General features: G+C 67.2%; 52 protein-coding genes (1 of these 52 only partly in view). 29 read left to right on the top strand and 23 right to left on the bottom strand.

Translation table 11 applies throughout. From position 1 onward, the window contains the following. Positions 1-186: 186 nt before the first annotated feature. Both Q9K23_RS00520 and Q9K23_RS00515 read left to right on the top strand, forming a co-directional pair. Positions 187-978, top strand: coding sequence for a hydroxymethylpyrimidine/phosphomethylpyrimidine kinase (locus Q9K23_RS00520; protein WP_305950339.1), 792 nt, complete (start codon positions 187-189; stop codon positions 976-978). Between the two features lie 266 nt (positions 979-1244). Further along, entirely contained in the window at positions 1245-6734 is a 5490-nt protein-coding gene (locus Q9K23_RS00515) for a carboxyl transferase domain-containing protein (RefSeq protein ID WP_305950338.1), read from the top strand. Between the two features lie 75 nt (positions 6735-6809). Here the strand turns inward: Q9K23_RS00515 and Q9K23_RS00510 are convergent, their stop codons facing one another. Further along, positions 6810-7376, bottom strand: a complete 567-nt coding sequence (locus Q9K23_RS00510) for an ester cyclase (protein WP_020790427.1) — start codon at positions 7374-7376, stop codon at positions 6810-6812. A gap of 121 nt (positions 7377-7497) precedes the next feature. Here Q9K23_RS00510 and Q9K23_RS00505 point away from each other — a divergent pair, with 121 nt between their 5' ends. Both Q9K23_RS00505 and Q9K23_RS00500 read left to right on the top strand, forming a co-directional pair. Then, the gene (locus Q9K23_RS00505) at positions 7498-8214 is read left to right on the top strand and encodes a TetR/AcrR family transcriptional regulator (protein WP_020790431.1); all 717 of its coding nucleotides are present in this window, start codon (positions 7498-7500) and stop codon (positions 8212-8214) included. Positions 8215-8298: 84 nt separating this feature from the next. Further along, entirely contained in the window at positions 8299-9315 is a 1017-nt protein-coding gene (locus Q9K23_RS00500; protein ID WP_160319583.1) for a MaoC family dehydratase N-terminal domain-containing protein, read from the top strand. A 48-nt stretch (positions 9316-9363) separates the two neighbouring features. Here Q9K23_RS00500 and Q9K23_RS00495 read toward each other — a convergent pair whose 3' ends face one another. The 4 genes from Q9K23_RS00495 to Q9K23_RS00480 form a co-directional block, all read right to left on the bottom strand. Then, the gene (locus Q9K23_RS00495) at positions 9364-10761 is read right to left on the bottom strand and encodes an aspartate aminotransferase family protein (protein ID WP_053776796.1); all 1398 of its coding nucleotides are present in this window, start codon (positions 10759-10761) and stop codon (positions 9364-9366) included. Positions 10762-10877: 116 nt separating this feature from the next. Next, positions 10878-11132 carry a hypothetical protein gene (locus Q9K23_RS00490; protein ID WP_020790429.1) on the bottom strand — a complete coding sequence of 85 codons (255 nt, stop codon included), beginning with the start codon at positions 11130-11132 and terminating at the stop codon, positions 10878-10880. After that, a complete protein-coding gene (locus Q9K23_RS00485) occupies positions 11125-11955 on the bottom strand; it encodes a hypothetical protein (protein WP_020790426.1) in 831 nt (276 codons plus the stop codon). Before Q9K23_RS00485 ends, Q9K23_RS00490 begins: the two co-directional genes overlap by 8 nt. Positions 11956-11970: 15 nt before the next feature. Then, entirely contained in the window at positions 11971-12690 is a 720-nt protein-coding gene (locus tag Q9K23_RS00480) for a phosphatase PAP2 family protein (protein WP_053776797.1), read from the bottom strand. Positions 12691-12786: 96 nt separating this feature from the next. On the opposite strand from Q9K23_RS00480, the gene Q9K23_RS00475 reads away from it, so the two are divergent. Then, entirely contained in the window at positions 12787-13467 is a 681-nt protein-coding gene (locus tag Q9K23_RS00475; RefSeq protein ID WP_053776798.1) for a response regulator transcription factor, read from the top strand. Here the strand turns inward: Q9K23_RS00475 and Q9K23_RS00470 are convergent. Beyond that, positions 13437-14963: an ATP-binding protein gene (locus Q9K23_RS00470; RefSeq protein WP_053776799.1), complete on the bottom strand. Its 1527-nt coding sequence runs from the start codon at positions 14961-14963 to the stop codon at positions 13437-13439. The genes Q9K23_RS00475 and Q9K23_RS00470 overlap by 31 nt on opposite strands. A gap of 101 nt (positions 14964-15064) precedes the next feature. Between Q9K23_RS00470 and Q9K23_RS00465 the strand changes: the two genes are divergently transcribed. Further along, the gene (locus Q9K23_RS00465; RefSeq protein ID WP_053776838.1) at positions 15065-15826 is read left to right on the top strand and encodes an ABC transporter permease; all 762 of its coding nucleotides are present in this window, start codon (positions 15065-15067) and stop codon (positions 15824-15826) included. 99 nt (positions 15827-15925) lie between these two features. Here Q9K23_RS00465 and Q9K23_RS00460 read toward each other — a convergent pair whose 3' ends face one another. Together Q9K23_RS00460 and Q9K23_RS00455 are read right to left on the bottom strand one after the other, a co-directional pair. Next, positions 15926-16630: a metal-dependent transcriptional regulator gene (locus Q9K23_RS00460; RefSeq protein WP_305950570.1), complete on the bottom strand. Its 705-nt coding sequence runs from the start codon at positions 16628-16630 to the stop codon at positions 15926-15928. 167 nt (positions 16631-16797) lie between these two features. Beyond that, entirely contained in the window at positions 16798-17250 is a 453-nt protein-coding gene (locus Q9K23_RS00455) for an Lrp/AsnC family transcriptional regulator (protein ID WP_020789986.1), read from the bottom strand. Between the two features lie 119 nt (positions 17251-17369). On the opposite strand from Q9K23_RS00455, the gene Q9K23_RS00450 reads away from it, so the two are divergent. Further along, on the top strand, positions 17370-17984 hold the full coding sequence (locus tag Q9K23_RS00450) for a LysE family translocator (RefSeq protein WP_053776800.1): 615 nt from the start codon (positions 17370-17372) through the stop codon (positions 17982-17984). Positions 17985-18279: 295 nt separating this feature from the next. Here Q9K23_RS00450 and Q9K23_RS00445 read toward each other — a convergent pair whose 3' ends face one another. Together Q9K23_RS00445 and Q9K23_RS00440 are read right to left on the bottom strand one after the other, a co-directional pair. Further along, positions 18280-18861, bottom strand: coding sequence for a hypothetical protein (locus tag Q9K23_RS00445; protein WP_053776801.1), 582 nt, complete (start codon positions 18859-18861; stop codon positions 18280-18282). A gap of 43 nt (positions 18862-18904) precedes the next feature. After that, the gene (locus Q9K23_RS00440) at positions 18905-20434 is read right to left on the bottom strand and encodes a helix-turn-helix domain-containing protein (protein WP_059035457.1); all 1530 of its coding nucleotides are present in this window, start codon (positions 20432-20434) and stop codon (positions 18905-18907) included. Positions 20435-20523: 89 nt separating this feature from the next. Here Q9K23_RS00440 and Q9K23_RS00435 point away from each other — a divergent pair, with 89 nt between their 5' ends. The 9 genes from Q9K23_RS00435 to Q9K23_RS00395 all read left to right on the top strand — a co-directional run bounded on the left by Q9K23_RS00435 (position 20524) and on the right by Q9K23_RS00395 (position 29958). Then, a complete protein-coding gene (locus tag Q9K23_RS00435) occupies positions 20524-21510 on the top strand; it encodes a 2-oxoglutarate and iron-dependent oxygenase domain-containing protein (protein WP_053776803.1) in 987 nt (328 codons plus the stop codon). Between the two features lie 314 nt (positions 21511-21824). Further along, a complete protein-coding gene (locus Q9K23_RS00430) occupies positions 21825-22817 on the top strand; it encodes a 2-oxoglutarate and iron-dependent oxygenase domain-containing protein (RefSeq protein ID WP_053776804.1) in 993 nt (330 codons plus the stop codon). After that, positions 22817-23101: a 2Fe-2S iron-sulfur cluster binding domain-containing protein gene (locus Q9K23_RS00425; protein WP_020791362.1), complete on the top strand. Its 285-nt coding sequence runs from the start codon at positions 22817-22819 to the stop codon at positions 23099-23101. Before Q9K23_RS00430 ends, Q9K23_RS00425 begins: the two co-directional genes overlap by 1 nt. Before the next feature lie 122 nt (positions 23102-23223). Continuing rightward, entirely contained in the window at positions 23224-23628 is a 405-nt protein-coding gene (locus tag Q9K23_RS00420; RefSeq protein ID WP_020791366.1) for a VOC family protein, read from the top strand. Between the two features lie 141 nt (positions 23629-23769). Next, positions 23770-25149, top strand: a complete 1380-nt coding sequence (locus Q9K23_RS00415) for a solute carrier family 23 protein (RefSeq protein WP_020791361.1) — start codon at positions 23770-23772, stop codon at positions 25147-25149. Positions 25150-25257: 108 nt separating this feature from the next. Further along, entirely contained in the window at positions 25258-26679 is a 1422-nt protein-coding gene (gene hydA / locus Q9K23_RS00410) for a dihydropyrimidinase (RefSeq protein ID WP_053776805.1), read from the top strand. A 13-nt stretch (positions 26680-26692) separates the two neighbouring features. Continuing rightward, positions 26693-27715, top strand: coding sequence for a TIGR03842 family LLM class F420-dependent oxidoreductase (locus tag Q9K23_RS00405; protein WP_020790150.1), 1023 nt, complete (start codon positions 26693-26695; stop codon positions 27713-27715). A gap of 30 nt (positions 27716-27745) precedes the next feature. Continuing rightward, entirely contained in the window at positions 27746-29128 is a 1383-nt protein-coding gene (locus Q9K23_RS00400; RefSeq protein WP_053776806.1) for a M20 family metallo-hydrolase, read from the top strand. Positions 29129-29208: 80 nt separating this feature from the next. After that, positions 29209-29958 (top strand): 1-acyl-sn-glycerol-3-phosphate acyltransferase, encoded by a 750-nt coding sequence (locus tag Q9K23_RS00395; RefSeq protein ID WP_053776807.1) that lies wholly within the window; start codon positions 29209-29211, stop codon positions 29956-29958. A 245-nt stretch (positions 29959-30203) separates the two neighbouring features. Here the strand turns inward: Q9K23_RS00395 and Q9K23_RS00390 are convergent, their stop codons facing one another. Together Q9K23_RS00390 and Q9K23_RS00385 are read right to left on the bottom strand one after the other, a co-directional pair. Further along, positions 30204-30857, bottom strand: a complete 654-nt coding sequence (locus tag Q9K23_RS00390; RefSeq protein ID WP_261977798.1) for an HNH endonuclease signature motif containing protein — start codon at positions 30855-30857, stop codon at positions 30204-30206. Next, entirely contained in the window at positions 30769-31446 is a 678-nt protein-coding gene (locus tag Q9K23_RS00385; RefSeq protein WP_160319586.1) for a hypothetical protein, read from the bottom strand. The genes Q9K23_RS00390 and Q9K23_RS00385 overlap by 89 nt, the downstream gene beginning before the upstream one ends. A 325-nt stretch (positions 31447-31771) precedes the next feature. On the opposite strand from Q9K23_RS00385, the gene Q9K23_RS00380 reads away from it, so the two are divergent. Together Q9K23_RS00380 and Q9K23_RS00375 are read left to right on the top strand one after the other, a co-directional pair. Continuing rightward, the gene (locus Q9K23_RS00380) at positions 31772-32644 is read left to right on the top strand and encodes a hypothetical protein (protein WP_020790514.1); all 873 of its coding nucleotides are present in this window, start codon (positions 31772-31774) and stop codon (positions 32642-32644) included. A 31-nt stretch (positions 32645-32675) separates the two neighbouring features. Further along, positions 32676-33239 (top strand): nitroreductase family protein, encoded by a 564-nt coding sequence (locus Q9K23_RS00375; protein ID WP_053776809.1) that lies wholly within the window; start codon positions 32676-32678, stop codon positions 33237-33239. A 117-nt stretch (positions 33240-33356) separates the two neighbouring features. On the opposite strand, the gene Q9K23_RS00370 is transcribed toward Q9K23_RS00375, so the two are convergent. Next, a complete protein-coding gene (locus tag Q9K23_RS00370; protein WP_160319587.1) occupies positions 33357-34784 on the bottom strand; it encodes an FAD-binding oxidoreductase in 1428 nt (475 codons plus the stop codon). A 112-nt stretch (positions 34785-34896) separates the two neighbouring features. Here Q9K23_RS00370 and Q9K23_RS00365 point away from each other — a divergent pair, with 112 nt between their 5' ends. The 5 genes from Q9K23_RS00365 (at position 34897) to Q9K23_RS00345 (ending at position 39732) form a co-directional block, all read left to right on the top strand. Then, positions 34897-36036 carry a helix-turn-helix transcriptional regulator gene (locus Q9K23_RS00365; RefSeq protein WP_020790527.1) on the top strand — a complete coding sequence of 380 codons (1140 nt, stop codon included), beginning with the start codon at positions 34897-34899 and terminating at the stop codon, positions 36034-36036. Positions 36037-36153: 117 nt separating this feature from the next. Further along, entirely contained in the window at positions 36154-36495 is a 342-nt protein-coding gene (locus Q9K23_RS00360; RefSeq protein WP_152972671.1) for a metalloregulator ArsR/SmtB family transcription factor, read from the top strand. Positions 36496-36497: 2 nt separating this feature from the next. Continuing rightward, the gene (locus tag Q9K23_RS00355; protein WP_053776839.1) at positions 36498-36983 is read left to right on the top strand and encodes an SRPBCC domain-containing protein; all 486 of its coding nucleotides are present in this window, start codon (positions 36498-36500) and stop codon (positions 36981-36983) included. A gap of 120 nt (positions 36984-37103) precedes the next feature. Beyond that, on the top strand, positions 37104-38711 hold the full coding sequence (fadD5, locus tag Q9K23_RS00350; protein WP_053776840.1) for a fatty-acid--CoA ligase FadD5: 1608 nt from the start codon (positions 37104-37106) through the stop codon (positions 38709-38711). Positions 38712-38865: 154 nt separating this feature from the next. Then, entirely contained in the window at positions 38866-39732 is an 867-nt protein-coding gene (locus Q9K23_RS00345) for a mycofactocin-coupled SDR family oxidoreductase (RefSeq protein WP_053776811.1), read from the top strand. Between the two features lie 127 nt (positions 39733-39859). Here the strand turns inward: Q9K23_RS00345 and Q9K23_RS00340 are convergent, their stop codons facing one another. The 6 genes from Q9K23_RS00340 to Q9K23_RS00315 form a co-directional block, all read right to left on the bottom strand. Then, positions 39860-40249, bottom strand: coding sequence for a VOC family protein (locus Q9K23_RS00340; RefSeq protein WP_053776841.1), 390 nt, complete (start codon positions 40247-40249; stop codon positions 39860-39862). Positions 40250-40302: 53 nt separating this feature from the next. Beyond that, the gene (locus Q9K23_RS00335; protein WP_053776812.1) at positions 40303-41274 is read right to left on the bottom strand and encodes a 2-oxoglutarate and iron-dependent oxygenase domain-containing protein; all 972 of its coding nucleotides are present in this window, start codon (positions 41272-41274) and stop codon (positions 40303-40305) included. A 442-nt stretch (positions 41275-41716) separates the two neighbouring features. Further along, positions 41717-42070, bottom strand: coding sequence for a DUF1801 domain-containing protein (locus Q9K23_RS00330; RefSeq protein WP_020790522.1), 354 nt, complete (start codon positions 42068-42070; stop codon positions 41717-41719). Between the two features lie 68 nt (positions 42071-42138). Next, a complete protein-coding gene (locus Q9K23_RS00325) occupies positions 42139-43431 on the bottom strand; it encodes an ammonium transporter (RefSeq protein WP_053776842.1) in 1293 nt (430 codons plus the stop codon). Positions 43432-43559: 128 nt separating this feature from the next. After that, complete coding sequence (locus tag Q9K23_RS00320) at positions 43560-44936, bottom strand: aspartate aminotransferase family protein (RefSeq protein WP_053776843.1); 1377 nt, start codon at positions 44934-44936, stop codon at positions 43560-43562. 74 nt (positions 44937-45010) lie between these two features. Further along, positions 45011-46540, bottom strand: coding sequence for a CoA-acylating methylmalonate-semialdehyde dehydrogenase (locus Q9K23_RS00315; RefSeq protein WP_082365804.1), 1530 nt, complete (start codon positions 46538-46540; stop codon positions 45011-45013). 128 nt (positions 46541-46668) lie between these two features. Here Q9K23_RS00315 and Q9K23_RS00310 point away from each other — a divergent pair, with 128 nt between their 5' ends. Further along, the gene (locus tag Q9K23_RS00310; RefSeq protein WP_053776814.1) at positions 46669-48324 is read left to right on the top strand and encodes a PucR family transcriptional regulator; all 1656 of its coding nucleotides are present in this window, start codon (positions 46669-46671) and stop codon (positions 48322-48324) included. Here the strand turns inward: Q9K23_RS00310 and Q9K23_RS00305 are convergent. Genes Q9K23_RS00305 through Q9K23_RS00295 form a run of 3 tightly spaced genes read right to left on the bottom strand, consistent with a single transcriptional unit; the run spans position 48281 to position 51439 of the window. Continuing rightward, complete coding sequence (locus Q9K23_RS00305; RefSeq protein ID WP_020790361.1) at positions 48281-49033, bottom strand: alpha/beta hydrolase; 753 nt, start codon at positions 49031-49033, stop codon at positions 48281-48283. The genes Q9K23_RS00310 and Q9K23_RS00305 overlap by 44 nt on opposite strands. Beyond that, entirely contained in the window at positions 49030-50100 is a 1071-nt protein-coding gene (locus Q9K23_RS00300) for a 2-oxoglutarate and iron-dependent oxygenase domain-containing protein (RefSeq protein WP_020790357.1), read from the bottom strand. Before Q9K23_RS00300 ends, Q9K23_RS00305 begins: the two co-directional genes overlap by 4 nt. Further along, positions 50087-51439, bottom strand: a complete 1353-nt coding sequence (locus Q9K23_RS00295) for a nucleobase:cation symporter-2 family protein (protein ID WP_152972681.1) — start codon at positions 51437-51439, stop codon at positions 50087-50089. Before Q9K23_RS00295 ends, Q9K23_RS00300 begins: the two co-directional genes overlap by 14 nt. 208 nt (positions 51440-51647) lie before the next feature. Here Q9K23_RS00295 and Q9K23_RS00290 point away from each other — a divergent pair, with 208 nt between their 5' ends. The 4 genes from Q9K23_RS00290 (at position 51648) to Q9K23_RS00275 (ending at position 55662) form a co-directional block, all read left to right on the top strand. Then, positions 51648-52208 carry an XRE family transcriptional regulator gene (locus Q9K23_RS00290; protein WP_053776815.1) on the top strand — a complete coding sequence of 187 codons (561 nt, stop codon included), beginning with the start codon at positions 51648-51650 and terminating at the stop codon, positions 52206-52208. Positions 52209-52796: 588 nt separating this feature from the next. Further along, complete coding sequence (locus Q9K23_RS00285) at positions 52797-53576, top strand: acyl-ACP thioesterase domain-containing protein (RefSeq protein WP_020792508.1); 780 nt, start codon at positions 52797-52799, stop codon at positions 53574-53576. Positions 53577-53771: 195 nt separating this feature from the next. Further along, positions 53772-54431, top strand: a complete 660-nt coding sequence (locus Q9K23_RS00280) for a TetR/AcrR family transcriptional regulator (RefSeq protein WP_020792504.1) — start codon at positions 53772-53774, stop codon at positions 54429-54431. An 88-nt stretch (positions 54432-54519) separates the two neighbouring features. Further along, complete coding sequence (locus Q9K23_RS00275) at positions 54520-55662, top strand: acetyl-CoA C-acyltransferase (RefSeq protein ID WP_053776816.1); 1143 nt, start codon at positions 54520-54522, stop codon at positions 55660-55662. Positions 55663-55763: 101 nt separating this feature from the next. Here Q9K23_RS00275 and Q9K23_RS00270 read toward each other — a convergent pair whose 3' ends face one another. Next, positions 55764-56414 carry a TetR/AcrR family transcriptional regulator gene (locus tag Q9K23_RS00270; RefSeq protein WP_053776817.1) on the bottom strand — a complete coding sequence of 217 codons (651 nt, stop codon included), beginning with the start codon at positions 56412-56414 and terminating at the stop codon, positions 55764-55766. A 113-nt stretch (positions 56415-56527) separates the two neighbouring features. On the opposite strand from Q9K23_RS00270, the gene Q9K23_RS00265 reads away from it, so the two are divergent. Further along, positions 56528-57671, top strand: partial view of an MFS transporter gene (locus Q9K23_RS00265; RefSeq protein ID WP_020789461.1) — the 5' portion only. The gene runs 371 nt beyond the window's last position; only the first 1144 of its 1515 coding nucleotides appear in the window; it begins with the start codon at positions 56528-56530; its stop codon lies beyond the right edge, outside the window.

Genomic DNA, 57671 nt, shown 5'->3' with positions numbered 1-57671 from the left:
GTTGGATCGTGGGCAACGTTAGTCCGTCAGAGCGTCCCCCGTGCGCGGCGTCCCCCATGCGCACGGATGGCCGCCGGCACCACCTCCCGGCGGCAGGTGCGACGCAGGTCACGACACCCGCCTCGACGGCCCACGAGGCACTGTCGGAAAATCTGGGGCGGCATTCGATCGAGGAGAAGTGAGGCCATGGCAGACGTGTCGTATGTGATCGCCGGTTCGGAGTCGACCGGCGGCGCCGGGATCCAGGCGGATCTGCGCACCTTCGCGCAGTTGGGCACCTACGGGGTGGGCACGCTCACCTGCGTGGTGTCCTTCGACCCGAAGGACGGGTGGGGTCACCGTTTCGTCCCGATCGACGGGTCGGTGATCGCCGACCAGATCGAGGCCGCCACCACCGCCCACGAGCCCGAGGTGGTCAAGGTCGGCATGCTCGGTACCCCGGCGACGATCGACGTGGTCGCCGATGCACTGGCCGCGCGCACGTGGCGTCATGTGGTGGTCGATCCGGTGCTGATCTGCAAGGGGCAGGAACCCGGTGCCGCCCTCGACACCGACAACGCCCTGCGCTCCCGCATCCTGCCGCTCGCGACCGTGGTGACCCCGAACCTGTTCGAGGCCGCGACCCTGGCCGGGATGGACTCGCTGACCACGATCGACGATCTGGCCGAGGCCGCCAAGCGGATCGCCGACCTGGGGCCGCGCCACGTCATCGTCAAGGGCGGCGTCGGACTGGCCGGACCGGACGCCGTCGACGTGGTCTTCGACGGCACCGAGATCACCGTGCTCAGCGCACCGAAGGTGGGCGAGGAGCGTGTATCCGGCGCCGGCTGCACCTTCGCCGCGGCGACCACCGCCGAACTGACCAAGGGCGCCGACGTCCTGGACGCCGCACGGACCGCCAAGCAGTTCACCCACGAGGGCATCGTCGGCCGGCTGGCGTCGCATGTGCCGTTCGACGCGGTGTGGCGGCGCGGCTGAGCCCGGACCGTTCCGCCGCCCGGCCCCGCCGGTCTACTCGCCGGTAGGGGCCGGAATGCCGGATTCTGTGCTGTGTACCACACACGGCGCGTCGGATCCGTACTCGCGCGTAGCGAAACAATTCGCAAGAATCGATCGGGCCCGCCCACTGTTGTCCCGGTCCGCCGACCGGGACCTGCCGAAATGCGGTCCGACGCCCCCGTCGGATCGCAGCGCGACCGTCGCGCGGCCGAACCCGGGCGGGAGACGAAGGAGGGATATCGGTGGTGTTTGCACGTATTGCCGTCGTGAACCGCGGTGAGGCCGCCATGCGACTCATCCACGCCGTTCGGGCGTTGTCCGCGGAGACCGGACAGCCCATCGAGGTCATCGCGCTGCACACCGATGTGGACCGCAATGCGACGTTCGTCCGTGAGGCCGACGTAGCCTACGACTTGGGGCCGGCCGCCGCGCGGCCCTACCTGAACCTGGAGATCCTCGAGCACGCCCTGCTCGAGACCGGCGCCGACGCGGCGTGGGTCGGTTGGGGCTTCGTCGCCGAGGATCCCGCATTCGCCGAGTTGTGCGACCGCATCGGTGTCACCTTCGTCGGACCGTCGGCCGAGGCGATGCGCAAGCTCGGCGACAAGATCGGCGCCAAGCTGATCGCCGAGGAGGTCGGCGTCCCGGTTGCCCCGTGGAGCCGCGGACCCGTCGACACCATCGACGACGCGCTCACCTCCGCTGCGCAGGTCGGCTACCCGCTGATGCTCAAGGCGACCGCCGGAGGCGGTGGCCGCGGTATCCGCGTGATCACCAGCGACGACGACCTGCGCGACGCCTTCGACCGCACCCGCGACGAGGCCGCCCGCGCCTTCGGCAGCGGCGTGGTGTTCCTGGAGCGTCTGGTCACCGGTGCCCGCCACGTCGAGGTACAGGTGATCGCCGACGGGCAGGGCACCGCCTGGGCCCTCGGCGTCCGCGACTGCTCGGTACAGCGCCGCAACCAGAAGATCATCGAGGAGTCGGCCTCGCCGGTGCTCGCCCCCGAGCAGGTCGCCGAGCTCAAGACCTCGGCCGAGCGTCTCGCGGTCGCCGTCGGCTACTGCGGCGCGGCCACCGTCGAGTTCCTGTACCACCCCGGTGAGCGCCTGTTCGCCTTCCTCGAGGTCAACACCCGCCTGCAGGTGGAGCACCCGATCACCGAGATCACCACCGGCTTCGACCTGGTCCGCGCCCAGCTGCGCGTCGCCGGGGGCGAGAAGCTGACCGGTGAGGCACCCCTCGAGCGTGGGCATGCCATCGAGGCCCGGCTCAACGCCGAGGACCCCGACCGCGACTTCGCGCCCGCCCCGGGCCGGATCGAGCGGCTCGAGCTACCCGCAGGACCCGGTATCCGCGTCGACACCGGAGTCAGCGAGGGCGACACCATCCCCGCCGACTTCGACTCGATGATCGCCAAGGTCATCGCCTACGGCCGCAACCGTGACGAGGCGCTGGGCCGGCTGCGCCGCGCGATGGCCGAGACCCGCGTCATCATCGAGGGCGGCTCGACCAACAAGAGCTTCGTGCTCGAACTGCTCAACCAGCCCGAGGTGATCGACGGCAGCGCCGACACCGGCTGGATCGACCGCGTCCGCGAAGAGGGCCGCCTGGTCGCCAACCGGCACTCCGCGGTGGCCCTGGCCGCCGCCGCGATCGAGACCTACGAGGAAGAAGAGGGCGTCGAGCGTCACCGCCTGCTGTCCACCGCCGCCGGTGGCCGCCCGCAGGTCCAGCACGACAGCGGACGTCCGCTCGACCTGAAGCTGCGTGGGGTGGGGTACCGCGTGCGCGTGGCCCGCATCGGTGCGCACCGCTTCCGTGTCGGCATCGAGGCCGGCGAGCTCACCCGCACCGCCGACGTCGACATCGAGCGATTCGACACCCACACCTCCCAGATGGTCCTCAACGGCGTCCGCTACCGCCTGGTGACCGGCACCCACGGGCCGATCCACCTGGTCGACGTCGACGGTGTGACCCACCGTGTCAGCCGGGACGAGGGCGGTGTGGTGCGCGCCCCGGCGCCTGCGCTGGTCGTGGCCACCCCGCTGTCGGTCGGCGACGAGGTCGAGGCCGGCGCCCCGGTCCTGGTCCTGGAGTCGATGAAGATGGAGACCCTGGTCCGTGCGCCGTTCCGCGCGCGGCTCAAGGAGTGCGTGGTCTCGGTGGGCACCCAGGTCGAGACCGGCGCGCCGCTGCTGCGTCTGGAACCGATCGTCGACGACGCCGAGGACGAGACCCCCGAGGTCTCCGAGGCCGTCGAGATCGAGCTGCCCGACGCCCCGGTGGACGTCTCCGCCGAGGACCGCACCAGCCGTGGTCTGGAAGACCTGCGCAGCCTGCTGCTCGGCTACGACGTCGATCCGCACGACCGCACCCGGCTGCTCAACGACTACCTGACCGCCCGTGCGACGGTGATCGAGGACGGACGTCGTCCGCTGGCCGACGAGCTCGAACTCATCACGGTGTTCGCCGATCTGGCCGACCTGAGCAAGAACCGCCCGTCGGAGGAGAACCTCGGCGACGAGCACGTGCACTCGTCGCGTGAGGGATTCCACACCTACCTGCAGAGCCTCGACGTGGAGCGTGACGGCCTGCCGGCCACGTTCCACGCCCAGCTGGGCCGGGCGCTGGCGCACTACGGTGTGCACGACCTCGAGCGCAGCCCGGAACTGGAGGCGGCGGTCTTCCGCATCTTCCTGGCGCTGCAGAACCCGGCACAGTCGGTCACCGTGATCAGCACACTGCTGCGCGAGTGGCTGCGGGAGCCCACTCCCCGCGACGAGTTGCAGGACGGTGTCGGCAACGCACTCGACCGCCTGGTGGCGGCCACCCAGGTGCGCTTCCCGGTGATCGCCGACCTGACGCGCGGCGTCATCTACGCCTGGTACGGCCAGCCGCTGCTGCGGCGCAACCGCGCCCGCGTCTACCGCGACGTGCGTGAGCACCTGCGCTACCTCGACGCCAACCCGGCCGCCCCGGATCGCGACGAGCGGATCTCGGAGATGGTCAGCAGCACCGAGCCGCTGGTGCGGGTGCTGGTGCAGCGGATGCAGCGTGAGAACGCCGATCCGACGGTGATGCTCGAGGTGCTCACCCGCCGCTACTACGGCAACAAGGGCCTCACCGCGGTCCGCATCGAGAAGCCGGCCGGCGCCACCTTCGTGATCGCCGAGCGTGACGGGAACCACCTCGTCTCGTCGGCGGTCCGGTTCGACGAGCTGGGGTCAGCACTCGGTGAACTCGGCCAGCTCGCCCGCGACACCGCCTCCATCGACGCCGACATCTACCTGAGCTGGGAGGACCAGCCCGACGATTTCGACGCGATGGCCGCAGCCCTCGGCGAGGTCATCGCGGCCGCGGTGCTGCCGTACTCGGTGCACCGGGTGACGATCACCGTCGCCGGCGCCGACGGTGCGTTCATGCATCACCACTTCACCTTCCGTCCCACGGCCACCGGTATGGCCGAGGAGCGGCTGATCCGCGGACTGCACCCGTACATCGCGCAACGGATGCAGATGGAGCGGTTGCGCAAGTTCGACCTCACCCGTCTGCCGTCGTCGGACGACGAGGAGGTGTACCTGTTCCGCTGCGTGGCCAAGGACAACCCGTCCGACGACCGTCTGATCGCATTCGCCCAGGTACGTGACCTCAGCGCCATGCGCGACGAGGACGGCCGGGTGCTCACCCTGCCGACCGCCGAGACCATCCTGGCCTCGTGCGTCGACTCGATCCGCCGCGCCCAGCCGCTCTCCGACCGCAACGCCGACACCAACCGGATCGTGCTCTACATCTGGCCGCCGATGGACCTGTCGGTGGAGAACCTCGACGTGGTGGCCGCACACATCCGCGGTACCGCGGCCGGTGTCGGTCTCGAGGAGGTCCAGGTGATCGCGCGTCGTCGCGATGCCGAGACCAGCGAGCTGAGCAAGGTCTCGATCCGCTTCGCCGCCAACCCGACCGGCAGCTTCGATGCCGTCGTCGAGGAGCCGACCGACGAGCCGATCGAACCGGTCGACGCCTACCGGCAGAAGGTGCTGCGGGCCGCCAAGCGCAACACCGTCTACCCCTACGAGCTGGCCGGGTTGCTCGGCGAGTTCGCCGAGTACGATCTCGACGCCGAGCAGCGGCTGGTGCCGGTCGACCGTCCGAAGGGCCGCAACAGCGCGGCGATCGTGGCCGGCGTGGTCACCACGGTCACCGACAAGTACACGCAGGGCATCACCCGCGTGGTGCTGCTCGGCGACCCGACCAAGTCGCTGGGCGCACTGTCGGAGCCGGAATGTGCACGCGTCATCGCCGCACTCGATCTGGCCGAGTCGATGCAGGTCCCGCTGGAGTGGTACGCCCTGTCCTCGGGTGCCCGCATCTCGATGGACTCGGGTACCGAGAACATGGACTGGGTGGCCCGCGCCCTCAAGCGTGTCGTGGAGTTCACCCAGGCCGGTGGTGAGATCAACATCGTCGTGGCCGGCATCAACGTCGGCGCGCAGCCGTACTGGAACGCCGAGGCGACGATGCTCATGCACACCAAGGGCATCCTGGTGATGACCCCGGATTCGGCGATGGTGCTGACCGGTAAGCAGTCGCTGGACTTCTCCGGTGGCGTGTCGGCCGAGGACAACTTCGGTATCGGCGGATACGACCGTGTGATGGGCCCGAACGGTCAGGCGCAGTACTGGGCGCCGAACCTGGCGGCCGCCCGCGACGTGCTGATGTCGCACTACGACCACACCTACGTGGTTCCGGGCGAGCGCACCCCGCGCCGTGCCCACACCACCGACCCGGTCGAGCGTGACATCTCCGATTTCCCGCACGTGATGGCCGACAGCGACTTCGCCACCGTCGGACAGATCTTCTCGGTCGAGCACAATCCCGACCGCAAGAAGCCGTTCGACATCCGCACCGTGATGCGTGCGGTGGCCGACCAGGACCATGCCGTCCTGGAGCGCTGGGCGGGCATGGCCGACGCCGAGACCGCCGTCGTCTGCGACGTCCACCTCGGCGGGGTGCCGGTGTGCCTGCTGGGCATCGAGTCCCGCGAGGTCGCCCGCCGCGGCTACAAGCCGACCGACGGACCGGACGCCTACACCGCGGGCACGCTGTTCCCGCAGTCGTCGAAGAAGGCGGCCCGGGCGATCAACGTCGCCAGCGGCAACCGTCCGCTGGTGGTGCTGGCCAACCTGTCGGGCTTCGACGGCTCGCCGGAGTCGATGCGCAAGCTGCAGCTGGAGTACGGCGCCGAGATCGGTCGTGCGATCGTCAACTTCCGTGGGCCGATCGTGTTCTGCGTGATCTCGCGCTACCACGGTGGTGCGTTCGTGGTGTTCTCCAAGGCGCTCAACCCGAACATGACCGTGCTGGCGATCGACGGCTCGTTCGCGTCGGTGCTCGGTGGCGCCCCCGCCGCCGCAGTCGTGTTCGCCGGTGAGGTCGCCAAGCGGGTGGCCGCGGATCAGCGGGTACGCGAACTGGAGACCACCCTGGCCGCCTCGTCCGGCGGCGACCGCTCGGCGATCGCCGCCGAGCTCGCCGAGACCAGGCAGTCGGTGCGCGCGGAGAAGATCAGCGAGATCGCCGCGGAGTTCGACGGGGTGCACAGCATCCGCCGCGCCGTGGAGGTCGGATCGGTGGACGCCGTGATCGCCGCCTCGGAGCTGCGTCCGCAGATCATCAGGGCGATCGAGGGCAATCCCGCGTGGTCGGACAGCAACGCCCACGTCGGGGTGTCCTGATCACCTGACCCGACGACTCGGGCCCCGACCTCCTGCGAGGTCGGGGCCCGCTCGCGTTCACCGGGTCCGGCGCGGTCAGTTGCCGTCGAGATCCGGGGGAGTGGTGGTCATCAGACGCGGATCGGGTTGACCGCCCGCAGTTCTGAGCACTCCCAGCACCGCCCTGCCCAACGCGAGGAGTCCGCGCGGTCCGCGCTTGTCGATCCCACCGAGGAGCTGCTTGACGATGGTCAGCTGGTCGAAGTAGATCCGTTCGGTGACGAGGTTCTCGTTCTCGTCGAAGATGAAGTACGCGGTCATCCGCGTCCGATGCCGCGACCCGGTGGGCGGGATCTTGCCGAGGTACCCCTTCTGGGTGCCGAGCAGCCAGAACTCGACGATCACCGCATCCACGCTGTGCCGGAACGCGATCAGTTCGTGGTCCTGATCGGGGAAGGCCACGCGGGTGTCGTGGTAGTAGCCGCGGACGTCCGAGTCGCCGTCGTGCACCAGCATCTGGGCGATCAGCTCGTAGTGCGGATGCGGGAACGTCGACAGCGTCGCGTCCCAGTCCTGGGCCACCTCGTCGTGGAAGTGATCGAGGACCAGCTTCTCCCGCGCGCGCAGCACGTCTTCGGGCGGCAGGGTGAATCGTGATCGCATGGGTCTCCTGTGATCGTCGTGAGCGGGCCGTGACCTAAATACCCACACCGTGGGTAATATGCGTCACAGACTAGCGCCGACCTGATGACCGAGGCAACACCATCGGGCAGAATTGTCCGGCGTGACCACCACCTCGGGACCACGCCGTGGCCGACCCCCCAAGGGCGAGTCGGGGCTCACCCGTACGGCGATCGTCACCGCGACCCTCGCCGCGATCGACCGCGACGGCGTATCGACGGTGGGCATGCGGTCGATCGCGCGTGCACTCGGGGTGGACCCGAAGAGCCTCTACAACCACGTGCACGGGCTCGACGGACTGCTCGACGCCGTCGCCGAACATGTCCTCGGCTCCGTCGAGCTGCCGCAGGTCACCGGCGACCTCACCACCGACCTCACCGCGGTTGCGTACGCCTTCCGTGCAGCGGCGCTCGCGCATCCACACGCGGCGGCGCTGGTGCTCACGCGTCAACTCGACTCAGTCGAGGGTCTGGCGCCGGTGCAGCTGGTGCTCGCCACCCTGCGCGACGCGGGTTGTCCCGCCGAGGAGTCCGTCCACATCCTGCGCGCCCTGCTGGCGGCGGTGATCGGTGCGCTGTTGCGTGAGGTCGAGGCCGGCCCGACCTTCGGCTCCACCCTCGCCGCAGATGTCGCGAGAAGAACTGCAGCCCTGGCTGATTCGGGATTCCCTGCGGTCGCCGAGGCCGCGCCGTTCATCGCTCGGTTCGACGGTCCCGCCGAGTTCGAGTACGCGGTGGGATTCGCGATCGATGCAGTCCGTGCACGGCTGCGACGCGACTCCGATGCCTCGGGTTCCCGAATCCGGCATCCAGACCACTGACCTGCACCTATCCTGAGCCGAGGCCCGGCAACCGGCCACAGGGGCCCGGATCGTCATCGCAGTCGGATGACCAGGAGGCCGCCGATGCGTTCGCAACCGTCGACGTCATCCGACGATCCCCGGTGCGTCCGCCGGATGTCGAAGGACCATCACACCGTGGGACGAGAAGAGGTCCGCACCTTCGCCCGCGTGGTCCACGACTGGAATCCGCTCCACCACCGGGAGGCGGCCGCCCACGCGGCCGGACATCGCGCCCTGCAGGCGCCGCTGACGTACGCGGCGGCCATCGCGGGACCCATGGAACAAGCCGACCTCCTCGCCGATCTGCCGGGCGGATACGACCTTTCGCAGCTGCTACACGTCAAGGAGCGGCACATCTACCACCAACCGGTCTACGTCGGTGACCGACTCTGGCGCGTGTCGTGGGTGAAGTCCTATCGCCCGTCCGAGCGTGCCGACGTCATCGTGATCGAGAACCAGTTCGTCCGCGCCGACGGCGAGGTCGTGCAATCGATGTGGACCTCACTGCTCGGGCGCAGCGGCGGTGGCGTCGACCCCGACATCGTGCGGGCGGCCCATCAGGTGATGGCGGTCGTGCCGGACATGCCCGAGACCGTCCGCATCGGCCCCGATCCGGACGCCCTCCGTGAACCCGGCGACTTCCGGCCACCCGGCCCGGCGACCACCTGCGCCAACAAGTGGGAACGCGGAATGTTGTTGCCCGAGCACACCTTCGAGATCTCGCGCACCGATCTCGTGCTCTACTCGGGCGTCTCGGCAGACCCGAACCCGGTGCACTTCAGCGAGCACCTCGCCCGGCTCGCCGGGCTCGAGACCGTCGTTGCCCAGGCGATGCTGACGATGGCGCTCGGCGGCGCCTATCTCGGGACACTCGTCGGCGACCCGGCGTCGGTGCGAGAGTACCGCGCTCGTTTCACCAGTCCGGTCTACCTCCGCGCGACCGAGCGGGCGACGCTGAGATTCGGCGCGAAGGTCAGACATCGCGACCCCGAGAGCGGGAGGGCCGAGCTGAGCATCACCGCCACGCACGATGGGCGGAGGATCTTCGGACGATGTTCTGCGACGGTGGATCTGCGCTAGGGCCCCACGGGAGGGTGGCCCCGGTCCCGCTCGTTCTCGGGGTGACGGTCACCGCTCCCCGGTGACGTGCCGGTCGGCGACGTCGAGTGCCCGGTCGAGGATCTCCAGCCCGGCCCGCGCCTCGTCGGCGGTGACGGTGCACGGCGGGACGACGTGGATACGGTTGTAGTTGGCGAACGGCAACAACCCGGCCGACTTGCAGGCTGCGATGGTCTCGGTCATCGCCGGGCTGCTCGAACCGTAGGGCGCCAGTGGTTCACGGGTCGCGCGATCGGCGACCAGCTCGACCGCCCAGAACACACCGACACCACGCACCTCGCCGACACTGGGATGCCGATCGGCGAGTTCGCGCAGGCCGGGGCCGATCACCTCGGCACCGATCGTGGCCGCGTTCTCGACGATCTGCTCGTCTTCCATCGCGCGGATGGTGGCGACTGCTGCCGCGGTCGCGAGCGGATGACCGGAGTAGGTCAGTCCGCCGGGATAGGCGCGGTGGGCGAAGGTCTCGGCGATCGCGGTGTTGATCACCACACCGCCGAGGGGGACGTATCCGGAGTTGACGCCCTTGGCGAAGGTGATCAGATCCGGGGTGACGTCGCCGTGTTCGAACGCGAACCACCGTCCGGTGCGGCCGAATCCGGCCATCACCTCGTCGGCGATGAACACGATGCCGTGGCGGTCACAGATCTCTCGCACGCCGGTGAGATAACCGGGCGGCGGGACCATGATCCCGGCGGTACCGGGCACCGACTCCAGGATGATCGCCGCGATCGTGCCCGAACCCTCCATGGCGACGACCTGCTCGAGGTGCGCGAGTGCGCGCTCGCACTCCTGCTGCTGCGTCTCGGCATGGAACTGCGAACGGTACAGGAACGGCCCGAAGAAGTGGACGACGCCGCGGGTACCGGAGTCGGTCGCCCAGCGCCGCGGGTCGCCGGTGAGGGCCACGGCGGTGTCGGTGCCACCGTGGTACGAGCGGTAGCGCGACAGCACCTTCGGCCGGCCGGTGTGCAGTTTGGCCATCCGCACCGCGTGTTCGACGGCGTCGGCGCCGCCGTTGGTGAAGAACACCTTGTCCAGGCCGGCGGGGGTGTGGGTGGTGATCAGCCTCGCCGCCTCCGACCGCGCGTCGTTGGCGTGATGCGGGGCGACGGTGCACAGTTTGGCCGCCTGCGCCGCGATCGCCTCGACCACCTTCGGGTGCTGATGGCCGATGTTGGTGTTCACCATCTGCGAGGAGAAGTCCAGCAACCGCTTTCCGTCACCGTCCCACACATACGATCCCGCCGAGGCGGTGATCGTCATCGGCGAGATCTCGGCCTGTGCCGACCACGAGTGGAAGACGTGGGCACGGTCGAGCTCGTAGGCCCGAGCCGCCTCGGCCCTGGCGTCGGCCGCCGAGAGCCCGTTGGGCAGCGTCGGGGCTTCGTCGTCGATGAGGGTCATGGCCACGCTCCGTACACGGTGATTCGGGTAGTCGCCGTCATCCTAAGGGGACAGCCCGTCGTCCGCGGGATCGAGGGCGCCCCCGCGCGTTGGCGGCTTCGGCCCCGCTCGCGATCTCAGGGCCGATCGTGATGATGGCGAGCCGAGGCCCAGCCCGCGTAGTCGTGCATCCAGTCATCGACGTGGACACCGGAGGTATGCCTCCACTGCACGGTGTCGGCGGAGGCGTCCCGGTCCAGGGCGGCGAGTGCCGAGAGGGCGAGGCACAGCACCGCCACACCCACTGCGACCATGACCGCCACCCGGAGCCGACCGGGCCTCACCAGGACAGCCCCCGAGTGGATCGGGCCGGCGAACATGTCCTCACGCACCGACGCCCACCTCCGTTCCGGTTCGTCCCCCGGTACGGTCGACCCCGGTGACCGAGAGGTAGGCAACGAGTACCACCATCACGGCCAGGAACACCACATTGGTCACCGTCGTACCGAACCCCAGCCCCCCGGCCGTGGGCGACTGGGTCAGAAGGTCACCGAGCGAGGCCCCCAGCGGTCTGGTCACGACGTATGCGGCCCAGAACGCGACGACCGCCGGCAGCCCGAATGAACGGTGTGCCACCGCGATCGCGACGATCACCAGTGCGAAGACCGCCGCCGACAGCCGGTAGCCCAGGTCGAGCCGTTCGGCGATCAGGTCACCCGCAGCGGTGCCCAGCGCGAAGGTCACCAGGATCGCGAGCCAGTAGAAGGCCTCACGCCGCACGGTGCGGATCGAGTGGATCGACAACGTGCGCTCCACCCGATACCACGCGGCGAACACGAGCATCAGCGCCACGGCGAACACCGTCGTCGAGGTGATGAGCGGAACACCCCACGAATCGGTGAGGGTGTCGGTGACGAGCGTGCCGGTCACACTGATGACCAGGACGGTCCACCAGTACACGACAGGGATGTAGCGCCGCACCGAGAACTGGACGATCAGCGCGATCACGGCCAGCACGAGGGTCACGATGGTGGTGGTGCGCAGCCCCGCACCCAGGGTCATGTTCAGATAGTCGGCCGCGGTCTCACCGACCGTGGTGGCGAGGATCTTGATGATCCAGAAGAAGATGGTGATCTCGGGGACCTTGTTGGCCCGCAACACCGTCCACACCGGGGTGCCGACGGCGGCGGTACGGTCGTCTCCACACGGGCTCATCTACTGCCTCCCCGCTCAGCGCAACACCGCGCGATGGCGGGCGGCGTCCGGTCCGGGTGCGGCACCCGGCAACAACTTCCGCGCCGCCGACGGCGCATGCGGACCGAACCTGGCCAGCACCGCGACGCTCAGTTCCGTGACGGTCACGCCGACCGCCACCCCCAGTGCCGCTCCGGCCACCACATCGCTCACCCAGTGCACACCGAGATACAGACGCGTACCCGCGGCGACCACGACGACCACGGTCGCCAGGAACCACGCGACCATCCGCGTCGACCGCCGGGCCCGATCGGTGACGAGCACCACCAGCGCACAGACCAGGGCGGTGGTCCCGGTGACGTGTCCGGACGGATACGAGTAGGTCATCTCGAGCACTCCGAGCTGATCGAGCGCCGGGGGCCGGTGACGGGACACGATCAGCTTGGCCACCTCACCGAGTGCCCCCGCGACGGCGACCGTGGCGATCAGCGCGACGGCACGGGTCAGAGCCCGGTCCCGGATGAAGAACCCCAGTGCCGCGATCGCGGTCCACGCGGTCACGCTGACCGGACCGAACGCGAGGGTGACCTGGGTGATGATCGTGGTGGCGGTACCGCCGCGGTGCGCGACGAACCAGCTCATCACCGCGTCGTCGATCCCGGTGGGTGAGCCGTCGAGCATGAAGGTGATCGCACCGATACAGACGACGAGGATTCCGGTGATTCCGGCGGCAATTCGCAGGGGATGACTTCGCACGTCCTACACCGTGCTCCGGGGCCGCTGTGAGGACGCTGAGGTCACCTGAACGGGTCGTGCGCGGGAATCCCGGGTGGATCGTCCATAGTGGTCTGCATGCGCATCCTCGTGGTCGACGACGATCGGCACGTGGCCGAGACACTGCGCCGGATGATGGTGGCCGAGGGCTGGGTGGTCGAGGTCGTCCACGACGGAGTGCGGGGCCTCGAGAAGGCCACGATCGAACGCTTCGACGTCATCGTGCTCGACATCATGATGCCCGGGCTCAACGGCTACGAGGTGGTGCGCAGGCTCCGCAGTGCCCGCGTGTGGACGCCCATCATGATGCTCACGGCCAAGGACGGGGAGTACGACCAGGCCGACGCCTTCGACTTCGGCGCCGACGACTACCTCACCAAGCCCTTCTCGTTCGTCGTGCTGATCGCGCGTCTGCGTGCCCTCGCGCGACGCGGTGCACCCGAACGTCCGGCGGTGCTCACCGCGGGTGATCTCACCCTCGATCCCTCCGCACACACCGCCCACCGCGGTGGCACCCTGCTCAAACTCACCCCGAAGGAGTTCAGCCTCCTCGAGTACCTCATGCAGCACAAGGGTGAGGTGGTGTCCAAGTCGGAGATCCTCGACTCGGTGTGGGACCCGCACTATCGCGGTGACGACAACGTCGTCGAGGTCTACGTCAGCTATCTGCGGCGCCGGATCGACGCCCCGTTCGGCTGCAAGACCATCGAGACCATCCGGGGGGTCGGCTACAAGTTCGCCGCCGACGGAGGTGGCTGATCGGGCCAGCCGTGCACCGGGAGCGTGAACCCGATCGCCGCACCCCCCGATTCCGAATCACCGATCGTCAGCTCACCGCCGTGTGCCCGGATGATCTCGCCGACGATGGCCAGCCCGAGGCCGGATCCGGTCGAGTCGCCCGCGCTGCGCTGCCGGGCGGTGTCCAGGCGTACGAACCGCTCGGTGATCCGATCCTTGTCCTCGTCGGGGATCCCGGGTCCGTCATCGGCGACGACGACAGTCACCGTTCCGGCCGGATCGGTGTCCACATCCGTGGCGTCCATCGGAGAGCCGTCCACATCCGAGCCGTCCACAGCGGTGCCGACCCCCCGGGGCGGCGCGTCGCCGATCCGCTCCATGGTGATCGACAGACGTCCGCGCGCATAGCGGGCCGCGTTGTCGGCGATGTTGCGCAGGGCGCGCGTGAGCTTCTCGGCATCACCGGTGATCCGGGTGGCGACGATCCGCGTGTCGATCTCGAGGTCGGTGACGGCCTCGAGCCGGGCCACCTCGGCGCTCACGATGTCGTCGAGGTCGACGTCGTCGAGCCGCAGCGGCACGCCGCTCTCGTCGGCGCGGGCGAGCAACAACATGTCGGCCACCATCTGCTGCAGACGCAGTGCGTCCGGCAGCATCACCTCGGACGCCGTTGCCGTGTCGATCGGCTGATCGGTGGCCCGCGACAGGTCGAGGAGCCCGACGAGCGTGGTCAGCGGACTGTTCAGTTCATGTGAGGCGTTGTTGACGAACTGCAGCTGGCGGCGCCGGGCGGACTCGATCCGCCCGAGCATCCCGTTCATCGTGTCCGCCAGGGCGGCGATCTCGTCTCCGGTGGCCGGCACCGGCACGCGTTCGGTCAGGTCGCCGCCGGAGATCTCGTCGACCCGATGACGGATCCGATCAACCGGTCGCAGCGCTCGACCCACCAGCACATACGTCAGCCAGGCCATTCCCACCACGACGATCGGGAAGACGATGCAGCAGAGCACGGCGACCAGTCCGACGGTCCGGTTGATCGGATCCTTGCGTGCCCCGACCTCGACCGTGAGGACACCATCGGAGGTCGACACACCCAATGCGCTGACGCGGAGGTCGTCACCCATGTCGCCCTGCTCGGCCTCGTGTTCGCTGCGGTGCTGTCCCGGTTGCAGCGTCGGCAGCAGCGGCTCGACATACCGCGGGTCGTTCGTGACGACGACGCGCCCGTCGGCGTCCACGACCTGGATCACCGCGATGTTCTGGCCGGTCGTCAGGAGCGACCGGTCGATGGTCGACAGGCCTCGGTCCCGCACATTGTCGGCGATCTGTTGCGCCCGGGCCGCGGTGGTGGCGTCGGCGCTGCGCACCAGCACATGGTGGAGGGCGAAGACCATCACCACCGCGGCGATCGCGAGCGCGATCGTGACGAGAGCGGTGGCGATCAGGGTCAGGCGCATGCGCACCGGTCGCGTCCTGCGCACCGCACGGCTGACGGCCGTTGTCAGGTGAGCACGCATCCGTCGACAGTAACCGCAGTGCGGGACGTCGCCACGATCGTCCTCAGCGATGTCCAAGCCTGCCGATTGCCCGACGACCGGCCGGACGACAGGATGTGCGGGTGACCAATCTGAACGGCGCGCTGATCCCGATCGGCCCCGGACTCCTGGTGGTCGTCGCCGTCCTCGCGGTGGCGGCGGTGCTGGTGAACCGATGGAGCGGGCCGGGATTGGCGACGACGACAGCTGTGGCGTGCCTGCGCGCGGTGGTCCAGCTGGCTGCTCTCGCCGCGATCCTGGCACTCGTGATCGGCCGGTTGTGGGCGTCGGCACTGTTCGTCGTGGTGATGGCGTCGGTGGCGGCGTGGACGTCGGCCGGTCGGGTCACCGGTCGGCGTGCCCGGCCGGTGGCGTTTCTCCGTTGTCTGTTGCCGGTCGCGGCTCCGACGCTGGTGCTCGTCGTCGTGCTCGTGCTGATCGGGATCCTGCCGGCGAACGGTCTGGTGATCATCCCGACCGCCGGGATCATGTTCGGTGGCGCGATGAACACCACGTCGCTGGCCGGCAAGCGGGCCCATGACGAACTGCGTACCCGGAAGGGTGAAGTGGAGGCAGCACTGTCATTGGGATTCCTCCCGCGGGACGCGCGCCTGGAGATCTGTCGTCCGGCCGCGATCACCGCGCTCATCCCGGGCCTGGATCAGACCCGGTCGGTGGGACTGGTGACGATCCCTGGCGCGTTCGTGGGCATGGTGCTCGGTGGCGCGTCGACGACCGCCGCGGCGGCGATGCAGTTGTTCGTGTTGATCGCGTTGCTCGCGGTGAGCGCGGTCGCGGCGGTCATCACCGTGGAGATGGTGGCGCGCAGCCGGTTCGGACTCTGACCGTACTGTGGGTTCTACCGACACTTGGTCTGTCGACACTTGGTCTGTCACCACGCAGTCGGTCACCACGCAGTCGGTCACCACACGGCCGGGCGGATCTCACACCACCCGCAGCGACCCTCGGCTCGGGCCGGCCGCCCCGGTGTCGACCCGGAGTACGTGGCCACGATTGCGGGGCAGATCGACGACGTCGAGTCCCCGTACCTCGAAGTGGTTGCGGCGCACCCGGACCGTGACCCGTGCTCCCGGGATGATCCCGGCGGAGATCAACCGATCCATCAGCGGGGCATCGTCCTGACCGCTCTCCGCGATCAGCGCGACGGTCCCGGTGACGGTGGTTCCCGGCGGTCCCAGGTCGACCAGCGGGACCGCGGAGACCGGCTCGGCGGGTGCCAAACCGAGGAGGTCGAGTCCGGGGACGGGGTTGCCCCACGGGGAGCGGCGCGGATCGTCGAGGGTCGCGGCGATCGACCGTTCGACGTCCTCGGTCATCACGTGCTGCCAACGCAGAGCCTCGGCGTGCGCCGCCTGCGCAGGCATCCCGAGGATCTCGGTGAGCATGCGTTCGGCCAGGCGGTGGCGCCTGGCGACCACGACGGCGTGGCGGAGCCCGAGGTCGGTCAACCGGACGTGGTGGTCGGTTCCGACGGACACCAGCCCGGCCGAGGTCAATCGGGCCACGGTCTGGGTGACCGTGGGTCCGGCCTGCCCGAGCCGTTCGCTGATCCGGACCCGGCGCGGCACCACGCCGTCCTCGACGAGCGTGTAGATGGTCCAGAGATAGGCCTCGAGTGCGGGGGTCATCGGCACGGTCGGAGTGTCCACGGCCGAGGAACCGTCGGTGACGTCACGAGTTGAGGAGACCGGCATGGCAAGGACTCTAGGGTCGGAATGCGAGCCGTCCCAGCGCTCCTAAGCGTGCCCTAAGCTTCGCGGGTCGGCCCGCCGCAGAGAATCACCGCCGCAGAGATTCACAGCGGGAGGGGCCGATTCTCGACGACGGTCTTCATCACCAGCGTCGAGACCAGCCGCCGCACCCCGGGCAGGGTGGCGAGACGCTCGTCGTAGATCGTCTGGAAAGTCTGCTGATCGCGTGCGATGACGCGCAGCAGGTAGTCGGGGTCACCGAAGAGCCGTTGCGCCTGCAGGACGTAGGGGACGGCGGCGACCGCCTCTTCGAACGCGTCGATCGCGACACGGTTGGCCGACTCCATCGAGACGAAGATCAGCGCCTCGAAGGTGAGTCCGAGGCCGCCGGCGTCCAGAAGGGCGTGATATCCACGGATCGCCCCGGATGCCTCGAGCGCTCGCAGTCGCCGATGGCAGGGGGACAGGCTCAGGTTGACCCGGTCGGCCAGCTCCGTGACGGTCAACCTGCCGTCGGATTGCAGCGCCGCAAGAATCTTCTTGTCAGTCCGATCCATGAGAAAGAATCTACTCAGGTTCAGCGCTCATGACGAGATGTGCGCAAACATTTCCGCCCGTCTCCGGCATAGCGTTTCGGTAGTAGATATCGAGAAGACACAAGGGTTGAGGTGTAGGCATGGCATGGCAGTCGGTCGCCGCATTCTGGGCGGTCTCGCTGGTGTTCGTCCTCACTCCGGGCGCCGATTGGGCGTATGCGATCGCTGCCGGGGTCCGGGATCGGACGGTGGTTCCCGCCATCGGCGGCATGCTCGGTGGCCACGTGCTCGCCACCGTGGTGGTCGCGACCGGAATCGCCGCGGTGATCGCGGGCACGCCGGAGGTGATGACCGCGGTCACCGTCACCGGCGCGCTCTACCTCGCATGGTTGGGGATCGCGACCCTGCGCCATCCACCCACGCCGCAGATCGCCGAGACATCGGGTGACATCTCGTGGATTCGTCGGGCAGGCAAGGGTTTCGGTGTGAGCGCACTCAACCCCAAGGTGTTCCTGCTGATCGTCGCCCTGCTACCGCAGTTCACCACGGCCGGTTCCGGATGGCCGATCGGCTGGCAGATCACCGCCCTCGGCGCCGTCCACCTCATCGGGTGCGCGGCGGTCTATGCCGCTGTCGGCCTGAGTGCGCGGCGGGTGTTGCGGGCCCGGCCGTCGGCGGCGCGGATGGTGGCGCGGGTGTCGGGTGTGGCGATGATCGGGATCGGGGCGGTGTTGGTCCTCGAGAACGTGCTGTGACCGTGACCCCGCTGCTCGTTGGGCCCGTGTGAACCCGAAGCAAGTGTGATGGACGAGACTCGTCATCGATTCGAGACCACACGCTGCCGCACCTGGAATCGGGGGTCCGAGATCCGCCAGACCCGCAGAGGGGGCCGCCCCACGAACCAGCCGGTCTCAGCCGGTCCAGGCCGGCGACCGGGTGTGGCGCGTGGGGTCCATCGATTCGTTCGGTCCCTCACCTCGCGCCGACCTGATCGTGATCAAGTACGAGTTCGTGCGCGCCGACGGGCACGCGGTCCAGTCGGGGTGGACATCACTGTTCGCGCGAAGCGGCGGTGGTGTCGACCCCCGCGATCGCCGACGAGACCAGGCGGGTGATGATCGTGCCCCCCGATGAGCCGGTCACCGAACCGATCGGACCCGATCTCACGATGGTCGCCGACGATCCGCAACGCCGATGGACCCCGCGGCCCGCCACCACACCGGTCGGTGCGTGGCAGGGCGACAACGCACTGCGGGAGTACACCGCACACATGACCCGCGCCGACCTGGTGCAGTACTCGGGTATCGCGGGGATCCCGATCCGATCGGCTTCGGCGGCCGGCTCACCCGGATGGCCGGTCTGGACACAGTGGTGTCCCAGGCCATGCCGACGATGGCGCCGGCCGGCGCCCACGTCACCGCGCTCGTGGGCGACCCGGCGGCGGTGCGTGGGTTCCGCGCCACGTTCACCAGCCCGGTGTTCGTACATCCGGACCGCCCCGACGAGGTCACCTGCGGTGCCAGGGTGACGGACCTCGACCTCGCTGCCCGGCGCGGCGAACTCGCCATCACCGCAACACATCTGGGCACGCTGGTGTTCGATCGGTGCTCGGCGTTCGTCGATCTGCGTCAACGGCCGGTCCGAGAACCTCGACGGTCGGCCGATCAGATCGAGCTCAGCCGACCAGGTCGTCGGTCTTGTTGTCCAGGGCGAACATCCGCAACGCGGTGAACACGGTCAGCCGGTGTTCGGGATCCGACATGATCGGTCCGACGATGGTCTCGATCCGGGTGATCTTCCCGCGCAGCGTGTTCGGATGGATGTACAGGCGGCGCGCCGATTCGCTGATGTTGCAGTCGGTGGCCAGCAGCAGCCGCAGCACCCGCCGTTGTTCGAGTGCGTCGTCGGTGTTGTCGGCGATCGACCCGAGCGTCTCGGCGACGAACACGCGACGCACGTGTTCGGGCAGTTGGTAGAGGATCGCCAGGACACCGAGATCGGCGTGCCGGGTGAGCCGGTTGATCGCGCCCGTGCGGCTCCCGACCGCTGCCGCCCGACGGGCCTGGCGGAACGACCCCGTGTAGCCGCGGACGTCGCTGGCCGGATCTCCGGAACCGATGGCGATGGGAACCGGAACGGCCCGGCAGATGTCGCGGGCGACTGCCGTCAGATCGACATCGGCACGCAGGAGCACGACACACAGACCCTCTTTGACGATCGTCACCGACGCCCCGTCGAAGCGCAGACACACCGAGTGGATCTGCGCCCGGAGCCGTTGCAGCCCTGCCATGTTCACCGACACGCTGAACACCTCGACAGCAATCGCGACCGCCGGGAGTCCCGAGAACAGCGTCAGCCGCCGACTCCGGCGAACCGCCTGTTCCCGGAGGGCGAGATCGTCGCCGAGGATGTCCTTGAGCGCCCGTGCCGCTTCCATCGCGCGCTCGTCACCCATGGTCGGCAACCGCGTGTGCAGCGCGAGGAGAGGCCGTGCCAGCTCGATCATCTCGTGCTCGGACTCCCCGAGTGGACGAGCCCGCCGGATCACCAGGGAGGAGCGTGGGCCGAGCCGGACGGTGATGTCGGTGCCGCGCGAACCCACGCCCGTGCCGGCCCGGCCCGCCGTTCGGGCACCGGTGTCATCGGCGATGAAATCCACTGGCGCCTTGACCATCTCGGAGAGAACCAGCACCAGTTCGGCAGGCGACGCCGCCGCCCGCAGCAAGCGCTGCGGGATGTCGGCGGCTGCCGGTTCACTGCCGGGCTCCGGATCGCGGGGGCGCTCGACGAGCCGACGGACCCGTTCGGTCAGACCCGGCCGTGACTCCCGGTCCCACAGGACCGCGACCCCGCACCGCTCGGCCTCGGACACGAACGCCGCCGGCGGGTTCAACGGACGAGCCGGACACACCATCACGGCGCCGGGGCCGTGATGGTGCAGCACGGGGCCGAGGAGGGCCACCAGATCGGGCATCGGACCGTCGACCCGGTCGGGTCGCCACGTCATGAGCACGAGATCGCCCTCGCCCGGCACCGGCATCTCGTCGTCGCGGTCATCGAGGTCGACGACGCGCCGGATGATGTGCCCGGTATCGGCGCGTTCGGTGACGATCACCGTCTCGGTCTGCGCCGCCAATGTGGCGACGGTCACCGCCGGACATGACCCCGGTTCGGCTGCCAGGGGAACGTCACCCCGGTCCGCCATGTCTTCCTCCTGGGGTTCACACCGCCGTACGGCGGCCCAACGGCCGAACGGATCCCGCCGCCGGACGGCCAATGATGCACAGTAGTCGGATGACCTCGCTCCCGCCGCTCAGCCTTGCCGACGTGTGCGGTCCTTCGGCCTCCGCACGCGCCCGTCAGTTCGACCTCCTCGACGCCGCGTTGTCGAGCGTCGGGTACGCCTACCTGGACGGTCACGGCATTCCCGCCGACCTGACCACCGAACTGTTCGGCACCACCAGGGACTTCTTCACCGGCGATCCACGGATCCGGCATGAGGTGGCGCAGCCCGAACCCCAGCAGGTCCGGGGATGGTCGGGCGTGGGGTCGGAGAGCATGTCGTTCGTCCTCGACGAGGAGTCACACGGTGACCTCAAGGAGAAGATGGACATCGGCCCGCTGGACATCACTGCCGACGACGCCGACCCGTACACCCTGCGCTTCGTCAACCTGTGGCCACGTGGACATCCCGGCTTCCGTCCGGCGTGGGAGGAGTACTACCGGCACCAGCGTCGGATCGGCGCGGCCCTGCTCTCGCTGACCGCCGAGGGATTCGACCTCCCACGCGATCATTTCGAGCCGCTGTTCACCGACGAGCTGAGCATGCTGCGGGCGCTGTTCTTTCCCGAACAGGTGGCCGAACCCCTGCCGCACCAGTTCCGGGCCGGCACCCACACCGACTACGGCGCGTTCACCATCGTGTGCGCCGAATCCACCGTCGGCGGTCTGCAGGTCTTCGATCCGGACGGTGAATGGCTGGAGATCGCCACCTCGCCGTCGCGCCTGGTGATCCTCGTGGGTGACCTCCTGGCCGAGTGGACCGCCAACCGGTGGCCGGTCACGGTCCATCGCACGGTCAACCCACCTCGCTCGGTCGCCTTCGAGAGTTCACGGCTGTCTTTCGCCTTCTACCAGCATCCGTCGTACTCGACCGCGATCACCGAGCTGCCCGCCCTGGCGACCCGTTCCGGCGGATACACCGAAGAGCTCCTGGCGGGGCCGCACCTGGTGGAGAAGTACGTCCGGCAGACCACCTTCGACCACTTCCCCCGTCGCTGATCGCACCCGTGGCCGAATCACCCCGTGGCCGAATCACCCCGTCGACGAATCACCCCGTCGTCGAATCACCCCGTAGCCGAACCGGGGCCGGCGATCGGCCCGGACCACGCATCCCCCGGCGCACGTGTGCCCGTGTTACGCGGGTGCGTCGTCCCATCACCGGGAGATGTCCGTTCGTTTCCTCTGTGTTTCCGCTGTGACGGTCGGTCAGCCACCTCGGACACATGTGGTGAACCGTGCCCATTCTTCTGACGTCCGCGACCCGACAGACTCATTCACGTCGGAACAATTGCTTTGTCGCTCAGGAGGTTTTCGTGACCGTAGTGCCCCTCATCGACGTCTCCGCATTGCTCGGGGACGACGAGGACGCCAAGAACGCCGTGGGTGAGGCCTTCGACGAGGCCGGCCGGGAGATCGGCTTCTTCCAGGTCGTCAACCATGGTGTACCCGACGAGGTCATCGATGCCATGTACCGCGTCTCCGACGACTTCTTCGCCCTCGGCACCGAGGAGAAGCGGCTGGTCCAGCAACCCACCCCGGAGGCCGTCCGGGGCTACTCCTCGATCGGCGAGCAGGCCTTCTCCTACAGCGAGGACATCCGGCAGCCGCGGGACCTGCACGAGAAGTTCGACGTCGGCCCGGTCGACGTCGACCGCTCCGATCCGTACTATTCACCGGACAGCTCCGGACCCCACTTCCTGCCCAACACGTGGCCTGCACGGCCCGAGGGGATGGAAGAGATCTGGACGTCCTACTTCCGCGAGATGAACGCGCTCGCACGGCGTCTGATGAGTGCCTTCGCCCGCGGCCTCGACGTCGATCCCGACTACTTCGTCGACACGATCGACCGGGACATCAGCATGCTGCGTGCGATCAACTACCCGCACATGGACACCCCGCCGCAGCCCGGCCAGATGCGTGCCGGTGCGCACACCGACTACGGCAGTCTCACCATCGTGCGCCAGGAGCAGGCCCCGGGCGGGCTGGAGGTGTTCACCCAGGACGGCGACTGGGTACCGGTCCCGGTGGTGCCCGGTGCGCTGGTGGTCAACATCGGTGACCTGATGGCCCAGTGGACCAACGACCAGTGGATCTCCACCCGCCACCGGGTGCGCCCGCCGCAGCCGGACGCCGCGGGCAACACCCGCCGGATGAGTCTGGTGTTCTTCCACCAGCCCAACCACGACGCGGTGATCGAGTGCCTGCCGAGTTGCGTCGAACCGGGTGAGGAACCCCGGTATGCCCCGATCAGCTCGGGCGACCACCTCACCTCGAAGTTCGAGAAGACCATCTCCTTCGCCGGCTGATGGATGTGTCGGCGAACCGACCCTTCGAGATCGAGCTGGCGCGGACCGGTGAGGTCGTCGTCGTCCCGTCCGATCGCTCGGCGCTGTCGGTGCTGATGGCGGCCCGGGACGGCCTGGACTCCAACTGTCTTCGCGGTGAGTGCGGTGCATGCGTCCAGACGCTGATGTCCGGCGAGCCGGATCATCGCGACACGGTGCTGTCGGACCGGGCGAAGGCCGCCGGTCGGCGGTTCATCCCCTGTGTGAGTCGCGCACCCGGTGGACGTCTGGTCCTCGATCTGTGACCGCACGCCCGATGGACGTGCGCCACCGGCGGCGCGGAACACACCGAAGCCGGTCACCGAAAACACTGCGGGACAGCAGTTCCCGTATCGATCGCCCAGAAACTGTCGAATGAGAGGACACCATGTCCGGCCCCTACCTGTCGTTCGCGAGTGTGATCGCCGACGACATCGTGGCCCTGAGTTCGTTCTACGCCGAGGTCTTCGGTCTCGACGAGGTCACCGAGTTGCGTTCGGAGCACTTCCGCGGACTCCGACTCGGTGACACGATCCTCGGATTCAGCACCTCGCACGCCTATCAGTTGTTGAATCTCACCCCGCCACGGGACACGTCGGGTACCACCTCCTTCATCACCGTCGAGGTCGACGACGAACCGTCCGTCGACCGGCTCACCACCGCTGCGGTGGCCATCGGGGCCCGGTGCGTCGCCGGCCCTACCCGCACGTATTACCGAGCGTGGCAATCCGTCCTGCTCGATCCGGAGGGAAATGCGTTCCGGATCAACCATCTTCGACTCGGCGACCACTGACGTTCGCCCACACCACAACCGGATGCCCTCCCCGATGCGGGGGTCGTCCACGACATCGGCGTCGACCACATCTGATTCACCGTCCGGTTCGTCCGGACCAGTCATCACCATCGGGCCACGTGCCCGATGGGGAGGAGCACCATGTCACTGTTCGGTTGGCAACGTACCGATGGCGACGGGGTGGTGGCACCGCATGAGCGGCTGCCATGGCCCGGCACCATCGGCATCGGTTTGCAGCATGTCGTCGCCATGTTCGGCGCCACCTTCCTGGTACCGGTCCTGACCGGGTTCCCGCCGGCCACCACACTGCTGTTCTCGGGTATCGGCACCATCCTGTTCCTGCTGATCACCCGCAACCGGTTACCGAGCTACCTCGGTTCGAGTTTCGCGATCATCGCCCCGGTCACCGCCGCATCCACATCGCATGGCCCGGGTGGGGCACTCGGTGGTCTGATCACGGTCGGCGTGCTCGTGATGATCATCGGCGCCGTCGTCCACTTCGTCGGTATCGGCTGGATCGAGAAGCTGATGCCACCGATCTGTACGGGTGCGATCGTCGCACTCGTCGGCTTCAACCTGGCGCCGGTCGCCAAGAGCAACTTCGAGCAGGGGCCGGTCACCGGTTTCATCGTGCTCGCGCTGATGCTCGGCTGTCTGGTCTTCTTCCGCGGTCTGATCGGCCGGCTGTCGGTGTTCGCCGCCGTGGTGGTGGGATACCTCGTCGCCCTCGCCCGCGGCGAGGTCGACACCTCGGGGATCGCCGACGCCGCCTGGATCGGCCTGCCCGACTTCACTTCCCCCACCTTCCACTTCTCGGTGATGCCCATGTTCATACCGGTGGTACTGGTGCTCGTGGTGGAGAACATCGGTCACGTCAAGTCGATCAGCGCGATGACCGGAACCGACAACGACAAGTACATGGGCCGTGCCCTGTTCGCCGACGGCCTGGCCACCACCGTCTCCGGCGCCGGCGGCGGTTCGGGAACCACCACCTATGCCGAGAACATCGGCGTCATGGCGGCCACCAAGGTGTACTCGACCGCCGCCTACTGGGTGGCCGCGATCGCCGCGATCGTCCTGGGCCTGTGCCCGAAGGTCGGTGCCACCGTCGCCGCCATCCCGCCGGGCGTCCTCGGCGGTGCCACCGTGGCACTGTACGGTCTGGTCGGTATCCTCGGCGTGCACATCTGGGTGATCAACCGCGTCGACTTCTCGCAGCCGATCAACCAGTTCACCGCGGCCATCGCGCTGGTGATCGGCATCGCCGACTTCACCTGGACCATCGGTGATCTGAGCTTCGGCGGCATCGCACTGGGTGCGATCTCCGCGGTGGTCGTCTACCACGCATTGCGGATCATCGGGACGTGGCGCAAGACCGTTGCCCCGCAGCCGGATCCCACCACCGAGAACCTCGACATCGAACTGCCGCCCCGGGACTCGTCGGCGCCCTCGGCCACCGATGACCTGATCGTCCACGCCGACGGCACGACGGAACCGACGCAGGCCCGCAGCCCGCACTGACCGCTCGACCGACCGCATCCCGACGCCGCGGTACACCGAAAGCCCCCGGAATGTCGACCACCGGAGTCTCGAACACCGGGGTATCGGCGTCACGACAAGGAGTGAAACATGGCAACGACGCTGATCACCGGCGGCACCGTGGTGTCCAGTACGGGTCGCCAGCGCATCGACGTGCTCGTCGACGGCGAACGGATCACCGCGCTGATCGACCCCACCGCACAACCGTTCGGTCCGGCACTGGCCGACAACGTGGACGAGGTGATCGACGCGTCGGGGATGTATGTCATCCCCGGCGGCGTCGACGCCCACACGCACATGGAGATGCCGTTCGGCGGGACCACCGCCGCCGACACCTTCGAGACGGGGACCCGGGCCGCCGCACACGGCGGCACGACGACCATCATCGACTTCGCGATCCAGACCCCGGGAGAGCGCCTACAGGACACCCTCGAACTCTGGCACACCAAGGCCGCGGGCAACTGTGCCGTCGACTACGGCTTCCACCAGATCGTCGGCGACGTCAACGCCGAATCCCTACGCGCCATGGACGAACTCGTGAACGAGGGGGTCACCAGCTTCAAGCTGTTCATGGCCTACCCCGGGGTGTACTACTCCGACGACGGCCAGATCCTGCGTGCCATGCAGGCGTGCGCCGCCAACGGGGCACTGATGATGATGCACGCCGAGAACGGCATCGCCATCGACCAGCTGATCGCCCAGCACATCGGTCGGGGTGAGACGTCGCCGTACTACCACGGGGTGTCTCGGCCGTGGCAGCTCGAGGAGGAGGCCACCCACCGCGCTATCATGTTGGCCGACGTGACCGGTGCACCCCTCTACATCGTGCACGTGTCCGCGAAACAGGCTCTCGAACAGATCGCCACCGCCCGCGGCGCGGGGAAGAACGTCTTCGCCGAGACCTGCCCGCAGTACCTGTATCTGTCGCTGGAGGAGCAACTCGGTGCCGCCGGCTTCGACGGCGCGAAGTGGGTGTGTTCCACACCGCTGCGATCGCGTGCCGAAGGACACCAGGACGAGCTCTGGAAGTTCATCCGCACCCAGGATGTGTCAGGTGTGGCCACCGACCACTGCCCGTTCTGCATGAAGGACCAGAAGGAGATGGGTATCGGCGACTTCTCCAAGATCCCCAACGGGATCGGGGGAGTGGAGCACCGCGTCGACCTGATGTATCAGGGGGTCGTCGACGGACGGATCAGTCTGGAGCGGTGGGTGGACGTCTGCTCGACCACACCGGCACGGATGTTCGGGATGTACCCGCGCAAGGGCATCATCGCACCGGGGGCCGACGCCGACATCGTCCTCTACGATCCGAAGGGGCACACCAGTATCGGGCTGGGCAAGACCCACCACATGAACCTCGACCACTCCGCGTGGGAGGGATTCGAGATCGATGGTGCGATCCGTCGGGTGATCTCCCGCGGCACGACGATCGTCGACAACGGCATCTACCACGGCAAGACCGGCCACGGGCAGTTCGTGGCCCGCGCCCTCTCGCAGAACCTCATCTGATCAGGAGAACGTCATGGACTTCGGAGTCGTCATGCAGAACGACCCGCCCGCCTCCCGCGTCGTGGAGCTGGCGGTGGCCGCAGAGAATCGTGGGTTCTCCCACGTGTGGACCTTCGACTCACACGTGTTGTGGCAAGAACCCAATGTGGTCTACAGCCAGATCCTCGCAGCCACCCGCACCGTCATGGTGGGCCCGATGGTGACCAACCCGGTGACCCGCGATCCGAGTGTCACGGCCTCGACGTTCGCGACGCTGAACTCGATGTACGGCAATCGGACGGTGTGCGGCATCGGTCGCGGGGACTCCGCGGTCCGCGTGGTCTCGGGTAAGCCGTCCACGCTGGCCACCCTGCGCGAGGCGATCACCGTGATCTCCGCACTCGGCAACGGCCGCGGTGTCGAGATCAACGGCACCGCCGTGCGGTTCCCGTGGGGGAGCCGTTCACGTCTTCCGGTCTACGGCGCCGGATACGGCCCGAAGGCACTCGAACTCATCGGCACCCACTGTGACGGGTTCATCCTGCAACTGGCCGATCCGGCGATCGTCGAGTGGACCACGAAGCGGGTCAAACAGGCCGCGGTCGACGCCGGGCGGGATCCCGACGACGTGTCGATCATCGTCGCCGCCCCGGCATATGTCGGTGACGACATCGATCATCAACGCGCACAATGCCGATGGTTCGGCGGGATGGTCGGAAACCACGTCGCCGACCTGGTGGAGAAGTATGGCGGTGACGGCGCCGGCGATGTTCCTGCGGCGCTGACCGACTACATCGCCAACCGCACCGGCTATGACTACAACGAGCACGGACGGGCGGGCAACAGCCACACCGAGTTCGTGCCGGACGAGATCGTCGACCGGTTCTGCCTGCTCGGCGGTGTCGACGAGCACATCGCCAAGCTCGAGGACCTGCGCGCCCTCGGCGTCGACCAGTTCGCGGTGTACCTGCAGCACGACGGCAAGGACCAGACTCTCGCCGCCTATGGCGATCACATCATCCCGGCGCTCAATCCGGTTGCGCTCGCCCGCATCTGAGACACGTCGATGTCAGAGGAGGAAGACAACATGACCATCGAGACCGGGGAACGGGGCGTCCACGTCCCCGCACGCGCAGACGACCGCCAGGCATTTCTCGACGACTTCGCGCGGATGTCGACGTTCGGGGCCACCACGGCCGGCGGTGTCGACCGCGAGGCCGCAACCGATGCCGATGCCGCACAGCGGAAGTGGCTCGCCGCGTGGCTGACCGAGCGCGGCTTCCAGGTGCGGTTCGACCGCATCGGCAACATGTTCGGCCTGCTCGAACTCGTTCCGGGCGCACCCTTTGTCCTCGCCGGTTCACACATGGACTCCCAGCCGCGGGGTGGACGTTTCGACGGCGCCTATGGGGTGTTGGCCGCCGCCCACGCCTTCGACCGACTGCGCCGCCTGTACACCGACCCGTCCTGTCCGACGCGGCCCGCATACAACCTCGCAGTGGTCAACTGGTTCAACGAGGAGGGGTCACGTTTCACCCCGTCGATGCAGGGCAGCGGCGTGTTCACCGGCAAACTCGACCTCGCGGACGCCCTCGCGACCGCCGATGCCGCCGGGGTCACCGTGCAGGACGCCCTGGGTGCCCACAGCATGCTGGGTGACGACGTGTTCCCGCTGGACGACGCCGGGCGCTTCCGCGACGATCGGGTGACCGCGTATGCCGAGATCCACATCGAGCAGGGTCGCGAACTGGACAAGGCCGGCGTCACGATCGGTGTGGTGCCGTCGACCTGGGGCGCCAACAAATACGAGATCGGTGTGGTCGGGTGGCAGGGACACACCGGCGCCACCCCGATCACCGACCGCCAGGACGCGCTCTACGGCGCCGCCCGGATCGTCGTCGCGCTGCGCGAACTCGCCGAGACCTACGGCGACGAGTTGCACACGTCGTGCGGACAACTGACCGTCTACCCCAACTCGCCGGTCGTCGTGCCCCGGGAGGTGCACATGCATCTCGATCTGAGGTCGTCGTCGGACGACATCCTTGCGGCCGCCGACCGCGACCTCACCCGGATGTTCGCCGAGATCGAGATCGCTGCCGATGTGCGGATCGAGAAGCGATTCGCCCACACCTGGAAGGGGCACGACTATCCGGCGGGAGGCGTCGAGCTCGCCGAGGCCGTGGTCGGCGACCTGGGATTCCGGTCGATGCGGGTTCGGACGCGTGCCGGGCACGACTCGACCAACATGAAGGATCTCGTCCCCACCGTGATGCTGTTCATCCCGAGTGTCGACGGCGTATCGCATGCCGAGAACGAATACACCGCCGATGACGACATGCTCGACGGCGTGACGGTCCTGACCGAAACCTTGGCCCGGATGGTCGAAGGCGTCCTCGCCGGTTCCGCGTCACCCGGTTCTGCGCCACCCGGTTCTGCGCCACCCGGTTCTGCCTCACCCGGTTCGGACTGACCGGCTCTGGTTCGTCGCGAGGCCGTTCGGGTTCGGACAGACAGCCCCTACGGTTTCGTAAGTTACGGTAGCGTAGGTTCATGTCCGTGACCGTCGATGTGACCCTGAACGACTTCGAGAACGTCTACGACTTCTACCGCGAGCATCAGCAGCCGGTACTCAAGGCGAAGTCGATGTATGCCGTACTGGCGGCGAAGTATCGCCCACAGGTGCGCTACGAGACCGGTGCCAAGCAGCTGATCCGGCATCTCCGCCGTGAGGGGTGCGTGCTGGTGATCTCGGCCAATCACGTTCGGGAGACCGATCCTTTCGTGCTGGCCGCCACCGGCTTCCTCTCCGCGGTGCGGCCACATATCGGCCATGTGCGGGTACTGGCCAAGGATCCGTTGTTCGTCGATCCCGAGCAGCGCAGGAAGGTCGACCTCCTGGGCGGGATTCCCGTGTTCCGGCCCAAGGACCACGGTGTCCGCGAGACCATGGTTCCCGGCCGGCGCATGATCGACATCTGCGTCGAGCGGATGGTCGACGGCGACTGGATTGCCGTCTTCGCCGAGGGGACCTGCAATCTCACCGATCCCGCGCATGTCCAGCCGCTGGGCAGCGGGATGGGTCACATCGTCAAGGGCGTCATCGGCGCAGGTCGGCGGGTGGCTCTGCTCAGTATCGGGATCGCCTACCGCGAGAACACGGATCGAGGCCCTGCGGTGATGATCAACCGGCCGATCGAGCTGACCGCCGAGGACGCCAAGACCCCTGCGGCAGCCACCCGGCTCGCTGCCGCCGATCTGCAACGCGCAGTCGACGTCGCTTGGGATCGGGCGCATCCGTGAACGCAGCGACGAACCTTCGAGGTGGTTGCCACCCAACGTAGGCTGCGGAGATTTCGACTCGGGTCCTCGCGATGCTCGGTCCCGGCTCAATCACCAACGGCTGGTTGGTGGTTGAGCCGACGAGGAGCGTAGCGACGAGACGTGTCGAAACCTCCGCCGGCCGAACTCGCCAACGCAACCAACGGAGGTCCCGACACACCACTATCTCTATGAAGTTCTCAAAGAACACAAGCTTCTACAAAAGGTCAGGCAGCATTCGGTAGTTCGTCGGCAAATCGCCTGTTATACGCCGGAATCGGACGACGACGCCGATCCACCACCTCCGGCGGAATCAACCACGGATGCGCATCCGGCCCCATGTAGACATCCCACCCGTTGTGATGCACATCGGCATGACACGACGCACACAGTAGACACCCATTGGCAAGGTCGGTGGCACCACCATCCGACCAATGCGCAATGTGATGGGCCTGAGTGCGGGATGCCGGGGCACCGCACTTGATACAACACCGATCCCGCTCGAACAACGCCCGCCGCTGCGAAGCGGTGAACAACCGCTTCGACCGACCCATTTCCAACGGCACCCGCTCGCCGTCGACGATCGTCATCACCACCACACCGTCACAACTCGTTTCCAACAGGGTGTTGTGGGTGATCGACCCACCGAACGCCAACGCCGACTTGTCGGGTGTATCCGCGGGGACCGACAGGTTGATCAACGCCGCAGGTGGCGCGGTCACCGGCCGTTCCCCTGCACCGGCGGCCATGTCAAGGACCATCTCCAGGGCGTCAGCGCGGCGTCGGGGCGCTTCACGCGGATCTTTCGAACCATCCGGCTGCGGGACCGGCGCCGACAGCTTCTCGATCGCCGTCGCCAACTTTTCCCCGGACAACCACATCCAGACTCCCCGAGACAGCGACCCGCCCATCATCTGTCCGCCCGATATCCAGAGCGTTCAGATTGCGGTCTTCCTTCGCCGGACGTCCACCCTCGGCATCGCCAGCATGATGGTCACCGAGCTGATGTGCCCGTGCCATCACCTCAGCAGGTTTCGCACCCGACAACACCTGCGCCAACAGATCACCCTCGAACTCGGCCCAGGTCTCAGCAGCCGGCAGTTCCCCGGCACGTAACCCGATCTGGTTGAGCCCACGCACGATCGCATCGACGTGCTCACCCGAGATGGCCCCGTCGGCAGCATGTTTCACAGTCCGCTCCACCACCGCCGACGTCCCGATCCGCTGCATCCGCGCAGCGACGGCGGGCGCGTACCCCATCTCGATCAGCAACGCGATCGGTTTGTGCCCGTGATTCTGTGCGACCCCCAGCCGGTCGAGATGACCAGCCCCGGCCGCGGTCAACGCGTCGACGACATTCCTGATGGTGACCAGTGTCCGCATGTCCGTGAGTACGACCGGCCCGGTCGGATCGTCGTCGAAACGACAATCGATGAGTGCGTCGAGAATGGTGTCCAGCTCCCCCTGCATATGTTCCATTGTAGCGAACACATAGGCGAACTATCGGCGAATAAGGAAGCAGAACAACATTTGTGGATAAGTTGTTAAAGCTGCTCACCCTCGAGGTTCAGGTTCACCCCTGGGGCCTCGCGCGAACGGTGAGATCTATTGACTGAGCGCACGATTCCACCGAGTGGGCGTTGGGCGGCGGTGCCTGTGGAATTCTGCGACAAGGGTTGACCGATATCGAGTTATCTTGGCTCGCATGGGGAGACGCAACAGGACCACCTACCCGTCGTGGTCACCGCAGAATCTGGCACGGGTGCGCACGGAATTGCTCGGGGGACTCCAGAACATGACGGTCTATATCGAGGAGCAGTTCGGGAAGTTCGACGAGAGCATCGCAACCGTTGAGGAAATCCTGGAGTATCTCCAAGACCGTCATCCGTACCTCGATACCGATCTCGACGACGACGAAGTCGACGATCTGGACCACCTCGATCCTGATCATGTGGAAGGACAGGAGGTGATCGACCAGGCCAGGGGATTGATCGAGATGCAGACGATCCTCGCGGCGAACGTCTCCAACGCGTGGGGGATCGCGCAGATGGCAGCCACGGTCATCCAGGCCTCGCCCACGCTGTGGTTGCCGCGAGAGACCATGTCAACCGTTAGCAGGGCGGCGCGGCCGAGCGCAGAGGAACGAACACTGCTCCGCACGCATCCGACCGGATTCCTCGTCTTCGAGGAATCCGCCGGTGTGGTCCCCGACGACGAGTCGACGTCCGCTGAAGCGACGGCACCCCTGGACGCCTTGGCGTGGTGGCCGTGCCCCTATCAACTGAGCGGCCGGAGAAACCCTCTCGGTGTCGGGCACGCCGATCGGGGCAACGACATCGTCGTCCACGCATTCACCCGCGCACGGATCGACAAACACGTTGGAGCAGTGGAGAACTGGGCGTCCGAGGCCTGGGCCGACTCCACGCTACGGCCGGCGACAACATTCGACCTTCCCCGGTACGGGAGCATGTGGCTCGCGTTGACAGCGCCGAGGCGGGCGTTCGACCGCGATTCGCAGGCCTTTCTCGAATCCCTCGGCCAGTTGGTCGCGCGCGGCGCCATCCGGTTGCAAGACCTCGTGATCCCCGCCGACCGCCGTCGATGGCACAGACCCGGCTATCCCCAACTGCCAGACCTGAGGTCGGTCTCGGTACTACGGGCAGCGTGACCGTCATCGGTGACCTGGGTAGGTTGTGGGCATGCCGTTCGATCCGCACGCCGTCTCCGCCACTCCCGTCCGCGACGCGATGCTCGCACGCCGTTCGTCACCCAAGGTCACCGATGCGAGCCCCACCCATGAGGAACTGTTGGACCTGGTGGCGGCGGCCGGCCGTGTCGCCGACCACGCCAATCTGGCACCGTGGCGTCTCGTCGAGCTACGCGGTGACGATCGCGTGCGGTTCTCCGAGGCGATCGGACGGATCAACGGCACCGAACCGTCCGACAAGCCGTTGCGCGCGCCCCTGCTCATCGCCATCGTGTCCTCGCCGACACCGCATCCCAAGGTTCCCACCTGGGAGCAGGAAGCCGTGGCCTCCGGCGTGGGACACATCCTGAGTCTGCTGCTGGGCGAGGCCGGCTACGGCGTCATCTGGCGCACCGGCCCGTTCGCGGCGTCACCGGAGATCGCCGACCTGCACGGCCTCGCCGACACCGAGAAGCTGATGGGCTGGTTGTACGTCGGCGGCCGCACCGAGCGTGACACCCCGCGACGGCAGGTGGATGCGGGCCGCTTCCTCACGCGGTTTCCCACGGCCGACTGATCACCCGAGGTTGCCGATACACCGACACCGGCCGGTCCACATCCAGGACAGGACGTGGACCGGCCGGCGCGTTCGGGAAATCGTCGGGGTGACGCGGTCGGCACGGATCGACCCAGGTCAGATGACCGGCCGGCTGCTGCGGAACACGCCGTCCGGGTCGGCGGCGTTCTTCGCGACCCGCAGGCGGGCGATCACCTCCGGGGAGAACGCCGCGGCGAGCGGATCGTTGTCACCGAGCATCGACACCGACAGCGGCCCTCCGTAGAACTCCTCGACGTCGGCGAGGATCGCGGCGACCGACGCATGGGCTGCAGGCATGGCCTCGGGTACGGGGACCATGGTCATGGCCATCACCGAGTAGGCGGCGGTGATGCGCCGGCACACCGCGTTCTCCGACGGGGTGAGCAGCGCCCCGCCGAGGTGACGGATCTGCACCTGGAGGACGCCGCAGGCAGGCGTGGCGGCCCGGGCGAGGATCGTGTCGATCACGTCGTCGTCGAACCGTCCGAGGGTGGTGGTCCCGAGATAGGCCGGTGACGGGTCATCGGGTTCCTCGCACACGGTGCCGACCTCGCCCGGCGCGAGTGGTCGGACGGTGTCGCGGACAACGATGCCGGCGGCGCGGATCGGGACCAGAAGTGCGTCGAGCGCATCGACGCTGCCGAGGTACACCGCGTCGACCGCGCAGAGGGACTGTCCACGGATCTCCTCCGGTAGTTCGGGAATGGGTGGGAAGTGCAGCATCGAGGCGAACAGCGTGAGCTCGTCGGGTGCGGTTCCGGTGATCTCCGCGTAGGCACGCCACACGGTCGGCGCATCGGTCGCGGGGAACACCAGCCGTCCACCGCTGATCTCCGGTGCCGCGGTCAGGGAGAGCTCCACGGCGGTGACGATCGCGAAATCGCCTCCGCCGCCGCGCAATGCCCACATCAGCTCCGGGTCGGTGGAGTCGTCGATCCAGCGGTGGCGTCCGAGTCCGTCCACCACTTCGGCCGCCCGGACCGCATGGGCACCGACACCGGTTGTGCGACCGAACATCGACAACCCGCCACCCAGGCAGAATCCGGTGACGCTGACGTCGCCGCTCGAGCCCATCGGACCGGTGAGGCCGGTCCCGTCGAGCGCGCTCTGCAGTTCCACCCACTTGACGCCGGCGCCGACGCGTGCGATCGCATTGTCGGCGTCGATCCAGATGTCGGCGAGGCCGCGGGTCCGGATCAGGATGGTGTCGTCGAGCGCCGTGGTCGCCCCGTGCCCACCGGGTTGCGCAGACACCCGGATGTGGTGTCGCAGTGCGAAACGCACCGCGGTCACCACATCGGCGGCGGATTCGGCGACGACCACCGCCGCCGGACGCTGCGGCACTGCGAGATTCCAGGCCGACGATGCCGCCGGCCAGCCCGGGTCCCCGGGTAGCACGAGGGTTCCGGTGAGCATCACCGCGAGTTCCCCGAACGGGGGGAGCGACGTCGTCGTCGCCACGCCGTCTGCGGATGCCGATTGGGTGGGTGAGTCTGCAGGAGTGGAGATTTCGTTCGTTGTCATGCCGACAACTGTGCGGCTGCATCCATGGCCGCCACCATCCCCACGATCTGGGTGGTATATCCCCCAACTATGTGGGATACCTGCGGCACCCGATTCGGCGCATACTTGCCCGATGAAGACTTTGCGTGCCGAATCCGCGCGGGCGAGTATCGACGCCCTTGCGCGATCCGGGCTGCCGTGGGGTGAGTTCGGAATCGAGTCGATGGAGATCCTCCGCCGCGCGATTCCCTTCGAGGGGGTGTGCTTCGGCAGCATCGATCCGGCCACCGACCTCGTCACCGGATCGGTCAAGATCGGCATCGACGCACCCTGCGAGGTCGAGTTCGCCCACCACGAGTACGTGGAGGACAACATCTCCCTGTTCGCCGATCTCGCGCATCGCGAGTTCCCGGTGAGCATCCTGCACGAGGAGACCGACGACGACCCACGTCGCAGTTCGCGTTTCCGCGAGCTGTTCGAGCCGATGTTCGGATTCGGCCACGAGATGCGGGCGATCGCCCGTGCCGGCGGGCGGACATGGGGCGGGATCGCGCTCTACCGCGCCCCCGAGAGCAGCGGGTTCAGCCCCGCCGAGGCCCTGTTCCTCGAGAGCATCACCGACAGTCTGGCCCTCGGGGTCCGCGCCGGTCTCGTCGTGTCGGTCGCCGAATCACAGATGCACCTCGACGTGCAGCCGGCCGACAAGGGCCCTGCGGTCATCGTCTTCGACGCCGACCAGAACGTCATCTCCGCGACACCGGCCGCCGCACGCCGGATAGAAGAGCTCGACGGTGATCTGTGGGGCGAGATGCCGACGAGTGTGGCGTCCACTCTCGGAGCAGCCCGGGCGTTGCTCGCAGGGCGGTCGACGGCGGTGCCGCGGCTGATCGTGCGCGGTGCCGGTGGTGAGTGGTTCGCCGTGCACGCCGCACCACTGACCGGCCGTGACGGGGCATCTCAGACCGTGGTGACCATCGAGTCCGCCGGCCCGTCGGCGCTGTTACCGCTGGTGGTGTCGACCTTCGGGTTGACCGCACGCGAGAGCGAGGTGGTCGGTGCGGTGTTGCGGGGGGATTCGACGACGGTGGTGGCCAAGTCCCTGCACATGTCGCCGTACACCGTCCAGGACCACCTGAAGTCGATCTTCGCCAAGGCCGGGGTGTCGAGCCGCCGCGAACTGATGTCGCGCGTGTACTTCGATCACTATGCCCCGCAGAAGGACGGCCGGCTGGGCACCGACGGCTGGTTCGCGAACCCCGCGTCCACGACCTGATCTGTCCATCGGACGTGCCGGCCACCCGGTGTGTGCGGCGGCACGCTCTCGCTCCGGTTCTCACCGACCGGCACGAACCCTTGACAACGTACAACCGTTTAGTTGTATATTCGGGTGGTGGAAGGTACCGACGAGGACCGGGCCGACGCCCTGTTCCACGCACTCTCCGACCGCACCCGCCGCGACATCCTGCGTCGCGTGCTGGCAGGGGAGCACTCGGTGTCATCTCTGGCGGCGGACTACGACATGAGCTTCGCCGCGGTACAAAAGCACGTCGCCGTTCTCGAACGCGCCGGTTTGCTCACCAAGAGACGTAGTGGCCGTGAGCAACTCGCCACCGGCGATGTCACCGCCGTCCGCGCGGTCGCGACGTTGCTGGCCGAATTCGAACAGGTCTGGCGAGGCCGCATCGCCCGTATCGACGAGCTCCTCGCACTCGACACGCCCACGGAGGAATGACCATGCCCGTCACGAATGTCTCCCACGACATCGACACCCGAACCATCACCATCACCGCCGAGTTCGCCGCGCCGGTCTCCCGCGTGTGGCAGGTCTATGCCGATCCACGTCAGCTGGAGAAGATCTGGGGCCCACCCGAATACCCGGCCACCGTCGTCCACCACGACTTCCGGCCCGGCGGCCGGGTCACGTATTACATGACCGGCCCCGGCGGCGACAAGTATGCCGGTTACTGGGACATCCAGGCGATCGACGAGCCCAACGGCTTCGACTTCGTTGACGGATTCGCCGATGCGAACTTCGAACCTGTTGCGACCATGCCGGTTTCGACCAGTGAGTTCCGTTTCGTCGCCGGCGGCGCGGGTACCGTCGCGACCTTCGTGAGTACCTATCCGACGGCCGATGCACTGCAACAGGTCCTCGACATGGGTGTGCTCGAGGGGTCGTCGTCGGCGATCAACCAGATCGACGCCCTGCTCGCCGCCTGAGATCGGCGGGCGATTCCCGGTGTCGACGATTCGCCCCACCGGGTCGCCACATTCCCCTACCGTGTGACCCAGGGCACATCGGTGTCGATGTGTCTCATCATCGAGAGCAGGGGAGAGCCGATGACCGCCGCGACCGATCCCGGCATCGGGCAGGGAACCGAGCCATGGCGGTCTCGGCGCAACCACTGGAACAGCCAGGTCCACCGGCATGCGTGCATGATCCCGGACGACGTCGCGGTGACCTATCTGGACAGATCGACGACGTGGCGCGGACTCGACGAGCGGTCCCGTGCCTTCGCCGCGGCCCTGTACCGGCGCGGGGTGCGATTCGGCGATCGGGTCCTGATGGCCATGCTCAACCGCACGGAGTATCTGGAGGCGGTGCTGGGTGCCAACCTGATCGGGGCGATCCCGGTCCCGGTGAACATCCGGATGGCACCGGCCGAGGTCGCCTTCCTGGTGACCGACAGCGGAGCGCGGGTGGTGGTCACCGAGCGGCTGCTCGCACCGATCGCCGACGCCGTCGCCGCGTCCACGGGATCGATCGACACCGTCGTCGTGGTGGATGGCAGTGACGTTCCCGAACACCTCGACTACGAGACCCTCCTGGCCGAGGACTCGTCGGATCTGCCGGAGATCGACGTACCCGAGGACACCGTCGCCCTGATCATGTACACCTCGGGAACAACCGGAAAACCCAGGGGCGCCATGCTCACCCATGTCAACCTGCAAGCGCAGGCGGTCACCACCATCGCCGGCACCAACGGCCGGGAAGCCGACGACGTGGCATCGGTGGTGCCACCGATCTTCCACATCGCCGGCCTTGCCGCCTTCGCACCGCTGCTGTACCTGGGGGTGCGGGCGGTGATCCATCCGCTCGGCGCCTTCGATGCCGCGGCGATGCTCGACACTCTCGAACGTGAGGGAACGACGTCGGTGTTCATGGTGCCCGCGCAGTGGCAGCTCATCTGCGCCGAGCAGCAGGCCCGGCCGCGGACACTGAAGCTGCGGACGATCAGCTGGGGTGCCGCGCCCGCCGCCGACTCGGTGCTCGCCGCGATGGCCGAGACCTTTCCGGATGCCGAGATCATGACGGCGTTCGGCCAGACCGAGATGTCGCCGGTGACCTGCCTGTTGCGCGGCGAGGACGCGCGCCGCAAGATCGGATCGATCGGCACCGTGGTACCCGCGGTCACCGCTCGCATCGTCGACCCGCTGATGAACGACGTGACGCCGGGGGAGGTCGGCGAGATCGTCTATCGCGGACCGAATCTGATGCGAGGCTACTGGGGGAGACCGGACGCCACCGCCGATGCCTTCCGCGGCGGGTGGTTTCATTCCGGCGATCTGGTCCGTGAGGACGAGGACGGATTCCTCTATGTGGTGGACCGCGCCAAGGACATGATCATCTCCGGCGGCGAGAACATCTACTCCGCCGAGGTCGAGAACGTCTTGTTCGGCCATCCCGGGATCGCCGAGGCCGCGGTGATCGCCCGCGCCGACGACCGCTGGGGTGAGGTCCCGGTGGCGGTGGTGGTGCTGGCCGAGGGCACCTCGGACCTCACGCTGGTGGAGCTCGAACCGTATCTGAACGAGAATCTCGCCCGGTTCAAGCACCCCAAGGACCTCGTGATCATCGACGAGCTACCGCGCAACGCCGGCGGCAAGGTGGTCAAGCCCCGACTGCGTGAGGCTTACGGCAGCAAGGACTCCGGCCTCCAGCACTGATGGGTGTCCGGGCACCACCGAATCCCTGGCACCACCGAATCCGGTCACCGCCGGACGCTCCCCGGGCCGTCCCGTAAGCTCCGGTGGACACGTGTCCGCCGCCCGTCTGGTCGATACACGGACGACTGTGACCCCGCATGGAGGAGGATATTCGGTGACCGACAACCGCCTGGAGGGCAAGGTCGCCCTGATCACGGGTGCTGCACGTGGTCAGGGACGCAGCCACGCACTGCGGCTGGCCCGAGACGGTGCCGACATCATCGCGGTGGACATCTGCGCGCAGATCCCCACCGTCAACTACGAGCTGAGCACACCGGACGACCTGGCCGAGACGGCGACGCTCGTCGAGGCCCTCGGCCGCAGGATCGTCACCAGGGTCGCCGACGTCCGTGACCGGGGAGCGCTGCAGACGGCCATCGACGAGGGTGTCGCCGAACTCGGCGGGCTCGACATCGTCGTCGCCAATGCCGGGATCAGCCCGGTCGGCGCCGATCGTCCGCCGGTGACCTGGCTCAACACGGCCTCGGTCAACCTCGGCGGCGTGATCAACACCCTCGAGCTGTCGTTGCCGCATCTGTCGTCGGGCGCCTCGATCGTGTGTGTCGGGTCGATGGCGGCGTTCATGGAGAGCTTCGAGTCCAGGGAGGCCGGTTTCGGCGCCAGCGGCTACTCGTTCTCCAAGCGTGCCATCGCCCGCCTCGTCAACGATCTGGCGCGTTCGCTGGCGCCGCAGGGGATCCGGGTCAACGCGGTGCATCCGGGCAACATCGACACCCCGATGGTGCACAACTCCGGGCTCTACCACTTGTTCCGGCCCGACCTGGAGGACCCGAAGTACGACGACGTCAAGGACGTCTTCGGCGCCTTCCACCTGCTCCCGGTGGATGTCATTCCGCCGGAGGAGGTCAGTGAGGCGGTCTACTACCTCGCCTCGGACGCTTCGAAGTACGTGACCGGACAACAACTCCGGGTGGAGGCGGGTGCGCTCCTCAAGTCCCTGCCGGCCGGCGTTCCCGACTGACGACTGCGCGGACAACCGCACTCTGCGCGGCCACCTACCAGGTGCGCGGTAGATCTACCGCGCACCTGACAGATGCGTGGGGACCTCTCACTCCAATCTCAGCAAGAGGCTGGGTGGCACCTGCACGTCACATTGTGTGGTTGATCCGGAAGGCGTTCCCTTCTGGGTCGAGGAGCACTGCCTGCCACGACCCGTAATATGTTTCTCCTGGTGCCTTGATGCACTGGGCACCCGCGGCGACGGCTCGTTCGGTCAGCGCATCGACTTCGGCTGCGGTGTCCGCCTCGAACGTCCAGAACATCATCGGGGTATCGGTTAGGTCGGACGGCGGAAGGTTGAGCATCTCGATGCTGCTCTCACCGCCGAAGCCGAGGGTGGTATCACCGATCCGGAGACCGCGGAAATGCTGACCGTTCAGTTCCGAAACATCGTCGAGACTGAACACGTCCTGATAGAAGTCGGCCAACGCGCCGAGATCGCGCGCGAGCACAGTCACAAATGACAGCGACACTGCCACCAAGGGATTCCTTTCGACGGAGGTGTTTGTCGGGAAGTCGATCCCGTTCGGAGTCAGCCGACTGTCGCAGCAAGCGCTCGCCGCCGGAGGTACTCACCCGCCTCGATGGGCGGCAGGTCGGTATTCGTGCCGATCGGCGGCGCCATCGGTTCGATGACTGCATCGACATTCGCATCGCAGAATTGGATGAGCGAGATCAGTTCTTCATCTGGTGCCTGGTCTTGCGGCGGCAGCACCCGGTGCCGCGTCGAGCACCAGCGGTCGCCTGTCCACCGCGCCATCAGATCACCGATGTTGATGACCAGCGCACCTTCGACAAAGGGCGCATCGAACCACTGTCCGTCCTGTTCGACCTGGAACCCGCCGTATCCGGGCTGACGATCGAGCAGTGTGAAGATGCTCCAGTCGGTATGCGGTCCCACCCGGAACTGACCGTCCTTCGGTTCCCCGGTCTCTTTCAGTGCCGGATACCGATTGATGTTCAGGGTGCGTGTCCCCGCGGAGGTCCGTTCGATGAACCACTCGGTTCCCAGCCCCAATGCTTCACCGCAGATGCGAAGGAGTTCGTCATACACTTCATAAACCGCGGTCATGTAGGCGCTGGCCAACGCCGCGAGCTCGGGTACCTCGCTCGGCCAGACATTCGGTTTGAACCAGTATTCGTCGAGCTCCGGATTGCCGGTGGAAGCGTTGCGGCCGATCGTATAGCTCTCCTTCATGTCCGGGCTGTTCGCGTCGGCCTCTTCGCCGTCATATGAGTTGGCCTCTTTTCCGCTCGGCAGCCAGCCGCGACCTCCGACGGTGGTCTCGTATTTGGCCTTCACGTCGTAGTCGAGCGAGAAGAACGCCTTCGCCGCGGCACGTAGGCCTCGTGCGAGATCGGTACTGACGCCGTGGTTCCCGAGGAGGAGGAACCCGGACTCGCGTAGCGCTTGATCTACTTGCGTCACAACGTCATTGCGGGCTGCGGCGTCCCCTTGACGCCAACGGGTCATGTCTATCAGTGGAATGTGAGGTGCCGTCATGGTTGGTGTCCTTACTTGTCACTGCTGGTCGTATGACCTCGGCTGATGGTGAGATGTGGTGACCGACGGTCCGATTCCACGACGGCCCCGACGACGTGGATGGACGCTTTGCGACCGGCCGAGATGATGCCGACTGTCCGTCGACGAATCAAGGGTTCGTCGCCATGGTTACCCAAGGCGGCCGGGACACACACTATTCTCTAGATTAATATTTCATAATCAGAGTCAATGGTGTAGCCATCGTATTTCGTTCGTGACGTTTCGGTTACCCGGTACTTCGACAGGGTGGCTGCGCCGCCAATCCACGGTTCCCTCAACGGACACCCGTGGTCGCCGGGTGCATCTTGGCCCGGAGGGTCGGCAGCATGACGACGTGCCGGGCCGTGAGCGGCACCCAACCCGGTGAGTCGCCCTGGGACCCCGGTTCATCAGCGAGACATGGCTACTCCGCCAGGCGTGCCTCGATCAGCCGTCGGCACAGCGCCTCCGGCACATCCTGGTCATAGCGGATCTTGAGAAAACCGGCACCGCACTCATATCCGGCATCGGCGACCTCCCCGGTGTACGCGCCGAAGAACTCCGGGGTGAACCGTAGTGAACAGTGCTTGCCGTAGGCCTGCAGCATCCAGAGTCGTTCCCCGTCACGCAGATATGCGGGCTGATTCCACTGCAACTTCTCTTCGACGGCGGGCGCATACGACAGGCTGATCCGTTGCAGTTCCACCAGATGCGGATGCTGCGTGGGGGTGGGCTGGGCGTAGAAGTCGTCGAGATCGGCACGTTTGGGCGCAGGCATATGACGAAACTACCTGCGCGCCGGGATGCCGGAACCCCGAAACCCCCCACTCCGCGCGTTCGACGAGCTCAGCGCGCGATGGTGAAGTCGTACGCCGATTCCGCGTGCTGGGCGTCGTCGATCCCGTCGACCTCGTGCTGGCGATCGGCCCGCAGACCGATGGTGAACTTCAGCCCGAGCGCGATCACACCGGTGACCACCGTGGCATAGGCGATGACGGCGAGCACCGCCACCACCTGCCGCCAGAGCTGATCGACACCCCCGCCATAGAACAGTCCGTCCACCCCGGCAGGGGCGGTCCGCGAGGCCACCAGCCCGATCATCAGCATCCCCACCACACCGCTGACGAAGTGCACGCCGACGACGTCGAGGGAGTCGTCGTAGCGCCAGCGGAACTTCAGTTCGATGGCCAGCGAACTCACCGCTCCGGCGACCGCACCCACGGCGAGCGCCCCGACAGGTGTCACCGATGAGCAGGACGGCGTGATCGCGACCAGTCCGGCGATCACGCCGGAGGCGGCGCCGAACGACGTCGGCCGACCATGGCGGACCTGTTCGACGACCAGCCACGCGACCATCGACGCCGCACCTGCACCGAGTGTGTTGACCGCGATCACGGCCGCGTCACCGTTGGCCGCCAGCTCGGAGCCGGCGTTGAACCCGAACCACCCGAACCAGAGCAATCCCGCGCCGAGCATGACGAACGGCAGGTTGTGTGGCCGCATCGGATCCTTCGGCCACCCGGCACGCCGGCCGAGCAACAGCGCCAGCACCAATGCCGATGCGCCGGAATTGATCTCCACGGCCGTGCCGCCGGCGAAGTCGATCGCATGCAGATGACCGACGATCCAGCCGCCGTGCGCCTCGGTCAGGCCGGGTGCACTGAACACCCAGTGGGCCACCGGGATGTAGACGAGGACCGACCACACCGCCGCGAACGCGAGCCACGAGATGAACCGCATCCGGTCGGCCACCGCACCGGCGATCAGGGCGACGGTGACCATCGCGAAGCCCGCCTGGAAGGCGACGAACAGGATGGCCGGGATGGTTCCGACCAGCGGTATCCCCGAGTGTGTGCCGTCGGTTCCGTAGGTGTGGTGCAGTCCGGGGAACGACGACAGGCTGCCGATCAGGCCGCCGTGGTCGTCGCCGAAGGCCAGGGAGTAGCCGAACACGACCCAGACGATCCACACGATCGGGATCGCCGAGAGGCACATCATCATCATGTTGAGCACACTCTTCGAGCGCACCATGCCGCCGTAGAACAGTGCCAGCGCCGGGGTCATGAGCAGCACCAGGGCGAACGCCGCAAGCATCCAGGCGGTGTTCGCCCCGTCTGGCATGCCGTATGTGGGGAACATGGTCACCTTCCGTCGCACGGGCGACGAAAGCCTACACTCCTCGATCACGCCGCAGTGTCGTTGACCGACAACGGATTCCGGCAAGTCGGGCGAATCGTCGAACCCGGGCGAGGAAGCTGGCGGCTGGGCTACCCGAGGTGACCGTCGGCGACGTCGAGGGCACGATCGAGGATCGCGAGGCCCTCGCGCACCTCGTCGGCGGTGACGGTGCACGGCGGGACGACGTGGATGCGGTTGAAGTTCGCGAACGGCAACAGCCCACCCGCCTTGCACGCCGCGATCGTCTCGTTCATCGCCGCACTGCTGGAACCATAGGGCGCCAGGGGTTCCCGGGAGTCGCGGTCTGCGACCAGTTCGAGCGCCCAGAACACTCCGGCGCCACGTATCTCGCCGATGCAGCGATGACGTTGCGCGAGGTCGTGCAGTCCGGGTCCGATCACCTCGGCACCGATCGTCGCGGCATGCTCGACGACGTGTTCGTCCTCCATCGCGCGGATGGTGGCGACGGCGGCCGCGGTGGCGAGCGGATGACCGGAGTAGGTCAGTCCGCCGGGATAGGGGCGGTGGTCGAAGGTGGCGGCGATCTCCGCGTCGATCACCACGCCGCCGAGGGGCACGTAGCCGGAGTTGACGCCCTTGGCGAAGGTGATCAGATCCGGGACGGCGTCGCCGTGTTCGAACGCGAACCACCGCCCGGTGCGGCCGAAGCCGGCCATCACCTCGTCGGCGATGAACACGATGCCGTGGCGGTCACAGATCTCCCGCACGCCGGCCAGATATCCGGGTGGCGGGACCATGATGCCCGCGGTTCCCGGGACGCTCTCGAGGACGATGGCCGCGATCGTCGACGGCCCTTCCATCCGGACCACCTCGTCGAGGTGGGCGAGTGCCCGCTCGCACTCCTGCTGCTCGGTCTCGGCGTGGAATCGCGAGCGGTACAGGAACGGACCGAAGAAGTGCACCACCCCGCTGTTCGCGTGGTCGTTGGGCCAGCGGCGCGGGTCACCGGTCATGTTGATCGCGGTGTCGGTGCCACCGTGGTACGAGCGGTAGCGGGTCAGCACCTTGTATCGGCCGGTGTGCAGGCGAGCCATCCGGACCGCATGTTCGTTGGCGTCGGCACCGGCATTGGTGAAGAACACCTTGTCCAGGCCGTCGGGGGTATGGCTGGTGATGAGCCGCGCCGCCTCCGAGCGTGCGTCGTTGGCGTGCTGGGGTGCGATCGTGCACAGTTTGGCCGCCTGCGCGGCGATCGCGGCCACCACCTTCGGATGCTGATGGCCGATGTTGGTGTTGACCAGCTGGGAGGAGAAGTCCAACAAGCGGTTTCCGTCGCCGTCCCACACATACGACCCCGCCGAGGCGGTGATCGTCATCGGGGAGATCTCGGCTTGCGCCGACCACGAGTGGAAGACATGGGCGCGGTCGAGCTCGTAGGTCCGCCGCGCCTCTGCACGGGCCTCGTCGAGACGCAGACCGTTGGGCAGCAGGTCGGTGGCGTTCAGCCCAGTGGCATTCAGCTTGGGTGCGTTCAGGTCGGGGGCGGGACTCTCGTCGATGATGCTCACGGTGTTGCTCCTCACGCGTTCTGGGGAAAGCCGAGATCGATCTCGGGGGTGGCCGACGCGGCCCGATCGGTACGGGCGAGGAAGACGTCGGTCTCGATCCAGCGGGTGGTGATCGCCTTGGTCCGGGTGAAGAAGTGCACACCCTCGGTGCCGTGGGCGTGGCTGTCGCCGAACAGCGACGCCTTCCATCCGCCGAAGCTGTAGTAGGCCATCGGAACCGGGATGGGCACGTTGATGCCGACCATGCCCACCTCCACCTCGTTCTGGAACCGGCGCGCGGCCGCACCGTTCGCGGTGAAGATCGCGGTGCCGTTGCCGAACGGGTTGCGGTTGACCAGTGCCAGGGCCTCGTCGTAGGAATCCACGCGCACCACGTTCAGGACGGGGCCGAAGATCTCGTCGGTGTAGATGCTCATGTCGGTGCCGACGTGGTCGATCAGGGTGGGCCCCAACCAGAACCCGCCGGCATCGCCGTCGGGCTGCACCGTCCGACCGTCGAGGACGATGGCGGCACCATCGGCTTCCCCTGCATCGACATAGGAGGCCACCTTGTCCCGATGCACCCGGGTCACCAAGGGGCCCATGTCGGTGTCGCGGGTGCCGTCGCCGGTGCGGATGGCACCGGCACGCTCGGCGATCCGCGCGACCAGATCGTCGGCGATGTCGCCGACGGCCACGCACACCGAGATCGCCACGCAGCGCTCACCGGCGGAACCGAAGCCGGCATTGACCATCGCATCGGCGGCGACGTCGAGGTCGGCGTCCGGCAGCACGATGGCGTGGTTCTTCGCCCCGCCCAACGCCTGCACACGCTTGCCCGCGGCCGTGCCGGTGGCGTACACGTACTGGGCGATCGGGGTGGATCCGACAAAGCTGATCGCCTTGATCGCGGGGTGGGTGAGCAGTTCGTCCACGGCGGTCTTGTCACCCTGCAGGACGTTGAAGACCCCATCCGGAAGGCCCGCCTCGTGCCACAGTTCCGCGAGCCACAGCGAGGCCGACGGATCCTTCTCCGACGGTTTGAGGACCACGGTGTTGCCGGCGGCGATCGCGATGGGGAAGAACCACATCGGGACCATGGCCGGGAAGTTGAACGGCGAGATGATGCCGACCGGGCCCACCGGCTGGCACACCGAGTGCACGTCGATCTTGGTCGATGCGTTCTCGGTGAACCCGCCCTTCAGCAGATGCGGGATACCGCAGGCGAATTCGACGACCTCCTGACCACGGGTCACCTCGCCGAGTGCATCGGAGACCACCTTGCCGTGCTCGGCGGTGATGATCTCGGCCAACTCGCCTTTGCGGGCGTTGAGCAGTTCCCGGAAACGGAAGAGGATCTCGGTGCGCTTGGCCAGTGATGTGTCCCGCCAGGCCGGGAAGGCCGCGGATGCGGCATCGATCACCGCATGCGCATCGGCGACGTCGGCCAGCGCGACCCGTGCGGTCACCACGCCGGTCGCCGGATTCGTCACCGGTGCAGTCGTATCCGACGCACCCGGGAACACCTTGTTGTTGACCCAATGGGAGACGGTTGTCATCAGGACCTCTCTGGTCGAAGCGGCCACCTGGTCGCACCGACCCGGCGTGTCTGTTCCAGTCTCGGTCCCACATCGTCACGGTAGGGGTGACATGATGTACGTGATACGCCCAGCAGCTTTACACTCTGTCAATGACCATCACGGTGCGCGACGTTCTCGGTCTCCCGGAGTTGCAGCGCGGGGATCCGGTCGTGCTCAGCGATCGGCGCCTCGACGACGTCATCCGCTGGGTTCACGTGGGCGACGTCCCCGATCTGTCGGGCCTGCTCACCGGTGGTGAACTGATCCTCACCACCGGTGCCTCACTGGCGAATTGGCCGCAGCGATATCTCCAGGGGCTGTCGAGCTCCGGCGCGGTGGGCGTGGTCGTCGAGCTCGGCGCATCGGTTCCCACCCTCCCCGGCGCGGTGACCCGCCTCGCGCGCGATGCCGACCTGGCCTTGATCGTGCTGCGGCGCTCGGTGCGGTTCGTCGACGTCACCGAGGCGGTCCATCGACGGCTGGTGGCCGAACAGTACGAGGCGGTCGCCTTCGATCGCCTGGTCCACGAGACCTTCACCGAGCTGAGCATGAATCGCGCATCGGTCGTCGAGATCGTGGCCGCGGCGGCCCGGATGCTCGATGAGCCCGTCGTCCTCGAGGATCTGTCGCATCAGGTGCTCACCTCCTCGATCGCACCCCACGCCGACACCGCGATCACCCTCGACGACTGGGAGCGGCGCTCCCGACGGAACACCGATGGGCGTGCCGGCACCGAACCCTGGGTGTGGTCGACGGTCGGACCGCGGGGGGAGACGTGGGGTCGGGTGATCGTGCCGCGCAACCCGATCCAGCGCGATCGGACGGTCCGCGTACTCGAACGTGCCGGTGTCGCACTGGCCCTCAACCGGATGATCGAACGTGACCGGACGAGCCTGCATCAACGCGCCCAGAGCAGCCTGATCGACGACGTCGTCGACCGGCGGGTCACCACCGAGTCCGAGATCGCAGCCCGCGCGCACGCCCTCGGACTCGCGCGTGCACGACGGTACTGGCCGGTGGTGATCCGGGTGGACTCCACCGCCCCGGACGGCGATCCGCTTGCGGCCCAACGCAGATCCGCCCAGCTTCTCGACGCGGTCTCACACACGGTGCGTTCGGGCGGACACACCGGCTTGTTCACCGTGCGACCCCCCGGCGACATCCACGCCGTCGTCGCCCTGCGACCGGCGCGCGGCCAGGACCCGGAGTCGACGCTGACCTCGCTCGCCGACCACCTGCACGAGGCGGTCGCACGCACGGCCGGGGACACCCGGTGCACGGTGGCCGTCGGCGAACCCGACGGTGGGCTGGTACCGGCGATCCGTGCCCTCGCCGACGCCGCCCACGTCGCCGAGGTGGCCGGCGCCATGTCCGGGCGCCGCCGGCCCTTCTACCGGGCGTCCGACACCCGGCTGCGTGGTCTCGTCGCGGTCCTGAAAGACGATCCGCGCGTGCAGGCCTTCGCCGAATCCGAGCTGCGCCGCATCCTCACCGAGGCCCCCGAGCACCTCGACCTGCTGCGAAACCATCTGCAACTCAACGGGAACAAGGCCGCCGTCGCGCAGCGGATGCACATCAGCAGACCGGCGCTCTACAAGCGTCTGCGTGCCGTCGAGGACATCCTCGAGGTGGATCTCTCCGATCCGGAATCGCTGTTGTCGCTGTCGGTGGCGACGATGATCTACGACGTCGGTCGTGCCGCCCGCGCCGACGGTGAGCGCACTATCGGACCGGCTGCGGCGTCACCGCCACCACGAAGTCGATGATGGCCGATGCCACCGCGGCCGTCGCCGACAGCTGTGGCGCGTGGTCGCTGTCCAGGGTGACCTGCGTGGCTCCCGGAACCAGATCCTGCATCTGCCGCTGCGCCTGGATCGGCACCGACCGGTCCAGTGTGGCCTCGATGTAGCACCGGGGTAGCCGGCCGAATCGTTCCGGGGTCCAGGTGGGGGAGATGAGGCGGGCCGACTCGCGTTGCGGCACCATCTTTCGCGCTGCGGCCACTGCGTCGTCGGGTGCGGCCTCGTGGAAGAAGATCGTCGCGGCGGCCTCCGCCGGTACCGTCGACAGCGCACCGTCGGCGCTGTACTCCAGGTAGCGCGAGATCCCCACGGGCGCTGTGAGTCCGGCGCGATCACAGGCGTCGACGAACGACCCACCGGAGGGCAGCATCATGCCTGCCACATAGACCACACCCGCGACGCGTTCGGCGAGCGCCTCGGCGACATTCGTGGCGACCACGCCGCCGCCGGAATGACCGACGATCACCACCGGCCCCTCGACGTCGGGGATCTGTCCGATCACCGCGGCGACGACATCGTCGAGTTCGGCGGGTTCGTCGAGGGTCTCGCCCACCCCGGGCAGGGTCACCGGGATCGGTCGCATGCCCGCGTCGGTGATCGGTTGCAGGAGCGGGTTCCACACCCAGCTCCCGGCCCACGCACCGTGGATCAGGACGACGGCGGGTCCGGTCACGCCACACCGCCCTTCGCTGCGGCGAGCACGCGACTCGCCTCGCGCACCGCGGCCGTGTTCGCCTTGCCCTGACGCGATCCGGCGAGTTTGGCGGAGATGTGGTCCCGGACGAGGATGGGCTCGTAGGCCAGTCCGTCGTCAGCGTCGAGATGGCTGGGCAGGGTGGCGATGGTGGCATCGATGTTGCCGTCATGGAAGAACGCGACCGAGCGCCGGCGTCTGATCGTCCCGTCCACGATCGGCGGCTTCACCCGGTGCAGGGTCGAGGTCCACCGGTCGTTGGTCAGGCGCGCGGTGAGGTCACCGAGGTTGATCAGGAGGGCACCGTCGATCGGCTGTACGTCGTGCCAGATGCCGTCGCTGCCCAGCACCTGCAGGCCCGCGACCTGGTCGGCCCACAACACGGTCACCAGACCGAAGTCGGTGTGCTCACCCATGCCGGTGAGGTCGCCGTCGAGGGTGACGGTCCCTTCCGGCAGGGCATAGTTGTTCATCCGTAGCACGTCCACCGAGTGGTCGGTCAGATACTCGAAGTAGTCGCTCGGCAGGTCCAGTGCGTCGGCGAACACGGAGGTCAGTGTGCGTGCCACGCGGGCCGCATGCTCGTAGTAGGCCTCGATACGCGACCGGAAGTCGGGGATGGCCGGCCAGACGTTGATTCCGTAGTCGTCCTCGGACAGGTCGAGTTCGGGGTACCAGCGCGCCTCTGCACCGACGTTGAATGCCTCGAAGAAGTCGTTCATTCTGCTGGCCGATTCCAGACCGAGGCTCAGACTGAGGGATTCGCTCTTGGGTGGGGTGTAGCCGCGGTTTCCCGGAGCACGGTGGCCCTTCTTCTCGTCCAGCGACTGTGCGAAGAAGTCGTCGACCGCGTCGGCCAGGTCGGCGATCACCTGGTCAGGGACACCGTGTCCGAGGATCTGTACGAATCCCACAGTGGAACAGGCGGTGTCCATCTGTCGAGCGGCTTCGGCGCGATCGGCCGCACTGCCACCGGCGGTGTAGGCGCTGATGTCGACGACGGGAACGTCGAAGGCGGTCGTGGTCGTGGTATCAGTGTGCGACATCATTTTCTCCGATCGAGAGCTGGTTTGGGTCGGCAGGGTTGTGCGACAGGGCATCGCGTGCATGTTCGCCGAGTCGGGTGTGGTTGAGGACGAGGTTGAGCAGGAAGGCGGTGATGGCGGCGAGCGTGATCCCGCTGCCGAGGACGATCTGGGCGGAGTCCGGGAACTTGGTGAACATGCCCGGGATGAAGGTGGGCAGCATACCGATTCCGACGGCCACCGAGGCGATGGTCATGTTGATCGGGTCGCCGAGATCGACCGACCGCAAGGTGTCGACGCCGACGATCGCGACGACGGCGAACATGATCAGGCCGACCCCGCCGATCACCGGACCGGGTACACCGGCGACGAAGGCGCCGAGCTTGGGGACCAGACCGAGCGCGATCAGGATCACGCCGCTCGTCGCGGTCACATATCGGCTGAACACCCTGGTCGTGGCGACGGCGCCGACGTTGTTCGTGTACACGGTGTCGATGAAAGCGTTGAAGATGGCGCCGAGGATGCCGGAGATGCTGTCGCCGGTGAGCCCGCGCGCCAGATCGCCTCTGCTGACGTCCTTTCCGGTGATCTCGCTCAGGGCGAGGATGCTCGCGGTGGATTCGGCGAACACCACGACCATCACGATCGACATCGCGACGACCGCCGTCACCGGGAATTCCGGAGCTCCGAAGTGGAATGGATGCGGAATACCGATCCACGCGGCGTCGCCGACGGCGTCGAGGTTGTACATGCCCATCGGGATCGCGATCGCGGTACCGACGACGAGCGCCAGGAGCACGCCGAGTTGTCGCCACATACCACGGCCGAGGCAGAGGATCCCGACCGCGATTGCCATGATCAGCACGGCGAGGCCGATGTTGCCGGGCGAGGCGTAGTCGGCGGACTCGGGGTCACTGCCGACGATCAGGCCACCGGCGACACCGATGAGCGACAGTCCGACGACGGTCAGCACCGCGCCGGTGACCAGTGGCGGGAAGAACTTGAGCAAGCCGGCGAACAGCCATGCGAGTGGGATGCCGACGATCCCACCGATGAGCATCGAGCCGTAGACGGCGGGCATGCCGTACTCGTGGGCGATGAGGATCATCGGGGTGAGCGAGGCGAACGTCCCGCCACAGATGATCGGTAGTCGCACACCCACCGCGCGACCGATGCCGAGGCTCTGGACGAGGGTGATCACGCCGGAGATCAGGAGGTCGGCGGAGATCAGGATGGCGATGTCGGTGGCGTCCAGGCCGACTGCGGCACCGAAGATCAGCGGGACGCTGACGCAGCCGGTGTACATGATCAGCACATGCTGGATGCCGAAGACGACGAGTCGAGGGATCGGTGGACGCATGTCGACCGGGTGGACCTCCGGACGTGCCGGCGAGTCGGAGATAGCGGTCATGGGACACTCCATGTCGTAGGAACACGGAATATTCTCCAAAGCAATATTTCATAATCCGAGTCAATGGAGTTACGACTGGATTTCGCCTATGACGACCCGGTTACGGCCTCGATGGCCAGCACAAACCGTCGTCGGCCGAGACTGCTACGTTGCAAGCGTGGATGACGACCAAGCGATGCTCGCACGCACATTGGGTGCGTCGATCCGGAGTGCCCGGAAGGCAGCCGGGATGACGATGGCCGAGGTGGCCAGGCGAGCCGACCTGTCCCAGCCGTTCCTGAGTCAGGTCGAGAACGGCAACACGGCGCCCAGCGTCATCAACCTGCACAAGATCGCCCAGACGTTGGGAACCACCGCGCATGCCCTGCTCGAGCAGGGGAGCCGTCAGCCCACCACCGTCATTCGGTCCACCGATGCCCGGCGGTACAACCTGGGGCCGTCGGCCATCGTCCGATTCTGCCTGTCCGGGACACGATCACTCGACTGCAACGAGGTGACCGCCGGAGCACACAGCGGAGCCGAGGCAGCCACGACGCATGCGGGGGAGGAGTTCGTCTACGTCATCTCCGGCACGGTGCGCATGAACATCGACGGCGTCGATCACCTCCTGGAACCGGGAGACACCGTCCACTTCCCGGCAACCCTGTCGCATCAATGGTTCAACGACACCGACGACGAGGTACGGTTCCTCTTCGTCAGCACCCCGCCGAGTTTCTGACCCCGGGCCCGGCCGTCGAATCCCGTTGACCGGGCGCTACTTTCCGTTGATCGGGCGCCCAATCCCGTTGACCGGGCGCTACTCTCCGTTGACCGGGCACCCAATCCCGTTGACCGGGCGCTACTTTCCGTCGATCGGGCGCCCAATCCCGTTGACCGGGCGCCCAATCCCGTTGACCGGGCGCTACTCTCCGTTGACCGGGCACCCAATCCCGTTGACCGGGCGCTACTTTCCGTTGACCGGGCACCCAATCCCGTCGACCGGGCGCCCGGGTACGGTCAGGACGTCGGGCCCTCATGGGTCACGCTCGGTGCATTCATGCAGCCCGACTCATAGTAGAAGTTCCGGATCGTCGCGCTGTTGTATCCGAGATCCGCGATCGCCGTGCTGATCATTCGCGCTGCCGCGCAGTATCGTCCCACGTGTTGGTTCAACGACGCGGTCGCTGTACTGCGGTCTTGTCACCTCCTGACGACGCCGATAGTTCCCCACGCAACTCCCACATGCGCGGTAGATCTACCGCGCATGTGGGAGTTGGCCGCGCAGCCGACAAATGCGTGCGCAACTCACGCTGCTACCCTCGGCGCGATGACATCGTTGACGTCCGGCCTTCCCGACATCTCGCCGACAGCCCATCCCTTCGACGTCACCTACCGGGTCCGCATCGACGACTGCGATCCGACGATGACCGTCACCCTCGCCGGAGTGGCCCGCTATCTGCAGGACATCGCGATGGACATGATCGACCAGTCGCCGTTCGGCGCGACCAACCCGTTCTGGATCCTGCGACGCAACATCATCGACGTCATCGAGCCGATCACCTGGCCGGGCGATGTCGACATCACGCGCTGGTGTTCGGCGTCGTCGACGCGGTGGGTCGACATGCGGCAACGGATCACCGGAACACCCGCCCAGACACCGTTCAACCCCGACGTTCGGCCGAACGGACACATCGAAACCGAGAGCTTCTGCATCAACGTCACCAGGGACGGCCGACCGGCACGTATCACCGACGACATGCTCGAAGACCTGAACTCGGGCGTGACCGAGACCCGTCTGCGCTGGCATTCGATGAACCCCACCGACGTGCCCGACGATGCGGCAACCGCATTGTTTCCGCTGCGCGCCGCCGACTTCGACATGTTCGAGCACATGAACAACGCCGCCTACTGGCATGCGGTCGAGTCACAGTTGACCGATCACCGCGACCTCTTGCCCCGCCCGCACCGAGCTGTCATCGAGTATCTCAAGCCGGTACCGATCATCGATCACGTCACCATCCGGTCGGCGACCACCGACCACGGCGTCTCGCTGTGGATCTTCTCCGATCAGGTTCTGTGCACCACGGTGACCATCACCGCGTTGTGACCACGGCGCCGTTGCGCTGATTCCCCAGGCCCTGCAGCGACCGCTGCAGGGCCTTGCCGTTCTACGACGACGCACGCCCTCCACAAAAGTGGCGCCACATTTACAAAAATATGAGGCTCCGTTATGGTTGCGACGAACGCCACGCCGGGCATCAAGGTGTGACCGCCGACCATCAACGACTGTCGAGGAGGGCCGATGACCGACGCTGCTGCACGCGCCACCATCGAGGCCCCGCGGCCGCCGGTGACCCCCGATCCGCCGACCCCCAAGGGACGTGACACCCGGGATCGGCTCCTCGCCGCCGCGACCACCCTGTTCGCAGAGCGCGGGTACGCCGGTGTCCGGATCACCGACATCACCAAAGAAGCCGGCCTGTCCGGAGGGGCGTTCTACCGCTACTTCACCGACCGTCGCGAGATCATGCTGGTCCTGCTCCAGGACCTCACCGACGAGGCCTTCGAGTTCATTCGCGTGCCCTGGGACGACACCGATCCGATGGATGCCGTGATGCGTTCCACCGAACTGTATTTCACGTTCTACGAGTCGCACCGCGCACTGTTCGGGTTGTTGGCCGAGCTCGGCCAGACCGATCCCGAGGTGTCGGCACTCTGGGCCCGCGCCCGGCAGGCCTTCTATTCCCGGTTCGCCCACGTCCTGCGGCGCGGCGTCGAGTCCGACCGGCTGCGTGCCGGCGTCAACGTCGAGGTGGCCGCCGAGATGATCTGCGGCATGACCGAGTTCTACGCCTTCCAGCGCTACGCACTCCGGGATGGCGTCGTCACCGCCGTGACACCCCGAGAGGCCGCACGCACCCTTGCCGAGATCTGGGCGTCGGGAATCCTCCGACAACCCTGAACAACCCACAACCACACCATTTTTCCGCACTCACCGACGCATCTCGATGCGCCGGATGACCAGTCACACCCGACAATCAAGGAGAACCATGACCGACGCAGTGATCGTCGCCGCCGTCCGCACCCCGCTCGGCAAACGAAACGGGGGACTGTCGACCGTGCACCCGGCCGATCTGTCCGCACACATCCTCGACAGCATCGTCAGCCGTACCGGTATCGATCCGGCGATCGTCGACGACGTGATCTGGGGTTGTGTGAACCAGGTCGGCGACCAGACCTTCGACATCGCACGTACCTCGGTCCTCTCGGCCGGGTGGCCCGAGTCGGTGCCCGGCACCACCGTCGACCGCCAGTGCGGATCGTCGCAGCAGGCGGTGAGCTTCGGTGCGGCGAGCCTCGTCGCCGGCCACTACGACGCTGTGGTCGTCGGCGGCGTGGAGAGCATGTCGCGGGTTCCCATGGGCTCGGCCGTCGGGTCGGGAAATCCGCTGGGGGAGCGGTACATCGAGCGCTACGGAGATGAGTTCCCGAATCAGGGCATCGGTGCGGAGATGATCGCCGACGACTGGAAGCTGTCCCGCCAGCAGCTCGACGAGTTCGCGCTCATCTCCCATGAGCGGGCCGCGGCGGCCAGCGACGGCGGGCTGTTCGCCGACGAGATCGCTCCCATCGACGTCAAGGGCGAGACCGTGTCGGTCGACGAAGGCATCCGCCGGGGTGGCACCGTGGACGGACTGGCGAAGCTGCGTCCGGTGTTCCGTGAGGACGGACGTGTCACCGCTGCCAACTCGTCGCAGATCTCGGACGGTTCGGCCGGCCTGCTCATGATGACCTCCGAGGCCGCCGCGAAGGCCGGACTCACCCCGCTGGCGCGTGTCCATACCGCGGTCGTCGCCGGGTCGGCGCCGATGCCGATGCTGACCGGACCCATCCCGGCCACGCACAAGGCCCTCGCCAAGTCGGGTCTGAGCATCGACGACATCGGCGTGTTCGAGGTCAACGAGGCATTCGCGCCCGTCGTGCTGGCCTGGCAGGCCGAGTTCGGTGTCGATCTGGCGAAGGTGAACCCCCGCGGTGGCGCCATCGCGCTGGGCCATCCGCTCGGCGGTTCGGGTGCCCGCCTGATGACCACCATGCTGCATCACATGCGTGCCAACAACATTCGCTACGGACTGCAGACGATGTGTGAGGGTGGCGGCCAGGCCAACGCCACCATCCTCGAACTCCTCTGACCTACGGGGCCGAGATCGACTGCGGGGCCGGTGGATTCGGTACAACCGAACTCACCGGCCCCGTCGTCGTCCGCGCGGTCAGGTGAGGCAACCGATTCTCGTCATATCCCTGTCTGTGGCTGCGGCGCAGCGGGTTCCGGGACGTCGGCGATGTCGGCAGGAATCCGGCTGTCCTGACGCATGCCGTCGACCATCAGCCGCAGCGTTCGGCGCCAGAGTGCGGGGTGTGCGGCACCGCCGAGTTCGCGGGCGGCCCCGACCGCCGCGAGGATCAGCGGGACGTCGGCGCCGTGGAAACTCTGGCGCATCCAGCCGAGTTCCTTGAGCCTGTCCACCATCACATCCGATGCCGGGATGATCCGTTCGAGTGCCGCCGATTGTGCCGCGCCCGGAGACCGGACCTCCTGGAGCACGATCTGCCGGAGCCCCTTGTTCTCGGCGAGTTGAGCACACAGCTCTGCCAGGTGGTCGACGAACGACGTCGCCGGATCCTCGGCCCGCGACACCGCATCCATCGACATGACCACCGCATCCACCTGACTCGTGAACAGTGCGTCGACGAGACCGGCCTTGTCCCCGAAGCGCCGATAGACCGTTCCCACACCGACTCCTGCACGTTCGGCCACGTCGGCCATCGTCACCTCGAGGCCGTGCTCGGCGAATGCTCCCGATGCCGCCACCGTGATCCGTTCGACGTTGCGTGCGGCATCGCTGCGTAGCCGCGGTCCCGATTCGTTGGTCTCCGATGCCATGCGAGAACCCTACCGCGAGCAAACGGAATGACAGATTCCGTTTGCTCGGTTATGCTTGCCCGGTCAGAAACGGAACACTTGATTCCGTTTGGTTATCCGAGGGAGCCGCCCCCGTGTCCACCGACACCCAACCCACCCCGCCGAGCACGAGTCCACCCACCGTCGAGCCCCATCCACATCGCTGGTGGATTCTCGTCGTGCTCGCCATCGCCCAGCTCATGGTGGTGCTCGACGCCACGATCGTGAACATCGCCTTGCCTGCCGCCCAAGCCGATCTGGGATTCGACGACGACCTTCGCCAGTGGGTGGTCACCGCCTACTCCCTGGCCTTCGGCGGTCTGCTCCTGCTCGGCGGCCGCATCAACGACCAGTTCGGACGCAAACAGGCATTCATCATCGGCCTCGTCGGCTTCGCCGCGGCCTCGGCCCTGGGCGGGTGGAGCCCGACCTTCGAGGTGCTGGTCATCGCCCGCGCCCTGCAGGGCGTCTTCGGCGCACTCCTCGCACCCGCCGCGTTGTCACTGCTCACCGTCACCTTCTCGCACAGCGGTGAGCGCGGGCGTGCCTTCGGCATCTACGGTGCGATCTCCGGTGCCGGTGGAGCCATCGGCCTGCTGCTCGGTGGTGTCCTCACCGAGTACATCTCGTGGAACTGGTGCCTGTACGTCAACGTCATCTTCGCGGTGATCGCGCTGGTCGCCGCGGTCAAACTGATTCCCGCCCACAAGCCCGACGACGCGGCCGGCTCACTCGACTGGCCAGGCACCGTCACCGCGACCTTCGGTTTGTTCGCGCTGGTCTACGGGCTGGCCAACTCCGAGGTCAACGGGTGGTCGGACACCTGGACCATCACCTTCATCGTCGTCGGTGCGGTACTGCTGGCGGCGTTCGTGGTGATCGAGACCAAGGTGGTCCACCCGTTGCTGCCACTGCGCGTCGTCCTCGACCGGGTGCGCGGCACCTCCTACATCGTGATGTTCATCGCCGCGATCGGTATGTTCGGCGTCTTCTTGTTCCTGACCTACTACCTGCAGGGCACCCTGGGATACAGCCCGGTGGCGACCGGTGTCGCATTCCTGCCGATGGTGGCCGCATTGGCACTCACCGCAGCGGTGGTCGGCAACGTGACCCAGAAGGTCAGCCCGAAAATCCTTGTCGGCGTGGGTCTGGCGTTGTCGGCATGCGCGATGCTGTTCCTCACCACCATCGACGTCGACAGTTCGTACGCGACCGGTGTGTTGCCCGGTCTGCTGATGT

This window comes from Gordonia sp. NB41Y, from assembly GCF_030718915.1.
GTDB classification, from domain to species: Bacteria; Actinomycetota; Actinomycetes; order Mycobacteriales; family Mycobacteriaceae; genus Gordonia; species Gordonia desulfuricans.
Note: the sequence above shows the minus strand (reverse complement) of the source record. Positions and strands in the feature narration are given on the sequence as shown.

Bases quoted from the DNA above. Each gene is read 5' to 3' on its own strand.
- Q9K23_RS00460 (WP_305950570.1), bottom strand. From the start codon at position 16,630: ATGACCCCCGCACTCGAGGCCTATCTCTGGACCATCTACACGCTCGTC.
- Q9K23_RS00415 (WP_020791361.1), top strand. From the start codon at position 23,770: ATGTCACTGTTCGGTTGGCAACGTACCGATGGCGACGGGGTGGTGGCA.
- Q9K23_RS00390 (WP_261977798.1), bottom strand. From the start codon at position 30,857: ATGTGGTTGTCCGGGGAAAAGTTGGCGACGGCGATCGAGAAGCTGTCG.
- Q9K23_RS00270 (WP_053776817.1), bottom strand. From the start codon at position 56,414: ATGGCATCGGAGACCAACGAATCGGGACCGCGGCTACGCAGCGATGCC.
- Q9K23_RS00470 (WP_053776799.1), bottom strand. From the start codon at position 14,963: ATGCGTGCTCACCTGACAACGGCCGTCAGCCGTGCGGTGCGCAGGACG.
- Q9K23_RS00335 (WP_053776812.1), bottom strand. From the start codon at position 41,274: ATGACGGCACCTCACATTCCACTGATAGACATGACCCGTTGGCGTCAA.
- Q9K23_RS00380 (WP_020790514.1), top strand. From the start codon at position 31,772: ATGACGGTCTATATCGAGGAGCAGTTCGGGAAGTTCGACGAGAGCATC.
- Q9K23_RS00450 (WP_053776800.1), top strand. From the start codon at position 17,370: ATGGCATGGCAGTCGGTCGCCGCATTCTGGGCGGTCTCGCTGGTGTTC.
- Q9K23_RS00395 (WP_053776807.1), top strand. From the start codon at position 29,209: ATGTCCGTGACCGTCGATGTGACCCTGAACGACTTCGAGAACGTCTAC.
- Q9K23_RS00370 (WP_160319587.1), bottom strand. From the start codon at position 34,784: ATGACAACGAACGAAATCTCCACTCCTGCAGACTCACCCACCCAATCG.
- Q9K23_RS00420 (WP_020791366.1), top strand. From the start codon at position 23,224: ATGTCCGGCCCCTACCTGTCGTTCGCGAGTGTGATCGCCGACGACATC.
- Q9K23_RS00500 (WP_160319583.1), top strand. From the start codon at position 8,299: ATGCGTTCGCAACCGTCGACGTCATCCGACGATCCCCGGTGCGTCCGC.
- Q9K23_RS00440 (WP_059035457.1), bottom strand. From the start codon at position 20,434: ATGGCGGACCGGGGTGACGTTCCCCTGGCAGCCGAACCGGGGTCATGT.
- Q9K23_RS00510 (WP_020790427.1), bottom strand. From the start codon at position 7,376: ATGCGATCACGATTCACCCTGCCGCCCGAAGACGTGCTGCGCGCGCGG.
- Q9K23_RS00400 (WP_053776806.1), top strand. From the start codon at position 27,746: ATGACCATCGAGACCGGGGAACGGGGCGTCCACGTCCCCGCACGCGCA.
- Q9K23_RS00455 (WP_020789986.1), bottom strand. From the start codon at position 17,250: ATGGATCGGACTGACAAGAAGATTCTTGCGGCGCTGCAATCCGACGGC.
- Q9K23_RS00435 (WP_053776803.1), top strand. From the start codon at position 20,524: ATGACCTCGCTCCCGCCGCTCAGCCTTGCCGACGTGTGCGGTCCTTCG.
- Q9K23_RS00295 (WP_152972681.1), bottom strand. From the start codon at position 51,439: ATGCGTCCACCGATCCCTCGACTCGTCGTCTTCGGCATCCAGCATGTG.
- Q9K23_RS00325 (WP_053776842.1), bottom strand. From the start codon at position 43,431: ATGTTCCCCACATACGGCATGCCAGACGGGGCGAACACCGCCTGGATG.
- Q9K23_RS00495 (WP_053776796.1), bottom strand. From the start codon at position 10,761: ATGACCCTCATCGACGACGAAGCCCCGACGCTGCCCAACGGGCTCTCG.
- Q9K23_RS00385 (WP_160319586.1), bottom strand. From the start codon at position 31,446: ATGCAGGGGGAGCTGGACACCATTCTCGACGCACTCATCGATTGTCGT.
- hydA (WP_053776805.1), top strand. From the start codon at position 25,258: ATGGCAACGACGCTGATCACCGGCGGCACCGTGGTGTCCAGTACGGGT.
- Q9K23_RS00425 (WP_020791362.1), top strand. From the start codon at position 22,817: ATGGATGTGTCGGCGAACCGACCCTTCGAGATCGAGCTGGCGCGGACC.
- Q9K23_RS00310 (WP_053776814.1), top strand. From the start codon at position 46,669: ATGACCATCACGGTGCGCGACGTTCTCGGTCTCCCGGAGTTGCAGCGC.
- Q9K23_RS00300 (WP_020790357.1), bottom strand. From the start codon at position 50,100: ATGTCGCACACTGATACCACGACCACGACCGCCTTCGACGTTCCCGTC.
- Q9K23_RS00405 (WP_020790150.1), top strand. From the start codon at position 26,693: ATGGACTTCGGAGTCGTCATGCAGAACGACCCGCCCGCCTCCCGCGTC.
- Q9K23_RS00355 (WP_053776839.1), top strand. From the start codon at position 36,498: ATGCCCGTCACGAATGTCTCCCACGACATCGACACCCGAACCATCACC.
- Q9K23_RS00520 (WP_305950339.1), top strand. From the start codon at position 187: ATGGCAGACGTGTCGTATGTGATCGCCGGTTCGGAGTCGACCGGCGGC.
- Q9K23_RS00375 (WP_053776809.1), top strand. From the start codon at position 32,676: ATGCCGTTCGATCCGCACGCCGTCTCCGCCACTCCCGTCCGCGACGCG.
- Q9K23_RS00280 (WP_020792504.1), top strand. From the start codon at position 53,772: ATGACCGACGCTGCTGCACGCGCCACCATCGAGGCCCCGCGGCCGCCG.
- Q9K23_RS00365 (WP_020790527.1), top strand. From the start codon at position 34,897: ATGAAGACTTTGCGTGCCGAATCCGCGCGGGCGAGTATCGACGCCCTT.
- fadD5 (WP_053776840.1), top strand. From the start codon at position 37,104: ATGACCGCCGCGACCGATCCCGGCATCGGGCAGGGAACCGAGCCATGG.
- Q9K23_RS00475 (WP_053776798.1), top strand. From the start codon at position 12,787: ATGCGCATCCTCGTGGTCGACGACGATCGGCACGTGGCCGAGACACTG.
- Q9K23_RS00330 (WP_020790522.1), bottom strand. From the start codon at position 42,070: ATGCCTGCGCCCAAACGTGCCGATCTCGACGACTTCTACGCCCAGCCC.
- Q9K23_RS00485 (WP_020790426.1), bottom strand. From the start codon at position 11,955: ATGAGCCCGTGTGGAGACGACCGTACCGCCGCCGTCGGCACCCCGGTG.
- Q9K23_RS00275 (WP_053776816.1), top strand. From the start codon at position 54,520: ATGACCGACGCAGTGATCGTCGCCGCCGTCCGCACCCCGCTCGGCAAA.
- Q9K23_RS00285 (WP_020792508.1), top strand. From the start codon at position 52,797: ATGACATCGTTGACGTCCGGCCTTCCCGACATCTCGCCGACAGCCCAT.